The organism is Natronolimnobius sp. AArcel1 (assembly GCF_011043775.1).
Lineage (GTDB): Archaea > Halobacteriota > Halobacteria > Halobacteriales > Natrialbaceae > Natronolimnobius.
The window spans coordinates 1-55,417 of sequence record NZ_JAAKXY010000002.1 but is presented as its reverse complement, the minus strand read 5'-3'; the positions used below and the strand labels follow the sequence as shown (position 1 = coordinate 55,417).

Here is a 55,417-nt window from a genome sequence, read left to right as displayed (position 1 = left end):
CACAGGGCTGTGCCCGTCTCGAGCGTTCGATGGGGCCGCTGCTCGAGAGTCTGTTTATCGGAGTCGGTTAGATTCATATCTCACTCGTGGGTGTGGGTTGCATCACTGCTCGAGAGGAGTGTAGAGGTGCGGACTCGAGGTGTACGCGTGGACTCGAGGGTTGGGATTTGGACCACGGGAAGACGGCCGCTCACTCCGTTCGCGTTGCGACTTCCCTAATTCAAATCCAAGAACGCAGTCGCTGCTCACGGATGTTCGTGGCAACATGCGAGGGTTGGGATTTGAACCACGCCCGAGAACCTGCTCACTGCGTTCGCAGAACCTCAGTCTGATTCAAATCCCGCTTCGCGCACTCGTCACTCACCGATTGTTCGTGATGAGTGCGAGGGTTGGGATTTGAACCCAAGGACGTCTACACGAGCGGGTCTTAAGCCCACCGCCGTTGGCCTGCTTGGCTACCCTCGCACAGAAGGCACTCGCCAGTTGACCGTACGGTGGGATGTGCGTTTCGGTGTCGGTCGAGTAAAACCGTGAGCGAACTCCGGTGAGCGAACGGGTCGAGGAACCCCCAACGGGGGTGACGATGACTTTTGGTGGAGATTTTGCCAGTGAACGAGCGTCGCAAGGCGTATGCGCCGCTGCAAGCGAGTGAACGCAGCAAAAGGTCCCGGCGTTGTCAGCCCACCGCCGTTGGCCTGCTTTCCTATCGACCAGAACCATTGAGCGAATTCGGCCATCTCGTGCCGAATTCGTGACGTCGTTCGGGTAGATAGGAGTGGCTACCCTCGCACAGAATGCACTCGCCAGTTGGCCACACGGTGGGATGTGCGTTTCGATGTGCGACTACGTGACCGCGACTTACCAATCGACACTCAGCGTCCCATCACCGTGTGGATCTGGCGCAATTTCCTCGTCGGTGCGTCGATCAATGACGTGAATGCAGCCATCGTCCTTTTTCGCCGGACAGATCTCTGCTGCCCGAATGTTGTGCTCGAGGTCATCCTCGCCGATGTAGTACTCGTTCGGCTGGGCCATGCCCGAGGCAAGTGACATCTCCCAGTTATCACTGACTTCGGCGCACTTGCCCGCGCCAAAGCACTTGTTGGCCTCGAAGATGATTTTGTAGGGCTTTGCATCGACCGGCGGCGCGTCGGCTGAACCAACGTCGCTCGCTCGCTGAATCCCCTGCTCGTCGTCACTCATTGCTATCATCTCGGCGGGTGCCACACTTTCACGTTGCGGTTAGTGCAACGATTGGACAGTCACTCCTGCACCAGCGGCTTCGGTTCCGGCAAGTCGTAGTGCACGTCCGTCAACTCGCTCGAGACATCCCACAACCGTTGTGCCGTCTCGCGGTCGTAGGACCGATCTGACGACCCCTGTCGTTCCGGCGTGCCGCGCATGTTCAGCAATCCGCCCGGCCCGTAGTACGCACCACCCTCGATATCGGGCACGGTCGCGCCGTACAGCAACGGCAGCGCGCCCATCGCAGATGACTGTGCGACGACGCCGTTCAGCAGTTTCATCGCCGCCAACTCGAGGCGACTCTCACGCTTGGTCGGCCCACGGAACTGCAACTGCGTGTTCGCGTAGCCGGGATGCACCGCGATGCTCGAGACCTGCGCATCCGCCGTGAGCAGCCGTCGCTCGAGTTCGTACGCAAAGAGGACGTTCGCGAGTTTCGACTGGGCGTAGGCGTTCCACTGGTTGTAAGACTGCTCTGACTGGAGATCGTCAAACGCAATCTCGCCCTGTTCGTGAACGCCACTCGAGACGGTGACGACTCGCGAGTCGCGCCCATTTTCGAGCCCCAGATTCTCGAGCAACAGCCCCGTGAGCGCGAAGTGTCCGAGATGGTTGACGCCAAACTGCGTCTCGAACCCGTCGTCGGTCTCCGAGCGTGGAATCGCCATCACACCCGCGTTGTTGAGCAGGACGTCAATGTCGCTCTCGAGTCGGTCGGCGAACGAGCGAATCGACTCGAGACTTGCCAGATCACACGCTTCGACACGGATATCGGCTGCCAGAATCTCCTCGCGAACGTCTTGGGCGGCCTCTTCGCCGCGCTCGAGGCTGCGACAGGCCATGATTACCGTCGCGCCGTTTCGAGCGAGTTCCCGGGTGGCCTCGAGGCCGATCCCGCTGTTCGCGCCAGTGATAACGACGGTTCGACCCGTCTGATCGGGGATATCTGCAGCAGTCCAACCCATAGGTGTCGAACGTGGTCCAGGCTTCTATATGTTTGTCGCTGAGTAACGGAGTCACTGCCCGTCTCGCCGGTTTTCGTTCGCTCGTGACACTCTGTGTCTGATGCAGTTGCCACTGTCATCGGCCGACGATAGATTTATTTGAAGGTGTAAAGTAGACTTTACTGTAAAGCATGTCCGACATCACACGACAGACAAATTCGCCGCTCGGTATCGGAAAGCGAACGTACGAACGAGGAATCTGGGGGCTCGTTGGAATCGGCTGTTTAGGTCTCCTTGCAGGCATTGTCTTCGGACAACAACTCATCGGCACGGCCACGTACCTCGTGGCGGTCTGGGCTGCGGTACTCGCCGCAGTGTCACTCCCGTACATCAGCGACGCGAAACTCTCCGATGAACGCGACGAACAGCTTCACAACCATGCGAGCGGGCTGACAATCGGCATCGCTTTCATGGTCGGAATTAGCATCATTCCAGCAGTCTACGTCCTCGATGCCGGGAATTACATAACTATCTCGGCGACGGCCTGGGGTGCCATCTTCCTGTTTTCGGCACTCGGCTTGCTCTACGGTGCCTGCTATACGGTTGTCAGCCGCCGTGCCTGATTTCTGCTATGAAGAACCACCTTACTGAACGACGAGAGGAAGCGGATCTGAGTCAGGGCGACCTCGCCGCCGCCGTGGACGTGACGCGCCAGACAATCAACGCAATCGAACGTGAACGCTATGACCCCTCACTCGAGCTTGCGTTCAAACTGGCCGCATTCTTCGAGTGCCACATTGAGGATCTCTTTGACCCGAATCTCGAGATTGAACTCGAGTGTGAGTGACGGTCAGCGGTCGGACAAATAGTGAGTGCAACAACGTTACCCGTCGGTGATCGAGACGGACTCGAGGACGACTTCCTCGAGCGGCCTATTGTTCGAGTCGGTGTCGACGCGACCGATTTCTCGGATGATGTCCATGCCGTCTGTAACCGTGCCGAAGACGGAGTGACGACCGTCGAGGTGGGGCTGAGCCTCGAGCGTGATGAAAAACTGCGAGCCGTTGGTGTCGGGTCCGGAGTTGGCCATGCTCAAGATGCCGGCGTCGTCGTGGCGTAGGTCGTCGTGGAATTCGTCGTCGAACTGGTAGCCGGGGCCGCCGCGACCGGTGCCGGTTGGATCGCCGGTTTGAATCATGAACTCGTCGATCACGCGGTGAAAGATCACGTCGTCGTACAGCGCCTCGCCGTCGACTTCTGCACCCGTTTCGGGGTCGGTCCAGGCGCTGTCGCCCGTCGCGAGACCGACGAAGTTCTCGACGGTGTTCGGCGCGCGTTCGTCGTACAGGTCGACCTCGATCTCTCCTGTTGTGGTATGGAGGGTCGCGTTCGAACCGTCATCAGCACTGCTCAGACAGCCGGCCAGGGACGCACCGACGCCACCGACAGTGGCTGCGAGTAGCTGTCGTCGTGGGAGTCTAATACTCGCCGTGAGGCAGAAACAGCAAATAACGATGTCGATGTGCTAACCGATAGCTGCAGCGTTACTCGTAGTTGACCGAGACGGACTCGAGGACGACTTCCTCGCGTGGCTTGTCGTTTGGATCGGTGTCGACGCTGCCGATTTCTTCAACGACATCCATTCCGTCGGTGACGGCACCGAAGACGGAGTGGCGACCGTCGAGGTGAGGCTGGGCGTCGAGGGTGATGAAGAACTGCGAGCCGTTCGTGTTGGGTCCGGAGTTAGCCATGCTCAGGATGCCGGCGTCGTCGTGGCGCAGGTCGTCGTGGAACTCATCGTCGAACTGGTAGCCGGGGCCGCCGCGACCGGTTTCGGTCGGGTCGCCGCCCTGGATCATGAAGCCCTCGATGATGCGGTGGAAGGCAACATCGTCGTACAGCGGCTCGCCGTCGACCTCCTCGCCTGACTCGGGGTCAGTCCACGTCTTGCCGCCGGTCGCCAGGCCGACGAAGTTGTCGACGGTGCTGGGTGCGCGTTCGTCGTACAGTTCGACCTCGATATCGCCCTTGTTGGTGTGGAGGGTTGCAGTAACGTCTCCCATACCGCTTGCGACGATGGGCCGACGGAAAACGATAGTGGTCTTGTCCAGCCTCGCCTTAAGAACGTCCGTCGATGGCCCCCCGCAGGTACATACCGCCAAGTCGAGAACACCGACTATGGGAACTGGGACACATTCGACCGAGGAAGTCGTCCTCGCACGACTCTCCTCCGGCGTCGAATTGACGACGACGATTCACACCTACCAGGGCAACGCTGACTCGAGTACAGACACAGACGAAACACCCACACTCTACGTGCAGGCTGCCCAACACGGCCGTGAAATCAACGGCACCGCCGTCTTGCGCCGGTTTCACGAGCGCTTGTCGCTCGAGGAGTTGACCGGAACGATCATCGCAGTGCCGGTGGCGAATCCGCTGACGTTCGACCGGGTGACCTACACGGCACCCGAGCGCTTCGATAGCGTCAATCCGAACATGAACCGCGTCTGGCCCGGCAACGACGAAGGGACGCTTCACGAACGGATGGCAGCACGCCTCTGGGAGGAAATTTCGCAGGCAGACGCGCTCGTGGATCTGCATACGGGCAGTCCCGACATGTGGCCACACGTCGTCTTCCGAGAGGGTGATACGCGGTCTCGAGGCCTTGCGGAAGCGTTCGGAACCGAACTCCTGCTCTCTGAGGAGGCCAATGACGACGCCGACGAGGAGTGGCACCAGCGCAATTTCGCCGGCAAACTCCGCGTTGCGGCCTCCGAAGAGGGAATTCCATCAATTACGCCCGAACTCGCGTACAATAAGCAGATTCTCGAGGACGTCGTCGAAGGCGGTGTTGACGGCTTGTTCGACGTGCTTCGCCATCTCGGAATGTTACCCGGTGAGGTGCCCGAGCGAGATCAGATTCTCGCCCGGAACCACCTGGGACAGGTGTCTGCGACGGCATCCGGACTGTTTCGTGCCAATCCCGGCCTCGAGTTGGGACAGGAACTTCCCAGCGGGACGCCGATTGGGACGGTGTACGATCCGGCGACGTACGAACCGCTTCACGAGGCGGTGACGGATCGGGATGGCGTCCTCTATACGCTAACCCAGGAGGCAACGGTTCTCGCTGGCGACAAACTGGCGAGTGTGGCGTTACTCCGGGACGAGTAGCGAAACCGGTGCGGGACAGTTGAAACCGAGTCTCAGCAACCGTTCGCTTGATCCGGCCGCTCGGGAACATGCTCGTACTCGAGCAGTTCGTCGTCTGCGATGGAGACGAGCAGGATGTCGCTCTCTGCAACGCTCTCGAACTCGTCAACGGAGACGACGAGTTGGTCGACCAGTTCGCCCTCGTACTCGAGCAAGAGGACGACGTGTTCACCATCGACGATTCGGTCGACGACGGCGACGTACTCGGTTGCAGTCGATTCGGCGGCTGCTGGAGCATCGCTGGCGCTTGCAGTTCCGGCGACTGACAATCCGGCAACTCCAGCAACACTGATCGTATACAGAACGCTTCGTCGTGTGGACTGGCTGTGGTCGTCCATGCCACCGTTGGCCGCGTCTTCGTATTTAAAAGGACGCAGCAAACCGAACACAACTGGTGAGTGTCACTGTGGCTGCATTCTGCTCTGTGCTGATCGAGGCTGAAAGCACCGAATCCACCCTCGAGAGCGAAGCTGTGAGAAAACAAGCGTCTGAACCACCAAAGGTTTATCACTCGCATAAGAAATTACTTAACAATGGCTACGCAGGAGACCGTTACCCGAGAGGCGCAATTATGGGCCCGGAATATTGGCGGGATCGATGAAACGACAGTCGAACTCGACGACGGGATCACCGTTCTCGCTGGTCGGAATGCGACGAACCGAACGTCCCTTCTACAGGCGTTTATGGCCGGGCTTGGCGGTGAATCAGCCTCGCTCAAGGCAGATGCCGACGAGGGCGAGGTCGAACTCGAACTCGACGATGAGACCTACACGCGCACGCTTCGGCGTGCCGGAAATTCCATCGTCACCGAGGGCGACCCCTATCTCGAGGATCCAGAACTCGCTGAACTGTTCGCGTTTTTGCTCGAGTCGAATCCCGCCCGGCGAGCGGTAACGACCGGCGCTGACCTCCGTGAAATCATCCTTCGGCCGGTCGATACCGACGAAATCGAGGCCGAAATCTCTCGGCTCACGGCAGAGAAGGACCAACTGGCGAACGAACTCGACCGCCTCGAGTCACTCAAAGGCGACCTTCCCGAACTCGAGCGCCAGCGAAACGACATCAAGGACCAGATCGAGGACAAACGCGACGAACTCGAGGAGGTCAAAACGGCAATCGAGGAAGCCGAAGCAGAAGCCAGCGAGCAAGATGGCGACGACGCCTCCGCTGAACTCGAGGAAAAGCTCACCGAACTACGCGAACAGCGCTCCGAACTCGAGGACGTTCGCTTCGACCTCGAGACCGAACGCGAGAGCCTTGCTGCACTTCGAAACGAACGCGAGGACCTCGAAGAAGAGCGCGAAGAGCTCCCGGAGACGGACTCACTGAACCGAGAGGCCGTCGACGACGAAATCGACCGCCTCCAGCAGCGCTCGCAGTCAATCGACAGCGTCGTGAGCCAACTCCAGAGCATCGTCCAGTTCAACGAGGAGATGCTCGAGGGCTCCCATCCCGAGATCAGAGCCCTGCTCGCCGGTGAAGAAGCCGACTCGAGCGCCGACGGTGGGGTCACGGATCAGTTGCTCGCCGACGAGGAAACCGTCCAGTGTTGGACCTGTGGCAGCGAGGTCCAGCGAACCGAAATCGAGGAGACGATCGACCGACTGCGCTCGCTCCAAGAGGAGAAACTGAGCGAACGCGATGATCTCGACGAGCGCATCGAATCACTGCGAGATGAGCGCCGCGAGATCGATCAGACCAAACGCCAGTACGAACGCCTCGAGGACCGACTGGCCGACATCACGAACGAAATCGAACGCCGGGAGTCCCGTCTCGAGGAGTTGACGGGCGACCGCGAGGACCTCGAAGCAGAGATCGATACGCTCGAGGATGAAGCCGCAGAACTCGAAGCCGAGGCCGAACCGGACGCGGACGACGACGATGATGAAGAGAGTCTGCTCGATCTCAATCGCCGCGCCAACGAACTCGAGTTCTCGCTTGGGCGCTTAGAGCGCGACCTTGAGACGACGACGGAGGAGATCGAAGATATCGAGGCCGCACTCGAGGAACAGGACGACCTCGAAGCCCGTCGCGAAGAGATCCGCGACGAACTCGAGGAACTGCGCACTCGGATCGATCGGATCGAGCGCGAGGCCGTCGAGTCGTTCAACGAGCACATGGACGCCGTTCTCGAGGTTCTCGAGTACGAAAACATCGAGCGAATTTGGATCGAACGGATCGGGCAAACGGTCCGTGAAGGGCGTCGGAAGGTCGAGCGAACGACGTTCGATCTGCATATCGTCCGCAGCACGGCTGATGGAAGCACCTACGAGGATACGATCAACCATCTGAGTGAGAGTGAACGCGAAGTGACTGGCCTGATCTTCGCGCTGGCGGGCTATCTCGTCCACGAAGTGTACGAGGAAGTGCCGTTTATGCTGCTTGACTCGCTCGAGGCAGTCGATTCGGACCGGATCGCAGATCTGGTCGAGTACTTCCGAGAGTACACTGACTTCCTCGTCGTCGCCTTGCTCCCCGAAGACGCAAGCGCGATTGACGACGGTCACGAACGTATCTCGAGTATCTAACGCAGTTCTGGCCCGACTGCGGACTTCTTGCAGGCACCTACCGGCACCGCAGCTGCCTCACTCGTAGGCCTGAATGCCGGTCAATTCGTCGCCGAGAACGAGCGTGTGGATATCGTGGGTGCCCTCGTAGGTGTAGACGGTCTCCATATTTGCAAGGTGGCGCATTGGCGAGTAGTCCGTCGTAATGCCGTTGCCGCCGAGCATCTCGCGGGCGACGCGCGATTGCTCGCGGGCCATTCGAACGTTGTTGCGTTTGGCCATCGAGACATGCTGTGGCCGCAGGTCACCGCGTTCTTTGAGGGTTGCGAGGCGGTAGGCGAGCAGTTGGGCGAGCGTGATCTGTGTCGCCATCTCTGCGAGCTTTTCTTGTTGCAGCTGAAAGCGAGCGATCGGGCCGCCGAACTGCTCGCGCTCGAGTGCATACGCTCGAGCCGTCTCGAAACAGTCCCGAGCCGCGCCAACGGCTCCCCAGGCGATGCCGTAGCGCGCCTGCGTGAGACACGACAGTGGCCCTTTCATCCCGGAGACATCAGGAAGGACGTTTGATTCCGGAACAGAGACGTTGTTCAATCCGATTTCGCCGGTGATCGACGCCCGCATCGAGAGCTTCTCCTCGAGTTTGTTCGTCGTCACGCCATCGCGATCGGTTTCGACGAGAAAGCCGCGGACGGGGGCGTCTTTGCTCGAGGTGTCGCGTGCCCAGACGAGTGCAACGTCGGCGATTGGCGAATTCGTGATCCAGGTTTTCGAGCCGTTGAGGACGTAGCCGTCACCATCCGCTTCAGCGGTTGTCTCCATGCTTGCTGGATCGGAGCCGTGTTCGGGCTCGGTCAGTCCGAAACAGCCAACGGCCTCGCCCTCCCCCAGTTTCGGGAGCCATTCTTCTTTCTGTGCCTCGCTGCCGTAGGCGTGGATGGGGTACATCACGAGTGCGCCCTGAACCGAGGCCATCGAGCGCAGCCCCGAGTCGCCCGCCTCGAGTTCTTGCATCAGAAGCCCGTAGGCCGTTTCGGAGACGTTCGGCGAGCCATAGCCCTCGAGATTGGGCGCGTAAAAGCCGAGTTTGCCCATCAATGGGATAAGGTCAGTTGGGAACGTTCCGTTCTCGAAGTGCTCGCCGATGTCGGGTTTCACGCGGTCAGCGACGAACTCGCGGGCTGTGTCCCGAATGAGGCGCTCTTCCTCGTCGAGGTCGGCCTCGAGCGTGACGAAATCGAGCATATGTCGTGGTCCACAACGACGAGTATAGGGATTGTGGTCGGTGCGGTCACGAGGAGCGACTCGCAACGATGTCAGCACGGTATTGACTGTAGAGTTCGCGAACGACGAGGCGGTCCCGTGGGTCGACGCCGAGAACGCGCAATGTCCCGATATAGGCACAGAGCCCGACGATAGCGCCGACCGCGATTGCGAGTGGGCCACTGAGAGCCGTTCGGATGAGGACGAGCACTCCGATCATGACAAGCCCGGCTGCGAGCGGTCGGAAAAACGTCGCATCAAACGGCCACAGCCCCTCGAAGCGCTCGAGTAAGACGACCTGTATTGCGTTCTGGGCGGCAATGGCGAGTGATGTGCCAAGCGCTGCGCCGACGAGTCCGAACTCAAGGATGAACACGTAGGTTAAGACGACATTCGAGACGGCGAGCAGCCAGTCGAGTATCATCCGCGCGTATTGGTGGTCAGTCATCATCAGCAACCAGCCAGTTGCGCCAACGGCGCTGCCGACGAAGACGCCGCCAAGGTAGACGACGAGTGGCACGTAGCCTGCGGCGTACGTTGGGCCAAACAGTGCGAGGAGGTCCGCGCCAAACACCGCGAGAACGGCGAGAATCGGGAGTACTGTCGTGAGGATCAATCGTGTCACTGATGTGTAGATCGCATTCAGCGTGTCGATCTGTCCGTTCGAGTAGAGGCTCGAGGCGACCGGGGGCAAGAGCTGGTTGAACGCCTGCAGCGGGATCCACGCAATCGCGACCAGTACGAGGACGACGTTGTAGATACCAGTTGCTACGGCCGTCAACAGCGCTCCGACGAGCAACACGTCGATGCGGTTTTGAAAAATCTTCCCGAAACTGCTCATCGCGACGGGGCCCGCGTAGTTATAGAACTGGCGCAGTTCTCCTGGCGTCCGTCGAAGCACCGGCCGGATCTCGGTCGCTCGAATCGTCACCGGAATGCCGACCACAGCAAGTGCGAACATGAATCCAAGTATTGCACCGGCGACGCCGACGACAGAGTACCCGACCGCAAGCGCTGCGAGTGCACCGACCAGCCGAACGGCCGGCCGGAGGAGTTTGTTGAACAGGACTTCGCCTCGAGCGGAGCCAACTGCGCGAAAGACGCCTGCGGCGATCATCACAAATCCAATTGGAACGATAAGAACGCCGAACAGCCGCATCGTCGTCGGAAACGCTGGCTGGTCGACGGTGGCGTTGTTGATCCACGGTGCAAGTATCCAGATACCGACTGCCATCGCCAACCCGACGCCGGCCGTGGTCGCATAGGCGATTCCCACGACTCGTGACTGGCGGGCGCGGTCGTCGCCCGCGTCAGGAACGTATCGCTGGAGCGCCGGGACGCTGCCAAACGTGACGAGTCGAACCAGAATCTGTGCGATCCGCCATGCAAGTGCGTAGACGCCGTACGCGACCGGACCGAGCGCACGCGTGAGGACGAACTCCGTCGCGGTGGTCAGCCCCCGTTGGACTGAGATTCCACCGGACGTGACGACCGCGCCATGCGCGATTGTGAGCAACGCCTCTCGTTCGTCTGCCGGAACTGATTCCACACCTGCCGCGCCAGCGTCGCTCTCTGTCGTCTCCTTGAGCGGCGACTCGTCGTCGCCATCGTCGCCCGTGTTGTCGCTTTGCAACTCCTGACTCACTGCCTGTTCTGTGTGCGTTGAACGGTCCGGCATTAAGGAATTCGATACGGCAGATGTGGACCGTTTGCATCCGCTGACGACTCAGAGCCAGTCGCTGTCGCTGCTACTGATTACCCAACTAGTTAGGCGTGCGGTTTGTGACCGTCTCACCGATACTATGTGTACCGTCCGTTCCAGCGGACGGCGGTCCCAGAGGCACACTATCAGACCGAACGGACTCGGTCGCCACTGGAATCACGGCGACTGCCCCCCAGACGGTCGCCGGTTTTTCCCGCGAACGCCGACGCTTTAACACCATTCGGCTAGAAGTGAGGTGTATGTCGCTCGAGCCACGCGTCGACCCGGCCGCTGATCGACGTGCGAACTACGACTATCAAAGCGAGGACGTCGACCGCCCGGCACTTGTCGCAGATCTCGAACGCGTAACAGACTGTGCAGTCCGGGCTGATTCGTACTCTCGTCAACTGTATGCAACAGATGCAAGCGCCTACGAGCTGACGCCAATCGCCGTTGCGTTCCCCGAATCGACGGCCGATGTCGCCGCCGTCCTCGAGTACTGTTCGAACCGTGGCATTCCCGTGCTCCCGCGAGGTGGCGGGACGAGTCTCGCGGGCCAGACGGTCAACCACGCCGTCGTCCTCGATTTCACGCGTCATATGAACGACCTCCTCGAGATCGATCCCGATGGCCGGACGGCAACGGTCCAGCCGGGAACGATCCTCGGGACGCTCAACGAGGCGCTTGCGCCCCACGACCTGAAGTTCGCACCCGATCCTGCCTGGGGCGACAAAAGCGCAATTGGCGGCGCAATCGGGAACAACTCGACCGGCTCACACTCGCTGAAGTACGGCAAAACGGACGCCTACATAGAGTCAGCCGAAGTCGTTCTCGCCGACGGCACCGTCACGGAGTTTGGCGAAGTCACACTCGAGGAAATCGCTGAGAGAGCCGACGCCGAGGGCGATCTCGAGGGCCGGATCTACGCCGAAGTCGACCGCATTCTCGACGAGGAGAGCGAGGTCATCGAGGAGGCCTATCCCGATCTCAAGCGAAACGTTTCGGGGTACAACCTCGACAGACTCGTCGCGGAAGCACGGGGCAACGACCTCCCCGGCGACGAGGACACTAGCGAAGCGGGCACAGTCAATCTCGCGCGGCTGTTAGCCGGCAGCGAGGGGACGCTCGCAATCGTCACCGAAGCGACCGTCTCGCTCGAGTCGGTGCCCGAAACGAAGGCCGTCTCGCTGCTTTGCTACAGCGACCTCCACGAAGCGATGGCGGACGTCGAGCCAATTCTCGAACACGACCCTGCGGCGGTCGAAGTGCTCGATGACGTATTGATCGACCTCGCGCGCGGAACCGCCGAGTTCGGCCCCGTCACTGGGATGTTGCCCGACGGCACGAACGCCGTCTTGCTCGTCGAGTTCTACGCTGACGACGCCGACCACGGCCGCGAGCAGGTCGCTGGCTTGCTCGCGGATCGCTGTCCCGACGTGACGGGCGCAGGCGAGCCTGCCGCCGACGCTCCCCAGCCGGATTCCGAGACGCTCGCAATCGATGCGCTCGAGGCCTACGACGAAGCCGAACGCGCCAAGCTCTGGAAGCTTCGTAAGTCCGGTCTCCCAATCTTGCTCTCGCGGACGACCGACGAAAAACACATTTCGTTCATCGAGGACACTGCGATTCCGCCCGCACAGCTACCGGAGTTCGTCGAGCGTTTTGAGTCAATCCTCGAGGTTCACGATACGTACGCCGCCTTCTACGCACACGCAGGACCCGGTGTCCTCCACATCCGCCCGCTAATCAGCACGAAGACCGAGATTGGCCTCGAGCAACTGCATGGAATCGCAGACGACGTGACGGATCTCGTCGTCGATCTGGGCGGGTCGGTGTCGGGCGAGCACGGCGATGGCCGAGCGCGAACCCAGTGGAATCGCAAACTCTACGGCGAGCGATTGTGGAAGACGTTTCAGGATCTCAAGACGGCGTTCGATCCCGACTGGCTCCTCAATCCCGGCCAGGTCGTCTTCCGCGAGGAGAACCCGACCGATCTGCGCGAACATCTGCGATTCGACCCCGACTACGAGTTCGAGGCCGGATTTGAGCCCAAACTCGAGTGGCAAAACGACAACGGCATGCAGGGCATGGTCGAACTCTGTCACGGCTGTGGGGGCTGTCGCGGCGAGCAATCGACTACAGGCGGCGTGATGTGTCCGACCTACCGGGCCAGCCGTGAAGAGATCACGGCGACCCGCGGCCGGGCGAACGCCCTCCGGCAGGCGATGAGCGGTGACTTACCACCCGGCGAGGCGTTCTCCGACGAGTTCGTCGAGGAGGTCATGGGCCTGTGTATCGGCTGCAAGGGCTGTGCAATCGACTGTCCAAGCGAGGTCGACATGGCGAAGCTCAAAGCCGAAGTCACCCACGAGTACCATGAGCGAAACGGCGCGACACTCCGTGATCGGCTTTTTGCAAACGTCGAAACACTCTCGAAGATTGGCTCACGGCTCGCTCCGCTGTCGAACGTCGGGCCGAAACTTCCCGGCGCGCGCACGCTACTCGAGAAGACCATCGGCATCGCTTCTGACCGGCCGTTACCGACGTTTAGCGAGACGACATTCTGTGACTGGTTCGAACAGCGAGACGGCGAAGCCGTCTCGGAAACGCGAGCGGTGACACCGCGAGCGCGCGGCGGCGCTGCCGTCGCTGAGGACGAGGCGACTCGAAAGGCCATCGTCTACCCTGACACCTACACGAACTACAGCAATCCCGCCGCCGGCAAAGCCGCCGTTCGCGTACTCGAGGCCGCAGGCATCCACGTCGCTGTCCCGGACGAACTCGGCGATACGGGCCGGCCGGCGTTCTCGAAGGGCTTTCTCGAGCAGGCCAGATCGACGGCGATTGACAACGTCGAAGCACTCGCACCGCGGGTCGCCGAGGGCTGGGATGTGGTCGTTATCGAGCCGTCGGATGCCGTCATGTTCCAGTCAGACTACCTCGATTTGCTCGGAGACGAGGCGACGGAGACGCTCGCGGGCGGCACGTATGGAATCTGCGAGTACATCGATACGTTCCGACTGGACAATGAGATTTCGTTCGACGAGTCTGCAGAGCGACTCACCTACCACGGCCACTGCCATCAGAAGGCAACCGCGAAAGATCACCACGCTGTTGGCGTCCTCCGTCGTGCGGGCTACGGCGTCGACCCGCTCGATTCGGGCTGCTGTGGCATGGCCGGCAGTTTCGGCTACGAGGCCGAACACGCCTCGATGAGCGATGCAATCGCGGCGATACTGTACGAACAGATCGACGACAGCGACGGCGACCGCGTCGTCGCACCCGGCGCGTCCTGTCGCACCCAACTCGAGCACCAGCCAGGAGGAAAGAAGCCACCGACACCGATCGAACTCGTTGCTGACGCCCTCGAGTAAGCGATTCGCCGTCAGCTCTTGTCTCCTCAGTGGGGCCAAAACCCCTACACTTACGATGCCGGGTCATCAACCCATGGCGACGATGACACCGGCCAGTCTCCTCGCGCTATTTTGTGCCATCATGTCCCTTCTCGCCGCTGGTCGGCTGGTGCTTACACAGCGGCGTGATCACGTCGATGTCGGTACGCTCCTCGTCGTCATCGGTATCACTTTCATGTCGGTACTTTGGCTCGCTATTGTGCGTTCCTGGAGCGGGGTAGCGGGCTGGTTCGCCCTCGCCAGCATCGGTGTTGGGCTGATCGCAATCGGATTGGGACAGATCGTCCGGTACTGGAACGAGCCCCGATACGACTCGAGACACCGTCCTGACGACAACGGATTGTGAGCATATCTGCCGATGTTCCGGTGGGCTTTTTCATCGATGAACAGCAGCCAGTCCGGGATTCACTCAATTACAAAAACGGAGTTTCGGTTTTCATCCATCGAGCGCTCCAATTCGACGAATGTCGACAGACCCTTTCACCCCAAAAAAGGGGACAGTCGGGTTCTCAGGACTGTATACTCTCTCAATTGGTCTGTTCCCTAAACTCATTCTCGTGCAACTTTTTCCGGGCTGCGATGGAAACAGTAGCTCTTTTACCCCTCTCGAGGCACCGTATAGACGAAATGAGCTACGACAAGATCGAGGTCCCTGACGCGGGAGCAAAGATCACGCTGAAAGAGGGGTCCGAGACTGAACTCGAGGTCCCGGACAACCCGATCATCCCGATTATCTACGGTGACGGTGTCGGGAGCGACGTCGGCCCAGCCGCACAGCAGGTGCTCGAGGCTGCTGCTGAGGCGACCGGTCGCGAGATCAACTGGATGCGTGTCTACGCGGGCGAGTCCGCTCGCGAGAAGTACGACGAGAACCTTCCAGAGGAGACTGTCGAGGCAATCAAGGAACACCGCGTCGCGATCAAGGGTCCGCTGACGACGCCCGTCGGCGCTGGCTTCCGATCGCTGAACGTCGGTCTGCGCAAACTGCTCGATCTCTACGCGAACGTCCGCCCAACGTACCACCTCGAGGGCGTTCCATCCCCCGTGAAAGAGCCGGAGCAGATGGACATGGTCACCTTCCGTGAGAACACGGAAGACGTCTACGCCGGCATCGAGTGGGAAGCCGGCACCGACGAGGTCCAGCAGGTCAAGGAGTTCGTCGAGGAGGAAATGGGCGCAGACGACGTCATCCACGACGGCCCCGTCGGCATCGGCGTCAAGCCGATCACGGAGTTCGGAACGAAACGCCTCGTCCGCGAAGCCATCGACTACGCCCTCGAGAACGACCGTGACTCCGTTACCCTCGTCCACAAGGGTAACATCATGAAGTTCACCGAAGGCCAGTTCCGTGACTGGGGCTACGAGGTCGCCGAAGAGGAGTACGGTGACGAGGTCATCACCGAGGACACCCTCTGGGAGGAACAAGACGGCGAAGTCGACGACGACACGCTCGTTGTCAACGACCGCATCGCGGACAACATGCTCCAGCAGCTCCTGACCCGAACGGACAACTACGACGTCATCGCCACCATGAACCTGAACGGCGACTACATGTCCGACGCCGCCGGCGCACAGATCGGTGGCCTCGGCATCGCCCCCGGTGGCAACTTCGGCGAAGGCCGCATGCTCGCCGAACCCGTCCACGGCTCCGCACCAAAGTACGAGGGCCAGGACAAGGTCAACCCGACCGCGATGATCCTCTCGGGCCGCATGATGCTCGAGTACATGGGCTGGAACGACGCCGCAGACCTCGTGCGCGACGCCGTCGAGGAGACGATCTCCTCGGGCAAGGTCACGTACGACTTAGAGCGCCAACTCGAGGACGCCGAGAAACTCGCCACGAGCGAGTTCGCTGACGAAGTCGTCGAAAACATCGAGAAACTCTCGTAGAGAGTCTCTCGGACAGTCAGGCCGCAAAGCGGTCTGACGCTTTCTCGTCTCCGCTGGCAGGTATCGCCAGCGTCTCATTTTCTCTACTGCTTGGTACTGGTGAGTTACCGGCTACCACACGCTCGAGTGTGCTGGCTCGATTCGATCAGTCGCTGATCGAATCAGTGTCGCCAGTCCGCGGGGTGGTGTGTGGCGGGTCGTTTCGTGTCCGCTCGAGGACGCCAACCAGGCCCGCAATCGCGATGAATCCGAGCATGATGAGGGTCTCGAGTCCGGTTGGGTCGGGATCGGCGCTGGGGTCGATCACGACGAGGCTCGCCCCGATGAGACAGACACCCAACACGAGCGTTGCGGGTGCGAGGGTTGCTTGTGGGATCGACGAGGTCGGCAGCGAAAGCGTCGATTCCCGTCCGGCGATGGCATCGAGACTTGCGTACCGACCGCCGAGTGCGGTCGCAACGACGAGACTCGCAAGCAGCAGGGGACCGAGCCGGACGAATCCGAGTGCGGTCAAGAGGAGGAGGTAGCCGATTGCAAGCAGCCCCATTGTGCGCGTTCGCCAGCCGACAATCAGCGCGAGGCCTGTCGCGGTCTGTATCACGGCAAACACCACCACCCAGGCGCTCATGGCGGGAAGGACGAGACTCTCAATGAGTAGCCCGACTGGAGAGAGGTGCGTCGCTGCATTTGCTTGGAACTCGACTGTCTGTGTCTCGACTGACGCCCAGCCGGGCAGCCCAGGGTCCGTTCGGACGAAGATTTCTTGCAGGAATCGGTAGCCAACGAAGATTCGGAGCGCGTCGGCTGCGACCAACGTCGGCGTTCCGCCACGCCAGACCGCAATCAGTCCGCCCGCAGTGAGCGCGGTGAAAATCATCATCTCGAGGCCGATGAACTCGACGCGGGAGGCCTCGACAGCCGGCATCGAGAGCAGGTAGTAGACGGATACCAGACTCAACCCTGCTGCGAGTCCTGGGTACCAGCGTTTTGCAATCGGGAGTGGGTGATTGAGAACGCGAGTGAGTCGGCCGATCGCATCCGTTCGAGACTCGAGGATTGCGTCGAGTCCGTAGTAGCGGCCCGCGTTTGCGACGAAGACAAAGACAATCGGGACGGTAAACAGCGGTGATGTTCGGATCGTCCCGAAGTGAAACACGGGCAGGAAGTACAGCAGTCCACAGAGGGCTGCTGGGCGCGTCCAGAGGCCGACGATCAGCGCAAGTGCAGTGAGCAACTGCGCAACGGTTGCAATGTAGCTCCATTCGGCTGCATAGGGAATAACGACCGTCTCGAGGAGCGTCGCGTACCAACTGTAGACGCCATCCTCGATGACTCGTTCGGAGACGCGCGTGATGTCGCCGCCGGCGTTCGCGCCGATCCAGTCCTCGTTCGGACCCGATGCGAGCGTGCCGAGTTTCCACCAGCCGCCCGCGAACACTTCATACAGCAATAGCAGGCCAATAAACACCCGTGTGCCAGCGATCCATGATCCTGCGGAGTCTCCGAGCGACGATTCATCATTGCCGCTTGTTCTCTCTAACATCTCTAGAGTAGAGATTACTAAATACTAATAAAACTAACTAAGATATTATTAATTATTTGGCTGGTGTGGGGTCGAGTGATAGCTAGCGTTGCGCCTCCTTACGACGAAACGATAACACTCACCACGAGCGGACGGCTACGGGCGTACAATGACTGACGTACGCATCATGGGTGTCGACGAGGCAGTCACGCGAGCGGATGCGTTCGACGTTCGACAGACGGTGTTCGTCGAGGAGCAGGGCGTTGACGAGAACCTCGAGTACGACGTACACGACGAGCCCGATGCGAGTGCGGATCATTTCGTTGCCTATGACGGCGACAGCGAGGATGCGACTGGCGAGCCAATCGGTGCCGCGCGATTGCGAGAGTCTGACCCCGGAATCGGCAAAGTCGAACGCGTTGCCGTCCTCGAGTCCCACCGCGAAGACGGTGTGGGTCGAGCGCTCATGGAGAAAGTCGAAACCCGGGCTCGAGAACGCGGCCTCGACTCGCTGAAACTCCACTCCCAGACTCGAGCAGCGCCGTTTTATGACCTGCTTGGATACGACCGTCACGGCGAGGAGTTCGAAGAGGCTGGCATCCCGCACGTCGAGATGCGAAAATCGGTCTAATTTGATTGGCCGCGACTGACGCTGATGGGCAGTTACTGGGCGAGATAGCCGCCTTCGACGGGAAGCGTCGTACCGGTCACGCGTGAGGAGAGATCCGAGGCGAGAAAGACCACGGCGTTGGCGATTTCTTCGGGGTCAGCGAGACCCGGCATCGGCTCAGTTTCGTGGAACTGGTCTTCCATTTCGGGGTGTTCCTCGATGGTCCGCTCGATCATTTCCGTGCGAACGATTCCCGGCGCGACGGCGTTCGCGCGGATACCATCCTCGGCGTACTCGAGTGCTGCGTACTTCGTGAGATGGCTAACTGCTGCTTTCGCCGCGCCGTAGCCGCTGTACTGCGGGACGGCGACTTCGCCACCAATCGAGGAGGCACTGATAATCGAACCGCCGCCATCGGCCAGCATCGCCTCGATGCCGTACTTCATCCCGTACCAGACGCCTTTTAGATTCACGTCGATCACCTGCTCGAAGGATGCGTTGTCGTACTCCTCGAGTCGGGCGACTGGCCCCTCGATAGCCGCGTTGTTGTAGAGGACGTCCAGTCCGCCGTACTCCTCGAGGGCGGTTTCGATCATCGCCTTCGCGTTGTCGGGGTCTGAGACGTCCGTTTCGACGAACGTGGCCTCGCCGCCCGCTTCGGTGATCGTTTCGACGGTCGCTTCGCCGCCATCGACGTCGATATCGGCTACGACGACGGCCGCCCCGTGGTCAGCGAACGTCGTCGCCGTTGCTCGTCCAATTCCAGATCCTGCACCGGTGATCACTGCAACCTTGTCCTTGAGTAGATTCATGACCAGTGGTTCACTGTCGAACCAGTTAGCCGTGGTGCCAGCATGCACTCGACTGACAACGGAGTCAGCGAGCACCGACTCTCGAGGCGAAAAACTCACTCACCGCGGTCGCAACTGTGGACTCCTGGGAGACGAAAAAGTGGTCGCCTGCGATCGGAACGAGGTCTACTGTGGCTGTTTCAGCGTCCGTTGTGGGTGTTCGCTCGCGGAGGTGGGAGACGATCGGTTCCCAGTTCACCGTCGTATCGCGTTCGCCGTAGACCACTTGAATCGGACACTCGAGTGTCGTCAGCGCCTCGCGGGCGTCGAGGTCGGCAGCGAGTTTGTCGGTCGGTGCCAGTGCGGAGACAGCCTCGAGGGTGTAGTCGGTACTCGCGGCGGCAAGAATAGCGAGTGTTGCGCCGAAACTGTAGCCAAAGAGTCCGACGCGGTCGTATCGCTCGCTCGCCCAGTGGAGCGCGTTCTGTACGTCAGTACATTCGCCGTAGCCGTCGTCCCACGGGCCGTAATCGAACCTGAGACTGGCAATACCGGCCTCGGCGAGCGCATCGCTGACGGCGACCAACCGCGAGTCGCTGCGCGACCCTCGCTGCTGGGGATGGGGCGGACAGGCAACGACGAGTGCCGTTGCGTCGTCGGGATCAGTGAGCGTCCCTCGAACGTCGCGTCCACCGGGAACGAGCACGTTGCTCATGTGCGGGCGTACGCGCCCATGGTACTCAAAAGCCTCGCAGGCAGCCGTCACAAAGCGCGAAGAACGATTTGCGCAGTCAGATTCCCGTTTCTGGTACAAGAATACAGATATTATCGGCCGCTGGGTACTTCTCTGTCTGTCGCTGATGTGATGTTTTTAAGGGTGACGAGCGATAGGTAGGAGTATGGGCATCCTCTCTCGGACCTCCTACGTCATCCGGTCGAAGATCAACTCCATCCTTAACCGGGCTGAGGACCCGACCGAAACGCTCGATTATTCCTACGAGCAGATGCGCGACCAACTCCAGGAGGTCAAACGCGGTATCGCCGATCTGACGACGCAGAAAAAGCGCCTCGAGATGCAAAAACGCCGTCTCGAGGATAACGTCGAGAAACACAACGAGCAGGCTCGCACGGCGGTTCAACAGGACCGCGAAGATCTGGCACGGCGAGCACTCGAGAAAAAGAAGACGAAGATGAACCAGATCGAGGACCTCGATCGCCAGATTGCGGAGCTTCAGAACCAACAGGACAGCTTGATCGAGCAAAAAGACGAACTGCAGGCTCGTATCGAGGAGTTCCGCACGAAGAAAGAAACGATGAAAGCCCGTTATGAGGCTGCCGATGCGAGTTCGACGGTTTCGGAGGCCATGACCGCGACGGGCGAGGAGTTCGAGGACGTTGGCAGAGCCATCGAACGCGCTGAAGAGCAGACCGAGGATATGGAGGCTCGCGCCGCAGCACTCGACGAACTCCAAGAAACTGGCGCGTTCGACGACGTCATGTCCGATAAGGATAACATCGACCGCGAACTCGAGGAGCTCTCAACCGGCAGCGGCGTCGAAGCCGAACTCGAGACGCTCAAATCGGATGTCGGTGCGGAGACAGAGCCCGAACCGAGCACAGACGCCGCTGCGGAGGCTGATGTCGAGTCAGTCGATGAGGATGTTGCACCTGAGCCAGAGCCCGCTGGCGACATCGACGAGAGCGAACTCGAAGACCTCGAAGAGGAGGTTGACGACTCGGAAGTCGAAGCCGAACTCGCGGAACTCAAAGACGAAGAGAGCAACTGAGGCGGGCTGTTGGACGCCCCATCACGTCGGCGTTCCAACGACCGTGATATCGTAGTCAGCGATATCGTCGGGTGACTCGAGCAAGACGACCTGAAACTCCCAGGTTGCCTCTCCGGAGAGGTCGCCGGTACTCGCGAGGTATCGGCCAATCTGATCGCTGTTGTCGTTGTAGACCCGAACGCGGACTTCGACGAGTTCGATGCGGCTTGTGCCATCGTTTTCAACTGTTCCTTGGATAGTTGATCCGAGATAGTCGTCTTCGAAGACGAACTCGTGGTCGGTGAGTCCGAGTGCGTCGACGCGCGTGACGCCTTCGTGTGTCTCCTGTTCGGCGACGGCTTCTGCGGCGCTCATCTGTTCTGCCGTGCGGGGTTCGCCATCAATCTCACCGACGTCACCGTCTTCGTAGTGAGGATCGCCATCGAGTGAGACGCCGTCTCCCTCGAGACACCCTGCAAGTGCGGCGGTTGTCGCCGTTCCTAACCCGACCAGTACTGATCGCCGTTTGTACGGTCGCTGTTCAGCGTGTGTTTGTTCCGTGGGCGTCCGCTGGTCAGTCATACAGTGACCCTCCGTACTCGAGTCGGCTGTTCACTACTGCTCATAGAAAGAGCGTCGCCGTGAAGGCCTGTTAGTGTACACCCTGAACCTGAACGAGTGTGGCTGTGTCGGGCGCTCGCTTGCGTTTCGCTTCAGTGTGCAACGCGTGGCCTTATTGTCGAGTGCGTTGGATTGACACTATGGCATCGTCGGATAGTGACGAGTCGCTCGAGTCTCATGGCTCCGAAATTGGGCATCAGACGAACGTGTTTGTACGGGTGCGAGAGTGGTTTCTTGTCAAAGGCAGTCGACTCTACGTCGCGACTATCATTTCACTTGCCATTTTCGTGCTCTTTTTGCTGTTGAACGAACTCGGCATCATCGCGTTCGTCAACGACGATTCGGTCACGCGCTTGGCTGGCGGGATGATTGCCGGGACGTTTTCGCTGGTGACGCTCGTCGTCTCGATCAATCAACTGATTCTGTCACAGGAGTTCGTCACAGCAGATACGGCTCGCGAGCAACTGACGGGCGTCATGGAGTTCCGGAGTGACCTCTCGGCGCTTGCACAGGTGCCCGCGAGTCCAGCTTCGCCAACTCGCTTTTTTGAACTCATCGTCGAGGCCATTAACGACCGCGCCACGACACTCGCTGATGCTGTCGACGCCGAAAGCGATGGTGGCGAGATTATCCATCAGTTTACTGACCGGGTCGAACAAAGCTCCGAGCAGATCAACAACACGCTCGAGCAGACGAAATTCGGGACGTTCGAGGCCGTTTCGGCGGCGGTTGCGTACAATGGTGCCTGGCAGCTGTATGCTGCACGCCATATTCAGGGGCGCTACGACGAGTCGTTATCTGAAGAAGCCAGTGAGGCACTCGAGGAGTTGATCTCGTTGATCGAGTTGTTCATCACTGCTCGCGAGCACTTCAAGACGACGTATCTTCAGCGCGAGCTAACGCGATTCTCTCAGTTGACGATCTACTGTGGTGTGCCGGCGATTCTCTCGGCGATGACGATTGGGTTCATCTATGCCGATTTCGCCGGGCCGACAGTCCATGCGGTGTATCTGCCCTATATTATCAGCGCGCTCATCGCCGTCGTTGCCTCACCGCTTGCGCTGTTGGTGTCGTACATCCTGCGGACAGCAACCGTGACGCGGCGAACGACGTCGATCGGTCCAATGGTTCCACAGAAAGATCCTGATAGCGGGCCGTTCGACGTGAGTGCCGGTGAAAACCAGGAGTAAGCTGACTCACTAGCTACGGTGAGGGTGGGGCGGCCTCGCCCGCACGAGCGCCACCAACGAGTTCACTCGAGCGGAGATACGCACGTGACTGTCGCACTCAAAGCAGGTGACGGCCAATTACTTATTTCGGTCCTCATGATACCGCTCAGTTGATGGGCCTTCGAGAGGCGCTGCAGCCGACGTCCAGCGAGCAGATCAATCTTCGTGATGACTTGAGTGCTGGAACGAACGTGACCCTGCACTTCGTCTTGCTCGGCGGACTCGCCTGGGCATCCGGACAGCCGTTTCTCTTTCCGAGTCTGGGACCGTCGGCGTATCTGCTCGCGACCGGCGACAATCCGCGTGCAGAGGGCGCGTATCACGTCATCGGTGGCCACGCTGTTGCGGCTCTCTGTGGATTGATCGCGTATCTGGTCCTCGCTGATGGACTCGTGGTCGTCGACGCCTTCGATCAGGGCGAGCGCTTCTCGACTGACGTCGCCCGACTCGTCTTGAGTGGCATCGTGGCGATGGTGTTGACGACGGTCGGCATGCTCTGGTCGAACACGAACCACCCGGCCGCCTGTGCAACGACTTTGATCGTCGCGCTCGGATTGATGTCGACACTGCTCGAGGCGGTAATCATCGTTGTTGCCGTTGCGTTGCTCGTCTGGTTCCACGGTGTCATCGTTGATCGGGTACAGGACTTCTTTGGTGTCGAACCGGAAGATCCACGCTGATAGGGCGCTCGATCAGCGTCTGTTCAGGATTCGTTTTGTTCACTCTCGCGTCTCGAGGGTGCTGTCTCGGTGTCGTCGAATGGTGACGTGGCCGTATCGGCGGCGCTCGTCTCGACAACCAGTGAGAACAACCAGCCCAGAAACAGGCCGTACAGTGCGTGGCCAACGAGACTTTCGAACGCAAAGAACGGGAAGCCAGCTGTGTCGAGTCCGCCAATGGCGAGCCAGGTAGGGACCAACGGCAGTAACGCCCAGATGGCAAGTCCGTAGACAAAACCGGCGAGTGTGAGTCGCGTGCTGACACCCATCGAGTCAAGGAAGTCGGCATCCGCATGGGTCATCAGCGTCCCCCGTATGAACTCTCGAGAGACAAGAAAGCCAAAGAGAAGGCCGAGAACGAGCCCGTGGGCGATGTGAAAGATCCAGCCAGCGGTTCCTATCGGATCGATTCCGTAGAGTGCTGGTATCGTCTCGGTGATGATAGTCGGGTTGACTGCCCATAATACGAACCCAAACGTGAGTGATCCGACGATGCCGCCGATTGCACCACCGAGTATCCAGTTTGTCGTCCCGATTTGCCTGTTCGTTTCCGTGTCTGACTGGTTACTCATAGCACCTCGGCTACACCGAGTAGCAAGAAAAAGCACCCAGTAACAGTCACTGAAACGAGACTATGTCTGTGGGTTACTCACTCCCATCGGCGTCAAGCAGCGCCTCTGCACGCGGGAACAACACGTTATTCTCCCGATGGACGTGCATGTGGGTATTACGCTCGAGGGCAGCGAGGCGCTCGAGCATCGCCCGATAGCTCGTACAGGCATCGTCCGGAATCTCGTAGCCGTCAGTGAGGGTGTGTAGTCGCTCGAGTCGGTCGCCCGTCTCGTCGTGGTCGGCCTCGAACTGCTCGAGTTCGTCTCGGAGTGTCTTTCGTTCCTCGTTCGTTAGTGCAACGCCATCATCCAGTTTCTTGATGAGTGGAAACGCGCGGTGTTCCTCGTCGGCGATATGGCTGTCCAACTCGTCAGCTAACGCGGCAAACTCGGTTTCGACGGTTCGAAGCGCTGGTTCACGATCACCGTGGACGCCCGCGACTTTCTCGACAAGATCTCTGAGCGGCTCGAGTTCGGTTCGCAAATAGCGATGATGCTCCCAGACGATCAGATTCGCCAGTTGCGTCAGCGTCTCCCATTCGTGTTCGATTTCGCCGTCTGACTGTACGGCCACAATCCGACCACGGACCGTCTCGAGGTCGTAGCCGCCGGCCTCGCAGGCTGTCGCGAGCGACCGGTCGCCACCACAGCAGTAGTCGATGCCGAGGTCGTCGAACACGCGGCTCGAGGCCGGGTTCGAAGCGACGAGGTCACCAAGTGAATCCGCCGGATCAATATCGAGTGTCGTATGTGCCATTGTAATCACCTGGAACCAGCGGACTGTCAGTCATACACAGCCGTCACTCGTCCCATACGACTCTTCCGGACACACACCAAAAGCCGCAGTCCCGAATATGATCGCTTCCCAGTCCAGTGGACCTGTGTTCCTACAGCGGGCCACCGACGAGGACAAGTTTCGCCGTGTCAGTCCCCGAATTGACGAGTTGGCGCGTCTCTGCCGGGTCGAGTCGAATCGCCTCTTCGGCCTCGAGTGTCACCGTCTCGTCTGCGTCTGTCAGTGCCACATCGATTTCGCCCTCGAGGACGTAGTAAATCTCTTCCTGGCCGGTTTCCGTTTCGTCGTGTTCCATTCCCTCCGTGCCAGGTTCGAGTTCGAGGAGGGTGAAGCCGACTGACTCGGCCTTGAGTTCGTCTTTCAGAAACCACATTCCACCTGCTTCGGCGGGAACGACTGAATCTGGATCGGTCTTTGCAGCAGTTTCGTAGCCCATGCCTACGCTTCCGCGTGCCATCCCCATAGGCGTGTGGAACGCAGAAGATCTCGAGCTTACTTCGCATACAACGAGTATGCGATCACGACAAAGCCAGCCAACACGAGGAGACTTTCGAGGAGAATTCCCATCTCGAGCGTAACGTTGAGTGATTCTGTCGAGATTCCTGCGAGTACGAGACCGAGTGTGACGAGTCCAAATCCGATCGCGAGATAGCCAAGCGGGCGCTGGCGCGTGCGCTGGTAGGCCCGGTACGCGAAGTACGTGATTACGCTGCCAACGATCAGTACGAGCGTTTTCACGACGGTCAGCGCGATCATAATCGTCGACTCGGTGACGGCAAGACTCGACATAGCTGTCAGGCGCGACATGAGCGACGACAACCAAGAACCTTCCCGTTCGCGCATGTCAGTAACCCACGACTGAAGTCGTGGGCTTGTCAGTGGACTCCCCTTCTGCCGTCGAATTGACGGAGGCTGTGTAATCGCCATTCAGGTTCAGCGTCCCTGACGTTAGCGCACACTGACAGGGTGCGCCTCCACTCGAAGACTTCTGCCTCGAGTGGAGTTTTTTGAGAAGTTTGCGAGCAATGTTTTTGCTCGCATTATAATCTGCGTTCAGTTCGTACTCGCACTTCTGACACACGAACTGGTGTTTTGACTGCCGATTAGACTCGTGGGTAAACCCGCACGACGAACACCGCTGACTCGTGTACGCCGGACTCACCTGTTCCGTCTCGATGCCGAACATCTCAGCTTTGTATTCGACGTAGTGATACAAGCGCCGGAACGCCCATGCATGGAAGCGTTTTGCACCCGCCATCCGGTCACGAATTCCGGTCAGGTTCTCGAACGCAACGTGCGTGCAGTCGTGGTCACGGGCTTCTTCGAGAATCTGGTTCGAAGCGCGATGGAGTTCGTCTTGCATCCAGCGGTGTTCGCGGTCTTTCATCGATTGAATCGACAGGTGTGCCGACCGCATCCCAGTCTGTTGCAGTGACCCGCGAGTCTTCTCGAACGCTCGGCGTCGATGATTCATCTCGTCAGCGTTTCCGATGAACACGCCTGTCGAAGTCACGGCGAGCGAACCGTCCACGTTTAGGTCAACGCCAAGGACTGTTCTGTGCTTGGTATCAGAAGACGCTGTGGACTGCTCTCGGTCATCACGTTCGAGTCGGCGCATCCGTGCATGGAGATAGAACGACTCTGTGGAACGGTCGTACTGCAATGTGGACATACGGAACTCGTAGTCCTCGTTCAGCAGATACTCACCAATTGGTGTTCCCTCTGGTTTGGTTGGAATCACGTAGTCGCACTCGACACGGCCGTTCACCGTGGACAGAGAGACGTGATCGCGGTGGAACGTTGCGCTTCGTTTGTCATAGACAACGCTCCACGTGTCGAAGTGCGGTTGACTCGTCTTGTCGCCGTCCTTGAGTCGAGCGACACCGCTTTTTGTAGCCTCTATAGCGCGTCGAATCCCTTTCTGCACGAGATTCGCGGTCAACTCCGTCTCACTACGAAGTCTGTCGTAGAGGGCGTTCTCAGCACTCTGTTTCGAGGTTATACAGTAGTCGTGTGGGTATCTCCACGCCCAGTCTGCCGTCGTATTGGCACAGTGGAGGAACTGGTCTTTGGTCTGATGGAGGTCGTCACACCGCTCTGTAGGGACATCGAGTTTGACTTTGACGGTGCGAATCACGTCCTCCATCCGTATTTCACATATTGAATTAATTCTTTATAAATTCTATGACCCACGTTGGGGAGTCCGACTGCTATCGTTCGTGGATTGTTCGAGCCTTGTCGGATTCCTCCCACGACTGAAGTCGTGGGCTTCCTCCTTGCATTTCTGTGACGGGAGGCCGACAGCACTCTCTCTCTCAGATCGAGCGCGCGGAGTTGAGCACGACGAGCACACTGCTGAGTGCCATCGCGGCCGCGGCAAACAGCGGGTTCAGTAGCCCCGTGATCGCCAGCGGAATCGCAATCGCGTTGTAGACGAACGCCCAGCCGAGGTTCTGGCGAATCCGTCGGTTGGTACCCGCTGCCAGGTCGAACGTCGCTGCGACCGACTCGAGGTCGTCGCCGACGATAACGGCGTCTGCGGCGTCAGTCGCGAGTTCGGTCCCGCTGGCGAGTGCAATGCCCACGTCAGCGGCCGCAAGCGCCGGTGCGTCGTTGCTGCCGTCACCGACCATCGCGACGGTGCCGCGAGTGCGCAGCCGTCGAACCGTTTCGGCCTTCGCTTCCGGGGGCACGCCTGCAAAGACCTCGTCGACGCCCGCCACGTCGCGGAACTGATCCGCTGCCGCGCCTTCATCGCCCGTGAGCACGATGAGTTCCCGGCCCTCGGCGAGCGTCTCGAGCGCTTCATGCCAACGCTCGCGGGGCGTGTCGCCGACGACGATCACACCGCGGGCGCGTCCATCCCAGCCGACGACGACTGGCACGTCGCCATCGTCCCGCACAGCCGCAATTTGTGACTCGAGTGCAGGCGAAATCGACTGGTTGTACTCGCGACAGAGTGACGGGTGGCCAACGACGACTCGCTCGCCGTCGACGTGCCCGCTGACGCCGCGGGCGTGGCGCTTGAACCCATCGACGCTGACACTGCCCTCGAGGTCATCGATCCCGGCGTCACGTGCGGCTGCGACGATGGCGTTGCCGATCGGGTGTCCGGAGAGGGATTCGACGGCTGCGCCGCGGTGGAGGAGGTCGCGGTCGTCGATGGTGTCCGAGCCGATGATGTACACGCCGTCAACGGACATCGCGCCTTCAGTGAGCGTCCCGGTCTTATCGAGCACGACGATGTCGACGTCTGGGGCGTCCTCGAACAGCGTCTCCGCGGCGACGACGATGCCGCGTGATGCTGCTGATTGGATGCCTGAGGCGATTGCAAGCGGCGTTGCAAGCCCGAGTGCACAGGGACAGGAGACGATTATAACCGTGAGGCCAACGAGAAACGCCGCCGACACACTCGAGCCGGTTGCGAGCAATACGGCCGTCGTGAGGGTTGCAAGCACGACGACGAGCGGGACGAAGATTGTCGCGAGTTTGTCAGCGAGGCGCTGGACGCCCGGCCGGGCGCTCTGGATCGCCCAGAGCAGTGAGACGAGTCGGTCGTGGGTGCTTTCGGCATCCGGCCCAACCTCGACGACGAGCGGCGCGTCGGTGACGACGGTACCGCCCCGGACCGCGTCGCCGGGTGCCTTTTCGACGGGCAAGGATTCGCCGGTGACCAGTGACTCGTCGACGGCAGCGTGCCCCTCACAAACCTCGCCGTCAAGGGGGACGCGCTCGCCCGGCCGGACAAGGAGTCGATCACCGGGGTCCACAGTCGAAAGTGAGACGGTTTCACCCGACTCGAGGCGGGCCTCATCGACCTGTGCGTCGGTGAGATCGGATAACAGACCGGCCGCACGGCGTTTGATCCGCCCCTCGTAGTAGTTTCCTGCGGTTACCACGAGGACGACCGCGACCGAGACATCGAAGTAGAGATCGGTTCGGCCAAGCCCCATCGCGAGCGTGCTGTAGGCGTACGCGCCGAGTGCAGCGAGTGCAACGAGCAGGTCCATGTTCGGCATTCCAGCCCGGAGGCTGACGTACGCGCCCCGGAGAATGGGCCAGCCCGTGTAAAACAGGACGAACGAGGTCATGAGCCAGATGTTGACGACCAGGTAATAGCCGTCGTAGCTGCCGAATTCAGCCAGTGGCTCGTAGCCGAAATACGTCGGGTACAGAAAGACGCCGTACCACACCATCACCATCATCCCGAACAGCCCGCCGCCGATCAGGAACTTTATCAGCGCGGCATCGCGCGGTTCTTCTTCGCGCCCCTCGCCTCGAGAGCGCGCCTTGTAGCCATACCCTGAGACGATTCCAGGGAGGTTGTCTTCCGTGAGTTCGTCTGGATCGTACACCACCCGCAGGGTGTCTGTCGCGTAACTCGCCGCTGCACCTTCGACGCCGTCGGTGCCGGCGGCGCGCGTCTCGAGGAAGGCCTCGCAGGTCGAACAGTGCATGCCATCGACTGTGAGAAAGGCGTCCTCGCCTTCGAGTTCGTCCAGACTGGAACCGGACTCGGCCACGGGTTCGCCCTCGAGTCGGTCACGGACGGCCTCAGCGCTGACCTCGCTGTCGGCACGCTCGAGTGTTCGGTAGACCTCGAGACAGCCCTGACAGCAAAACGAGCCCGTGCCATCACCGGTGATCGGATCGGCGGGCGTTGGGAGCGAACAGAGCGTACAGTCATCGTCGGCTGCCGAATCGGACGTGCTTGCCGACTGATTCTCAGCGTCGCTCCCCGGGTTGTGTTCGGATTCGGATGACAGATTGCGGTCTGGAACCTCCATCTCGCAGTTACGACGACGAACCGCTCGAGTCGGATTCGCTGTCGTGATCGTGATGGGTGCCTGAAACTGGCCCGAACGCGATGTAGAGACACGTGAGAATAATCCCGACGTTGATCGCGGAGACAACCCCGGCAGGGACTGAACTAGCAAGTGCGTACCACGTAAGCGGTATGAGCGCAAGCAGCCCGATGGGTAGCGTCCGCCGCGGCGAGAGATCGGAAAGCGCCTCGAGTTGCATACGGGCCGTTTAGGAAGGACAGTACATAAATAAGTACCCCCGTTCCTACGGGTCTGGAATCGATGTAGTGATTATCATACCTGTTCTCTAAATCGGCCGTATGACCCAGCGGACAGCAGAGTCGGAGCAAAGACGAGAAATCGGTCACGACGAGTACGATCCGATCGGTACGCTCGCGTTGATCGGGTTGTACTTCTTGATTCTGGTGATTCTGTGGTTCTTCATGTACTTCGTGGAGTTCCTCGGCAATGATCCGACGGTCGTCGGTGCTATCGTGGCGGTGGTGGGGATCGCATGAATATCCATTCCTACGAGAAACTGTGGTTGGCTGCAGCCATGTTGTTGATCGTCGGCTTCATCGCGACGATCACGTACGGCTCGGTTGGTCTTGGAATCACGATGGTCGGCGATCAGGAACCGACTGTCGAACCCGACGCACTCAATGAAGACGAACGATTTGGTGAACCGCGAGTCGAACAGGTCGGTGAGAACGAGTACGAAGCCTATGTCATCGCACAGATGTTTACTTTCCAGCCTGAGACGATTGAAGTCCCCGAAGACAGTGAAGTAACCTTTTACGTGACCTCACGCGACGTTATTCACAGCTTCAGCGTCGCCGGCACCAACATCAATACGATGGCCATCCCCGGCGAGGTCGCCGAAATGACCGTCGAATTCGACGATCCACAGGAGTATGGCGTCGTCTGTAACGAGTACTGTGGTCCAGACCACCACAACATGGAAGGGCAACTGCACGTCGTCCCCGAAGACGACTTCGACCTTACTGAGCTGTCCGTCGACGCTCCCAATGAAGTCGACGCCGGCGAGGACGCGACTATCGATGTCGCCCTCGAGAACCGGATGCACGACACCCTCGAGACAACCGTCACACTCGAGGCTGGCGACGAGACGTTCACAGAAGACGTGACCGTCGACGGCGAAGACACCACAGAGACGACGTTCACGCTCGAGGAATCGCTGCTCGAGGCGGACGATACCGACTGGACGGTGACCGTTGACGACTACGAAGAGAGTGGAACGGTGACCGTGGTCGACGACTCAGCGGACGATGACGACGCTGCGGACGACGAGGACGCAGCTGATTCCGCTGACGCGGACGACGAGGACGCAGACGGAGGTGATGACGATGAGTGAGTCGCGAAACGCCTACATTGACTCGTTCCCTGCCGAAGCGAAGGTGATCCGGGCAGCGTTTTATAGCTCGTTCTTCGCGCTCGCGCTCGGTGGCGTGTTCGGCATCATCCAGACACTACACCGGACGGACGTTCTTCGGTTCATCGAGTCGGACACATACTATACCGTTCTGACCGCCCACGGTGTCTTCCTCGTCATTTCCTTTACCATCTTCTTCCTTGTCGGGATTTTCACCTGGGCGGTGACGACCAGTCTCGATCGGGAGGTCGAAGATATCCGATTCACTTGGGCTTGGTATTTGTTGATGGCGATCGGGATCACGCTAACCGGTATTGCAATCCTGTCCGGCTTTACCGACTCGATCGACATGAGCGCCGACGTGCTCTTTACGTTCTATGCGCCACTGCAGGCCCATCCGCTGTTTTACCTCGGATTGGTGCTGTTCGTCGTCGGAACGTGGCTCGCCGGCGCTGATTGGTTCCGCTCGTGGTGGGCCTGGAAGCAGGAGAACCCAGACGAGCGGATCCCGCTGCCGACGTTTATGGTGTTGACCACGATGTTGATGTGGTACATTGCGACGCTCGGTGTCGCTGCGGCAATCTTGCTGTTCTTACTGCCGTGGTCGCTTGGCCTGGTTGACTCAGTTAATCCATTGCTCACCAGAACGCTATTCTGGTTCTTCGGCCATCCCGTCGTCTACTTCTGGCTGATGCCGGCGTACATGATGTGGTACGTTCTGCTGCCAAAAGTATCGGGCGGGAAGCTGTTCAGTGACCCACTGGCACGGGTCGTGTTCGTCCTGTTCTTGATCCTCTCTGTGCCGACGGGGATTCACCATCAGTATCTCGACCCTGGCATCGCAGAAGGATTCAAGTTCATCGCGATGACGAACACGATGTTCCTCCTGTTGCCCAGCTTCCTCACTGCGTTCACCGTTGTCGCGAGCATGGAACACGGCGCTCGCCAGCGCGGCGGTGAGGGATACTTCGGCTGGCTCAAAGCCCTTCCGTGGCGTGACCCTGTCTTCACCGGCATGGCGCTTGCTGGCCTGATGTTCGCCGCCGCCGGTTTCTCCGGCATGATCAACGCCGGGATGAACATCAACTATCTCGTGCACAACACCTTCTGGGTCGTCGGTCACTTCCATCTCACCGTCGGCACCGCCGTCGCGTTGACGTTCATGGCCGTTACCTACTGGTTCCTCCCGCAGGTGACCGGCAAGGCGCTCTGGAGTCGCTCTGTCGCACTCGGTCAGGTCGTCCTCTGGTTCATCGGCATGACGTTCATGTCTAACGCGATGCACCGCGGCGGACTGCTCGGTATTCCCCGCCGAACCGCTGAACCGCAGTACGACGGCTTCGAGTTCGAGGCCGGCGTCGGTAGTGTCGCCGAACTCGACGCCCAGATCGCACTCGGCGGCGCACTCTTGACGCTCTCGCTCGTCCTCTTCTTCGCCATCGTCATTGGCACGGCGCTGAACGACCGCAGCGACACACTCCCAGCGAACAGCTACGCCGAGACACTTTCGGGCCCCGAAGACGCACCGCTCGTCCTCGACAACCTCAAACTCTGGACCGCGATTGCCATCGTGCTCGTGATCTTCGCGTACACGTTCCCTCTCCTGAGCATCATCGACCGCGGCGGTCTCTTCGGCCCCGACATCACACCCTTCCCGATGAGTCTCGACTCCATCCCACTCATCGCTGGAGCGCTCGAGCACCAGGCGTCTACTCTCGCTGCAAGCGCGAGCGATGCCGTGCAGTCGACCGCACTCGCGGTTACCTCGACCCTTGCAGAGGTGGTCGCGTAATGCGCATCTCGAAGGGCGGGCTGCTCGTCGTCCTCGCGTTTACCGTCCCGTTCCTCGTCGAACTCCGGACGGTCCTTGCGTGGTTTAATATTGAGTTGACGCCACTCGAGTCTGTCATCCTCGGCCTTCTCATCGTTGCCGCCATCATCGGCTGGGCCGTCTGGCCCGCTGCTGAGGAGACTGTGAATGATACCGGTCGCTCAGGAACAGATCCAGACACAGAACTAGACGAGACGTCAAACGGCAGTTAACTACCGCACCCGCGCGGTCACCACGTTTCAATGCGGCCGGACTGTACGTCCTCTGCACACCCCTCACAGTCCGGATGGCCTGCCTCATAACACGCGGGACGATACTGATCGTCGAGCATCGCCGCTCGCTGTTCTGCATAGCGCCGACAAACAATCTTTGCCCGTCCCTCCTCGTCTGACGGCAACCCCCGCGCGTTTTTCGCCACTTCGTAGGCCGCACGTGCCTCCTCGAGTTGGCTATCCGTCGAACCGCGCAGTTGCTCGTACTGCTCTCCTGCTTCCTGCAGTGTCGACCGCAGGAATCGCTCGAGCCGACGCCGATCCGCCATTAGCGGCTGTTCGGTCGCCTGATACATAGGCCCGTCGCCGAATCGCATGCACGTACTTGGTGTAGAAGGTGACTGCTCGAGGCGGCGACTAAGAGTAAGGGTTAACTTCCGGCCACGTTTTTCTCGGGATAGCGGGCCCTTAGCTCAGTCTGGTTAGAGCGCTCGGCTCATAACGCGACCGGCAGAGTTCGGTTGTGTGGGATACCGAGTGGTCGATGGTTCGAATCCGTCAGGGCCCATCCAGAAACTGCACGGTTCTGAGCCGATGTTCGGTGACACGCTTGACGTCTACCGGACCGAGCGCATCTGTCTGATTGCGTGAGTAACGCAGTGACGTTCAACATCTTCTGTAAAGTGATGCTGTCGGCCAATGAACGAACCCTGACGACATTGTAGACGACTCGTTAGCCCTCAATTTCGCCCTCTGAATCCTCGAGGGTACTCTGTTGCTTTTCATCTGGAACGTCCCCGTCGATGCTCCTTTCGACGGCCGCTGCCTCGTGGTCAGCACTGACTCGAGTCACACCCTCGAGTGCATGAAGTGCCTCTTCGACGGTCTGTTTGCACCCTGCACAACTCTCCCCGGTGACACTGATCTTCGTGCCATGTTGTGCTAGTACCCCCGTCTGGGACTCCAACTTCTGTTTCAAACATTCAGCGACTGGCCCTCTATACTTTCGAATATGAAGCGAATCCACGGGTACGGTTAAATCAATGGCTGTGGTAGATGTGTCTATGCGGAGTCCAGATGAAACCGATCTCGAGATACTCCGGTTGTTACTCGAGGATGCGCGGCGACCGTATAGCGAGATTGCTGAACATGTCGGTTTGACACCGCCAGCAGTCTCTGATCGGGTTGCTCGGCTACAGGAACTCGAGATTATACAGCACTTCACGCTCGATGTCGATCGGCGAAAACTCCAGAATCACGTGCCGGTGCTGTTGCATCTGGAAGTCGATCCGAAAGCCGTCGAACGGGTGTTCGAACACATCTCTACTCTCGAGGAAACTGAGCACAGTTTCCAGCAACTGGATGGGAGTATCGTTGCGCACGTGAATGCGCCGAATCAGGACGTTCATTCGTGGTTCCGGGAGGCAATCGACGTTGCTGACCTGGTGTCGTACGATATCAAGCCGCTCGCTCACTACGAGTGGAACACTGGAATAAATCCGGCTGATTTCAGCCTCTCCTGTGCAGTCTGTGACAATACCGTGACGAGTGACGGCGAGACTGCTCGTTTCGACGGCGAGATTACAGTGTTCTGTTGCAGTTCCTGTAAGCAAATGTACGAACGGCGCTACGAATCGATTCAGGAAGGGGCCGAGTGACTGCCGTTCTCCGACTTTCGATTTGAAAATTTGTGCCCCTCTCGATTCGAGTATTTGTAACGACAATTCGCTTCAAACTGTAGCCCGTAGGATACCACGAGGTGGAGTCACCATGCCACACGATCACCAAAACCTAGAACGAACTGACCTGTCCCTCTCGGGCATGTCGTGTACGACGTGTGCCTCGACAATTGCAACCAGTCTCGAGGATGTCGACGGCGTCGAGGAAGCGTCGGTTAACTTTGCGACGGAGCGTGCGGACGTCCAGCACGACCCGGACGTACGCACGGACGAACTCGTCGCAGCCGTCGAGGACGCTGGCTACGGCGTCCGGGAAGAACTCCTCGACGATGGCCACGAGATGGAAGACGAAGACGAGCTACAGAACCTTCGTCGGCTGGGGATTCGTGCGTGGATCGTCACGTCACCCATTGTCCTGTTGATGGTCTTCATGTGGACGCCGCTGGACACGTTGAGCGGGTTTCAGATCGACGTCCTCATGCTCATCTTCGCAACACCCGTCGTCTTCTACTACGGGCTCCGAACGCACTCGGCGGCGTACCGAGGACTCAAAAACGGCGTGTTCAACATGCACGCCCTGATCTCGGTCGGGACGCTCGTCGCGTGGGCGACCGGCGTGATGGTCTTCGTGACGCCGATGGAGAACTACGCCGGCGTCGGCGCGATGATTATGGCCTCACACAACGTCGGCACCTACCTCGAGCACCGCGCAAAGGGTCGTGCGAGTTCGGCCATCGAGGGGCTAATGTCGATGCAAGCGGAGACGGCGCGGGTCCTCCGGAACGGCAAAGAGGTCGAGGTTCCCGTCGAGGAAGTCGACGTTGGCGACGTGATGGTCGTCCGACCGGGCGAGAAGATTCCCGTCGACGGCGTGGTGGTCGACGGACGAAGCAACGTCGACGAGTCGATGGTCACGGGCGAGTCTGATCCCGTAACTAAAGAAGAAGGAGACGACGTGATTGGGTCGACGGTCAATAACGCCGGGTTGCTCAGAGTCGAGGCGACCAAGGTGGGCGACGACACCTTCCTCTCGGAGGTCGTCGAACTCGTCGAGGAGGCCCAGGGGACGACGGTGCCGATTCAGGCGCTCACCGACCGCATCACGAACTACTTCGTCCCGACGGTACTCGCCCTCGCGGGACTATCCTTCCTGCTGTGGTGGCTCACGCCGGGCCCGATGGAGGCCGTCGCCAGCGTCGGTGCACCGTACCTCCCGTGGGTAGACCTCGCACTCGATCCGCTCACGCTGGGCATCTTCGCAGCCGTCGCCGTCCTCGTGATCTCGTGTCCCTGTGCACTCGGGTTGGCAACGCCGACGGCGCTCATGGCCGGGACGGGCAAGGCCGCCGAAAATGGCATCCTGTTCCGTGACGGCGAGGCCATTCAGACGATGAAAGACCTCGACGTCGTCGTCCTCGACAAGACGGGGACCATCACCGAAGGCGACCACTCGGTTACTGACGTGGTCGTCGATGCCGGTCGGCAGCGCGCTACTGACGGTGGGACTGCAACCGACGACCCCGGTGACGACGCTGCGGTTGCCTCGAGTAGTGAACTCGACGAGGACGAACTCGTCAGACTCGCCGCGTCCGCCGAACGTGGGAGCGAACACCCAATCGGCGAGGCGGTCATCGAATACGCCGAGGAGTCGGGAATCGAACTCTCGGACCCAGACGCGTTCGAGAGCGTTCCCGGCAAGGGAATTCAGGCAACCGTCGACGGTCGCGAGGTCGCCGTCGGCAACCCCCGGTTCTTCGAAGACGAACTCGAGGTCACGCTCCCGACGCGAATCACCGACCAACTGCGCGACCTCGAGCAGGACGGAAAGACGACGGTGATCGTCGGCCTCGAGGGCGAACCGGTTGGACTGGTTAGCACCGCAGATACGATCAAAGAAGGCTCTGTGAAGGCAATCTCGGAACTGCACGAACGTGGTGTCGAGACGTGGATGATCACGGGTGACAACGAGCGAACGGCCCGTGCAATCGCGGGACAGGTCGACATCGATCCCGACCGGGTGATGGCCAGCGTGCTGCCCCAAGACAAAATCGAACAGGTCGCGCAGTTGCAAGACGAGGGGTACAACGTTGGGATGGTCGGTGACGGCATCAACGACGCGCCGGCGCTCAAGCAGGCCAACGTCGGCATCGCCATCGGGACGGGAACCGACATCGCGATCCAATCCAGCGACGTCAGCCTCGTCCGCGGACAGCTCGACGCGCTCGTAGACGCCTTTACCCTCTCCGAACGGATCTTCGCGAAGATCAAGCAGAACCTCTTCTGGGCGTTCATCTACAACGCGGTCGCCATCCCGATCGCGTTCTTCGGACTGCTCCACCCGGTCATTGCGGTCGCCGCGATGATCACCTCGAGCGTCTCCGTCATCACGAACTCGGCGCGGCTTGGGAAGCTCGAACTCTAAGTTCTCCCATCCCGCCATTTCAGCCACTCAGAGACCTATGACAACCGAAACGGAATCCATCAACACTGACGGAGGAAAGTGCCTCGCCAACGGGGACGAAATTCGTGTAATGAACCCAGTACCGAGCAGAGCGGTCGAAGTCGACAGATGGTCCGCTCACAGAAATACGCGGAGAGAAACTGACTCCCGCTGGAGTGACTCGTCCGTATGATTTGGTCCATCCTCTCGTTCGTCGGTGATGCGCTCTGGACGACGGGGTACTTTCTCTGGCAGTCGCTGTGGGCGCTGCTGTTTGGGTTCATGCTCTCGGGGGCAATTCAGGCGTTCGTCTCCAAGGAGGGAATGGTCCAGTACATGGGCGACGCGAGTCCGCGGTCGGTCTTCTACGCCTCGGCCTTCGGGTTCGCCTCGACGTCCTGTTCGTTCGGCGATATCGCCGCGACGAAGACGCTCTTCAAGAAAGGCGCGCACATCATCCCGTCCGTCGCGTTCCTGATTGCATCAACGAACTTCGTTATCGCCCTCACATTTCTCATCTGGGCGCTTCTCGGCTGGCAGTTCGCACTCGCGCAGGCGGTCGGTGCCCCGATTATGATCGTCGCCGCGGTGATCCTCACTCACTACCTGATTCCGTACGACGAAGCAGCAGCTGTCCGAGACCGGCTCGTGAGAGAGGAACAACCCGTCGTCACTGATCCCGTCTGTAAGATGCGGATGAACCGAGAGAACGCGATTTCTGTCGAATACAAGAACGAGGGTGTCCACTTCTGTTCGGACCAGTGTCAATCGCTGTTCGAACAGAATCCAGACGCCCATACGACGTCGTGGCGGAAGAAAATCACGTCCTGGAACGGCTGGGTCGAAGCGGCCAATCAGACGCGTAGAGACGTGAAGATGCTCGGCAACCCGCTCCTTGCCGGATTCTTCATTGCTGGATTTGCTGCAACAGTGATTCCCAATTGGGCGTGGAATGCCCTCTTCGGGGCCGGTGGCGAGGGCGTCACGGGAGTGCTGTACAGCAGTGCAGTTGGACCGCTCGTATCGCTCGTCGCGTTCGTCGGGTCGATGGGGAACATTCCTCTCGCGGCAGTGTTGTGGGGGTCAGGATTCCTGTTTGCGGGCGTTATTGCGTATATTTACGCGGATCTCATCGTTCCGCAGCTCATCCACATTTACCGCCAAATATTCGGCTCGAGAATCGGGAATCGCTTGACCCTCATCCTGTACATCTCGATGGCAACGGCCGGATTCATTGTCTACTATCTGTTTGCCGTGCTTGATCTGATTCCGGATGTCGCCCTCGCGGATCCTGGGGCCGGAATCACGGTGTTCGGAGTCGATCCGATCACGATCATGAACGTCATCTTCATCTTCGTCGGGCTCGGGTTTGTCTGGCTGGTCGTTCAAGGACGCAAAGGGGCACCTGAAGACCGCACGGTAGAAGACCCAGTTACGGGGGCTGAACTAACTGTGAAGGATGCAGACTACTGTACCGTATACGACGAGTCAATCTACTACTTCGAAAGTGACGACTCGAGGCAGTTGTTCAGACAGGCGCCAGAATCACATCTCTAATACTGCCCGACAAAACGAGTTACAGATTCCCGACGACTCAGAATTACCAGTACAACAATATCGACACCCGATACGATTTCGGACTATACATGACTCTCTCCTCGAGACTGGCGCTTCTGGCAGCAGGGACAACTGCACTCGGAATCTCGGTTGCCGGGTGTCTCGGTGACGGAACCGGCGACTGGGAACAGGACCAGACGCTTCCGGTAGCGAGTGCAACGCAGTATCAGGGTCCGAGTTGTGACTGCTGTGATGTCTACGCAGACTACCTGCAGGATCACCTTGAGTCGGAGTTAGACGTTACTGTTACAGACGAACTCGACGCGGTCAAACAGGAACACGGAATCGAACGCGACCTGCGAAGTTGTCACACGGTAGTGCTCGACGAGTACGTCGTCGAAGGTCACATGCCAGTCGAGGGTATCGAAACACTGTTCGACGACGAACCGGCTATCAACGGAATCGCCCTTCCAGGGATGCCTGCCGGCTCACCAGGAATGGGTGGCGAAAAAACAGAGACGTGGACCGTCTACGGACTCGAGGACGGTAGTGATCCGTCGGTCTACACCGATATCTGACGGCGACAGACGCTCAAACTCACCGCTAACGGATAACGCGAAAACAGGGGGGAAATGGGCCAAACCGCGATGTCAGCAGTGTCCGTCCTCACCCTCGTGATGGTCGGCGTGTCGTGGTCACCCATGTGGTCTTGCATCATCTCCATGGCGTTGCCGTCCATATGATCGGCCATGTCACCATTCATGTGACCGGCCATTTGGGCCATCTGGGAGTTCTCAGCGTCGTCGTCAGTGCTGTCTGCATGCATCTCGCCACTCACGAGTCCGACTGCACCGACGAGCGCGACGACGACTGCGAACGCTACTACCAGGCGAAGTGTGTTGGATGTCATCTGATTCTCCTCGAATGGGAGTAGGAGCAGACGCAGATTATCGGTATGGGTGTGAACTCAGCCAAGAGATCGTCCGAGACGGTTTCTAAACCGCTCTAATCGTTTTTACTACGAGAGATCGTTCCTTGCACGAGGAGGTGGCAGCTACCGGAATCGAGACTCGTTTGAAAACTCCCACGCGGTGGGCATGACCGTAACGCGTAGCATAGAGCACCGATAAGTGTCTCCCAACGACCGTGAACCCGAAGCATGCAGATACCGCTGCTGGACTTGTGATTGTGCTGACGCTCCTTATCGGAGGGGGTGTCACTTGGTAGGCGTACCAGCAGTGGACCGCCCTCGAGGGGATGGACGATCATATGGGGTCGTCAATGACAGCAATGCACGGAACCCACCCAGTCTGGTATTTGCTCGGAACTGTCTTCATCGCAAGTGTAATCGCCGGTGTGTACGTCGGCGTTCGTGATCGGATTGTCTCTGCGACGGCTGGCCCAACAGCGAGCGAGCCGGTCGACGACACAACTGGCACAGAACAGCTCTCGAGTGACCAGCCAGCACAACATACGAAGAACGAAGCAAAACGCCGGATTTTGGACCTCCTTCCGGACGATGAGAAACGCATCCTCGAGCCAGTTCTTGACTCCCCAGGTCTTACCCAGATCGAACTCAGGGACCGATCGAATTTTTCAAAGAGCAAGGTTAGTCAAACGGTCACCGATCTGGAAAAGCGAGGATTGCTGTATCGAGAACCCCAGGGTCGGACGTACCGAATCTATCCTGCAGAAGACGTCGAGAACGAACAGTAGGCTGTACACATCCAGGATGCTGTGATTGGCACGCGTGAACGCTCTCTCGAGAACAAACCGATTAGCGAGCTCTAGAAACGCTCTTGGACGTTCTCCTCGGTGAGTTCGCGTCCACATTGGCAACTCACAATGGACCGTCGCTGCGAGTGATGATATCGAATACACCTCCCACTCGTCGAACGGTGCTGAAAGTCACGGGCGCATCGCTTGCGACTGCAGTAGTCACGGGCGCATCGCTTGCGACTGCAGTAGTCGCGGGCTGTCTCGGTGACGACGATGATGAGACTGCAGCGGACACTGGTGACGACGGTACCGACACCGATGCGGGAAGCAACGGTATCGAAATCGAAGCTGGAACTGAGATCGTCTTCGATGGGTATACGCACCACTGGGCGGGCCTCGAGCCTGACGCAATCGCTGGAGACGAAAACCCGACGCTGATACTCGAAGAGGGAGGTGAGTACACGATGGAGTGGATCAACGCAGATGGCGTGACACACGACCTTCAGATCTGGGACGAAAGCGACGATGTCGTCGACGATCTCGCAACCGACAGCATCAACGAGGAAGGAGACAGCGATTCGCTCGAGTTCACAGCAGAGTCGGAGATGGTCACGTACGTCTGCAGTTATCATGTCGGCACGCAGGTCGGTGACCTCGTCGTCGAGTAGCAAGAACACACCCAGTTCCGACTGTGGGTTTCTCCCGGCAGACGTCGACTTCTGTTGCCCGCACGACGTGACTGTGCCGGATTGGAAAAAGCTATTCGCTGGCGGTTTTTGTATCGGCTATCGTGCACCTCGAGATTCGGCCCCGAACGGCGGTTGCGCTGTTGTTTGCCGTACTGGCAGTGACTGTCTCGGGGTCACTGGTCGGTACAGAACTCAGTGCTGATGGCCAGGCAGCCGAATTCGAGACGACAACGCTCGAGGACGGAACCGAGTTGTATCCATATACGAGCGCGGGCCAGACAACTGCTGAGCGGACGCTGGCGCTGAATATGATCGTCTATGGCGACGCAGATGCGACTGCGTACGTCTTACGAGAGCAGTCTGCTGGGGAGTGGGAAGAACTCGATGATGATGAGTTCGATATTGCCCACGATGAGGCGAGCCTCGAGAACGAGTCCTCGATTGCCTGGGGGGCAGCAGATGGCTCCGTTCGGTACACCTACGTGGAGCCACCGGGTGAGCCGGGGCGCTGGGTTGATGAGTCCTACCAGCTCAAGGATGGGGCGTATCTCGGCGAGCGCCATCACATTCGGGCGTATGCGGACCCAATCGGTGGTGACTGGACGGCGATGCAGGCGCACTGGGAGCACTGGGATTGGTTCGAACTTCGCCATTCAGTACACAGTATCGAGGACTCCCAGTCGTACGTCGAATCGGAGTTCTTCGACCAGTGGTATGTCGACGACCTCTCTCGAGAGTGGATTGGCAACGACCTGAGTTCCGACGGTGATGGCTGGGTGTCGGTTATCGAACTGCGCGATGAGTTGCTGACAGCGCTGCTCGCTGTCGCAATCATCGGATCGTTGCGCACGCGAGTCAAACACGGCGAACGGACGCTCACCCGATTGCAGAACGATGCCGGAGTCCAGATGACGCTCCAGTCGCTGGTCGTCGTCGCGTCGATCGTTGCACTCGTCATGGCCGTTCGTGTTGGCGCAGTCCGAACGGAACTGCTGTTTCCGGAGGCTGACCCAAAACTCATCGTTGCCGTGTTCTATCCACTCCTGATCTGTGGGTTGCCGATTGTGGCGTATCTCACAGCACGCCACCTCGAGCCCGTGCCTGCGTTTACTGCTGCGGCGCTCGGATTCGTGATCGCGATGTTTCTGGATCTCAGCCAACTTGGGGTTTCCTCGCTCACGTTGCAGACGTTTATCCACCGTGGATCGCTCGCAGTCGCGCTTGGGTTTATTGCTGCGGGGGCATCACAGACGGCTCGTTCGCCAGTGTTCGTCCTCGGTCACGTCAGGACAGGCGTGTTGCTGTGGATCGTCGCCGTTGGACTGCCCGTGATGCGCCACTTGAACCTCTGGTAGCGCCACTAGATTCTCGAGTAAATTAGTTTGTGGCGGCCGACATCACAGCAGAGCCACCCTGCAACCGTCGTCGATCAGTCCGGACTGCGGTACGGTCGTTCCCAGGTCGGCGTAATTCGCGAGTAGATGACAACACCAGTAAAGAGGACGACGTACAGCAGCCAGGTCGGCTGCTCGAGCCAGCCGAAGGCGACGGTCGCCGTGAACACCCAGACGAGCAAGAGCGCGCAATCGGTGACGATTCGGCCCCTGTTATGGCGGAGATACAACAGCAGTCGTCGAGAACGCGACTCGACGACCGGCTGGTTGCGATTCATATCGCTGCCTGGGTTGTTGGGAAGTAAAGTGTATCGTCATCGGGTGACAGACGGGTGCTGGCCCAAATCTCGAGTGCTCGAGTCAGAAAGCGAGTGGTGTTTCAGCGCCTGAATCCAGCACAGCACGCGTACTTATTCGTCGGTTTCAGCCAGTGAATCTGCTTCGTAGGCGTCTTCGTACCGAGCGAGTGTGTCTCGATACCCATCCATCGCGAGGTCGTAGGTTGCTTGTAGATCGGCAATCGGCGTCTCGGTCGCATCGACGCGCAGATCGTTGTACGGTGGGGTCATGTCGTGATCTTCAGTCGAGGCCACGACGACTGCTGCACTCTGGACGGCGAGGTCTTCGCGTTTGTCACCGCCTTCATCGTGGCCGGCCGCAAGCGCGTCGATCAGACGCTTTGCGAGTGGCTCCGTTTCGGTGTCGTCAGTTACAGCGTTTGGGCCAGTTGCCGAGTCGGTTGTTTCGTGCACTGCAGCGTCCGCGTACGCGTCTGCGGTCGCGTCTATGACTGCCTCACCGGTGAGCAGATTTCCGGCAACGGTAAAGTGGTCCTCTTCGCGGTGGCCAAACCAGCCCATGCACTCCTCACCAGAAAAGGCGAACGTGCCATCAGCGTCGACACCGTGAAGTTGACGCTCAGGTGCGCCGTCGTCGGCGTTGAGCAGGGCCTCGAGTGCGTCTGCAACGGCGAGGCCGTCATCGATATACTCGAGGCCGCGCCGGCCAAGGTCCACGTTGACCAGACTCTGAGTTGCGACTGCGCCGTTTTCGCTGACGAACGGACAGAGCGTGCCGACACCGGGCAAGCGCGTGGTGACGGCGACGCCAAAGCGCTCGTGGGCGGTTCCGTCTGGCGTCTCGTAGGTTTCGTGGACGCAGATGCTGAAGGTCATTTGTTGCAGTGAGCGACTGGCAGCGTCAAAATTCCTCGGCTATCGGCGAGGCAGTCGGGTGGTCCACACACTGGTATGGAAATTGACCGGTCGCGTCTGACGTAAGAACTATACTCGCGGCGGCGGTGGGTATCGCCAATGGGACTCATGAGCAAAATTCTCGGCGGCGACCAGTCACGCACTGCCGAGGATTACGTCGAACTGAACCTCGACGACGTCGCTGCGGAGTCGGCTAACGCGGCCATGCAAGTACACATCGCAGAAGTCGGCGGTCAGGCTGATGCGATCGACATCAAAGACGCCGTCTACGACGGCGATATCGTCATCGCCGATATCACCCGCCTGCGCACCGAAGACAGCACCGTCGAGCACATCGTCGACGAACTTCGGCAAGTCGCTCGAGAGGTCGACGGCGATATCGTTCGGAAGGGCGATGATCAGATGATCATCACGCCAACCGGCGTTCGCGTCAGCCGCGAAAAGATCGGCCAGTCGCTGTAATCACTCGAGAACTGCGGTCGATTCACGATCTTGTGTCCACTCTTCCTCGAGAGATGTCTGTACCGTTGTAACCACGTCATCCGCGTCGTCAATCACCGTTCGGTCACATCGAATTGCGGGTCGCCATCCTCGCTTGAGGCGCAGTTCATCCTCGGTGAGTTGAATGTCAGTGATCTGGCTCCATGGAATCCGTTTCTTATAGGACGGTTTCATCATGGGCTCGAGGATGAGGCCCACCTCAGTCGCCTGAATTTCGTGATGTGAGCGGTCGAACGCCTCGGGATTGTAGAATAGTGCGGTCGACGCCCATGGAGAGTCGCCGGCGACGAACAGTGGGCTGAGGCCTTGCAGGATGAATGCGACGGCGACGACAACAAACATAATTGATGTCCTGCCAGTCGTCGTCCAGAGTCCGAGACCGACCGCGAGGAACGCGACACCGATACCGACTGCGGCCACGTCCACGCCGACGCGTTGCCACTCCCAGCGAACGGCTGGCTCGTCGATGATCGACTCGAGGTGTGTCTCTCGAGCCATAGCCGTGAGCACCCAGCCGGCTGCGAGCGCGACAGACACGGTGACAGCGAGTGGCACGAGGTACCACTCGCTCGCGGCGGCTCCCGTCGCGAATAGGAGCCATGCGAGTCCAGCGATGGCGACGGTTGGGCTACCCGTCAACACGAGTCGCCAGCGCTGCTCTCCGAGGCGGTCCGCGAGGCCGGACCGCCACCACGCAGCCAGCGCGCCGACAACAAGTCCGAGCGTGAACACCGTCGTAATCACCGAGAAGAAGACACCACTTGAGGCGTCCCCAATTGCCATTCCGAGCGAGAGGGTCCCGGAGACGAGTGCGCCGAGGTAGATGCCGGTCGCGGCCTGAAAGCCAGCGCCGGGATCGGGTGCGGAGGACATGTCCGTGTACCGAGTTGTATGCTCTTGGGCCACACCCCTGTACATTTCGATCACTTTCGCTGTCAGAAACTCTCGAGCAGACACTCGAAACATCGTATATCATCCAGAAACTGCTGCCGGAATATGCGACAGCGTCGTGTGAGCATCAAACGCCTGGTACAGATCTTCTCAAGCGTGATTCCGACTCGAGCCAGTGATAAAGCCAGTTCGTATGACGGGTAATACGTCTGTCATTACTTCCGACGGCTCGCTGCCGTTGTCCCGGAGCCACGGTACGACTTACCCGTACGCGCAGGTGAAAGGGGGTCGGGTGGCTATCGGGGTGTACGATGCTATCGCGACAATCTGGCTGGCGGACGGAGCACGCGGTCGGCTCGAGGCGACTGCCGCAGTCTCGCCGGCTGCCGACGAAGAAGAATCGACTCTCGGATGGGGGTGGGTTGCCGTGAGCGACGCGCCGACGGTCGTCTCTCCGGCCTGGCTCGAGGCCCACTGCGACGGCGACTCAGTAATAGTCGTTGACGTCCGCGAGAGACGCGACTACGACGATCTGGGCCACGTGCCGGGCGCAGTGAACGTTCCAGCCGAGGCGTTTCGCGACCCGAGCAGCGTCGCCGCGGGGAAACTGCCAAGCGAGGCCGACTTCGGCGCGCTCATGGGCGAGGCCGGAATCGACTCGAGTGACGCACTCGTCGCCATCGACGACGAAAATGGCGTCAACGCGGCTCGCTTCCTGCTCACGGCGCTGGTCTACGGCCACGAGGGAGACTGCTACCTGCTCGAGGGCGGTCTCGAGGCCTGGCTGGAGTTCGGCGGCAACCTGACCGACAAGCGGCCGAATCTCGAGCTGACCGAGTACGACGCCGCCCTGCAGGATGACGCCCCACTCGTCGACCGCGAGGGCGTCGAACAGGCGGTCGAGGGCGACGCGGTCGTCGTCGACACTCGGACGCCCGCGGAGTACGACCAATCGCATATTCCCGGTGCGGTCCAGTTAGGGTGGGAGGATCTGCTCGAGGAAGGGATTTTGAAACCCGAAGACGAACTCGAGGACCTGCTCGCCGAGCGCGGACTCACCCGCGACGAACGGATCGTCCTCTACTGTAACACCGCGCGGCGACTGAGCCACACCTACGTCGTCCTGCGTGATCTTGGCTACGAGAACGTCGCGTTCTACGAGGGCAGCCTGACGGACTGGGTCCGGGCGGATTCGCCCGACTGGAACCCGCTCGAGCTTCTCGAGCGCGTCCGTGCGGTCGCACCGGAGGGATACAACGCCTTACCAGAGAAACTCGGCGAGGACATCTTCAGCCGCTTGCACCTGATCGGGCTCTACACGGTTCGTCAGGACGGCTACTTCATGCTGCGAACGAAGGTTCCGGGTGGCGTCTTGACGGCCGAACAGGCCCGCACGCTTGGCGAAATTGCCGACGAGTTCGCGACCGCACCCGAGGAACACGGTGGCGAGCAGCAGAACCCGATCCATGGTGACGGCTACCTCGACGTGACGACTCGACAGGGTATCCAACTACACTGGATTCGCCTTGAGGATATGCCGGAAATCTGGGACCGGTACGCGGACGTTGGCCTGACGACGGTGCAGGCCAGCGGCAACACCCTGCGAAACGTGGTCGCCTGTCCGGCCGCCGGACTCGGCGAGGAGACACTCGACGTTCGCCCGATTGCCGAGCGAGTGGCAGACCGATTCGAGGGCGACCGCAAACTCGCGAACCTACCACGGAAGTTCAAGGTTAGCCTCTCGGGCTGTCACGAAAACTGCGCCCGCGCGGAGATTCAGGACCTGGGCTTCGTTCCGGCAGTCAAAGACGGTCGCGACGGCTTCGCAGTCAAAGTCGGTGGCGGGCTCTCGGACGGCCCCCGCGCCGCGACGGATTTGGGAATTTTCGTCGAACCCGAGCAGGTTCCTGACCTCGCCGAGGCGACGGCCACACTGTTTCGCGACCACGGCAGCTACCTCGACACTGCCGTCAACCGACTGCGATTCCTCGTCGCTGAGTACGGTCTTGAGCAGTTTCGCGAGGAACTCGAGCGCTACGCACCCTTCGAGTTCGAACCCTACGACGAGATTCTCACGACCGACCACCGCGGCGACCACGTGGGCGTCCACGAGCAGGCCGACGGCGCCCACTACATCGGGCTGAATCTCCCAACTGGTCGCATCGGCGGCAGTGAACTCGCCGAACTGGCCGACCTCGCCGATACGTATGGAAGCGGTGAACTTCGGACCACGCCGAATCAGAACCTCGTTCTCTCCGGCGTTGGCGAGGACGATCTCGAGAACTTCCTCGGCGAAAACCTGTTGTCGACGTACTCGCCCGATCCCGGTCCGTTCTCGCGGGGGATCGTCACCTGCACCGGCCGGGAGTTCTGCAAATACGGCCTCATCGAAACCAAATCCCGCGGCCACCGCTGGGCAGCAGAACTCGACGAGTGGGCTGCCGAAACCGGCCTCGACGAGAAACTCGAGGTCGTCCGCGTCCACATGTCGGGCTGCTCGGCCTCATGTGCCCAACCCCAGGTCGCAGATATCGGCCTGCGCGGAGAGGTCTATCGGGACGACTTCGAGAGCACCCGCGCGGCCGATGTTGGCCTCGGGGGCGACCTCGAGACCGAGACGTTTGTCGACTGGCTCGTCGGCTCGGTCCCAATCGACGAGATTCCGTCGGTCATCCAGCGGACGATCCGTGCATACGACGAGCACCGCGAGGATGGCGAGTCGTTCGCCGAGTGGACGCGGAAAACGCCAGATGCGGAGTTGCGCGAGATTGTCTCGAACGAGCCGGAAACGACCACGGCGGTCGTCGGGACAGGGGTCTCCTAATGTCGAAATCAGAATCCAATCAGCCACGAATTCCGAGCATCGGCGAGACGAAAGGCGTGGGAAACGACCCGCGCGAGCAACTCGAGGACACCGCAGATCCACCAGGAAAGATCTGGTTTCGAGACCTTGATGAGGCCGTTATCGAGGCTGATCGCTGTGTCCAGTGTGCCTCCTGTGTCGCTGCCTGTCCATCCGACTCCATCGGCATCGACGCCGAGGAGAAGCGGCCAACGCTCGTTCGGATGTGTACTGGCTGCTCGCGCTGTTGGGATTTCTGCCCCCGCAGCGGCCTGCGCTACGAACGCGTCAACTCCCTGCTCGAGGATGAACGTGGACTCGAAGAACCCGAACTGTACGCCGCGCGGGCGAGCGGCGAGACCGCAGCAGCAGGTCAGGATGGAGGCGTCGTCACCGCCTTGCTTGCTTCACTTCTCGAGGCCGGCGAGATCGACGGGGCAATTGTCGCGACAGAAAGCGAGACGGAGCCACTGGGTGGCGAGGCCGTCCTCGCGACTTCTCGCGAGGAGTTGCTTGCGGCCGGTGGCAGCATCTATACGCAGACGATGGGTCTCGGTCAGATAGACGAGTTGCTCGCCGAGGCCGACCTCGAGCCGAGCGAGGCCGATCTCGCGTTCGTCGGCACGCCCTGTATGATTCAGGGAGCCACGGCACTCGATCGCTACGGGCACGAGCCCGCTGATCCGATTGCACTCACAATCGCGTTGATGTGCACCCGCTCGTTCGAGCAGGAACGGTTGCACTCACAGATCGAGAGCTTCGGTGTCGATCCCGCGGCTGTTGAGAAGATCGACATCGCCGACGGTGCCCTCTCTGCGTTCGACACAGACGGGGAGACACTGCTCGAGACAGACGTCTCCGAGTTCGATGCGGCGGGGCTACGTGGCTGTGACGAGTGTACGGACTTCGTCGGCGCTGGGGCCGACATCAGCGCCGGGAACGTCGGCAGTGAGGACGGGTACTCGACGCTCGTCGTCCGCACCGAGGCGGGCAAAGACGCCTGGAACATCGCCGAAGACGGCCTCGAGTCACACGCTATCGACCGGCCAGCTGCACACGAGCGGATCACCGACTGGAACGACCGGCGTGCACAATCGATCATGCCGCGGGCGTACGACCCAGCGGGATCGGTCGGCATCAGCTACGACGAGCATCGTGAGGTGTATGACGAGACGGACCGCGAACCGCAACCGCTGAATCCCGCTCGCGTGCACCAGTACGAGGAGTGGTGTTGAGCGACGGACGGGAGGACCAGTTATTTTCACCGACCGGGAATTCTCTGGCCCCGTTATGACCTGGGTGGTCGTATGTGTATCTATGTCGGGCTTTCGTGCAACCATCATGGTCCGTAACCCCCAGAACTGCCCGGTGGCCAGCATCTCCGCGGAAACGGCCGACTCGACCACGTCCGTCACCCGTACTCAAGGCCACGCTACCAGTACGGTCGATGAGACCGTCGTCGAGGAGTTCACACTTCCGGGACCCGCTGCGCTCGAGGACCAACCTGCCGACTCGGAGTCGGGTGTCGAACTCACGACCGTCCAGTCGAACGAGCACGAGTCGGTGTATCGCTTCGAACGCACTGCCGGGACTGACTGTGCCTGTGAGATCGTCGAACAAACCGGGACGCCGCTGTCGTCGGTTCGTGCACAGGACGGCGCGCTCCTGTTGTCCTTTCATACGCTCGAACTCGAGGAAATCGCCGGGATCGTCGACAATCTTCGCGACCGATTCGATGGTGTGCTGGTCGAAGAACTCTCACAGGGTCCCGACGGGGAGTCAGCAGATCCAGTTGTCGTCGATCGAAACGAACTGACCGACCGTCAGCGTGAAATCCTCGAGAAAGCATACGAGATGGGCTACTTCGACTATCCGAAAGGTGCCAACGCGACCGATGTCGCAGCGGAACTCGGTGTTGCCCGCTCGACGTTTACCGAACATCTCGCTGCCGCCCAGACCAAACTCATGAGCGCACTTCTTGACAAATAGCCACTCGCTGTCGATCTCAACTCTAATTTCTGTACGATTGTATATCTGTTCGTTCCCTCTCCAGTCCAGTTGCGCATGAGTGTGGCAGGAACCGGAGACATCGGACGTGTTCGGCCGTGAGGGCGAACAAACGACAATACTTTTCCATCGGGGAATGAAACTCCGTGTATGGTTGACGACCTCAAGAAAGGGCTGGAGGGCGTGTTGGTTGCAGAGTCGGAACTCAGCTCGATCGACGGTGATGCCGGCCGGTTGATTTACCGCGGCTACCCGATTGAAGACCTCGCTCGTGGTGCAAGCTACGAAGAGGTACTGTATCTGCTCTGGAACGGACACCTGCCCGAAGCGGACGACCTCGAGGCGTTTACCGAGTCGCTCACCGAGGAACGAGCCGTCAGCGAGGATATCCTCGCGACGATGGAGCGACTCGCTGACGCCGGCGAGCGGCCGATGGCTGCGCTTCGGACCGCCATTTCGATGTTCTCGGCGACCGAACCCGAAGGCGACGCCGATCCCGAAGATCTCGAGGCGACGGCTCGAAAGGGCCGACGTATCACCGCCAAGATCCCGACCGCGCTCGCGGCGTTCGAGCGCTACCGACTCGGCGAAGAGCCAGTCGATCCCGACCCCGAACTGGGGCTTGCCGCAAACTTCCTCTACATGCTGACCGGCGAGCAGCCCGACGATGTCGCCGCTGAAACCTTCGATCAGGCGCTTATCCTCCACGCCGACCACGGGCTGAACGCCTCGACGTTTACCTCGATGGTCATCGGCTCGACGATGGCCGACATCTACAGCGCTGTCACCGGCGGCGTCGCCGCCCTTTCCGGGCCACTCCACGGCGGCGCGAATCAGGACGTCATGGAAGTCCTGATCGAGATCGACGAGAGCAACAAAGACCCCCTCGAGTGGGTCGAAGAGGCAACTGACGAAGGGCGGCGCATTCCCGGCTTTGGTCACCGTGTCTACAACGTCAAGGACCCGCGCGCGAAGATTCTCCAAGAGCGAAGCAAGGAACTCGCCGCCGAGGGCGACGACAAGTGGTACGACATCACGACGACGATCGAAGACTACCTCACCGAGGAGAAAGGCTTAGTCGAGAAGGGCATCGCCCCGAACGTCGACTTCTACTCCGGCTCGGTCTACTACCAACTCGGAATTCCGATCGATATGTACACGCCTATCTTCGCGATGAGTCGTGCCGGCGGCTGGATCGCCCACGTCCTCGAGTACCAGGACGACAACCGCCTCATCCGTCCACGCGCGCGTTACACCGGGTCTGACGACGAGACGTTCGTCTCGCTCGAGGAGCGGTAACTCCCCGTCAACCTGTATTGCTGGCTGACCGATGATTTCTCCTGACTCGCCCACATACGCCGAGTCATGACTATCCGCGTGTTCGTCTACGGGACGCTCACCGACCCCGCTCGCGTCCACGACGTCCTTGCACTCGATGCTACCAACCGCTCGAGCGACGACGTATTCGACGGACCAGCCGTTCTCGAGGGCCTTCACCGTATCGACGGCAAGTATCCGACGCTTGTTCCGGGTGGGCACGTCGAGGGCCGACTACTCGCAGTTCACGACCAAGACCTCGAGCGACTGGATCAGTACGAAGGCGTCGAGAGCAGCCTCTACACGCGAGTCTCGATTCCGGCTACGGGACTCGAGGGGCCAGTCGATGTATACGTCGGTGACCCAGACCGACTCGGCGTCACTGCCGACTATGAGTGGCCCGCTGGCGACTCGTTTGCAGACCGGGTTCAAACCGCTTGCGAACACGAAGAAATCTACGTCAGACACCCTGAATGACGTCCGTCTGCCGACCGTCTGACGCCTCGAAAAACTCGGCGCTGTCTTGCGGTTTCACTTTCACTCCGGAGGGATGGGTTTTATGGTCTCTCCGTTCTCGTCTACAGTTGCACGTCACACGCCGTGTATTCCCTGTCGTGTTGCCATTCCGGCAACACCCCTGTCCCTGTTGGGGGAAGGCGATAGCCTGATCGGGCACACCGATTTTCTTCTCCCCGACAGATTCGATCGCTGCTGAGTCATATCGCTTGCGAGCGCCGGTAGACGACAGTATTACAGTCACGGCCGAGTACTCGAGGGTATGCTCGAACGGTCGGCGATTCTTGAGGCACGCGAGCGGGTCCGTGAAACGTCCAGACACACGCCCCTCGAGTACTCTTACACGTACTCTTCGATGACTGGTGCTGATATCTATCTCAAACTCGAGACCTTCCAGCGGACGGGTGCGTTCAAGATTCGCGGGGCGACGAACCGGATTCTGACGCTCTCGGACGACCAACAGGACGTCGGCGTCGTCACCGCAAGCGCGGGCAATCACGCACAGGGTGTCGCGCTCGCGGCCACGCGCGCGGGCGTGGACTCAAAAATTGTGATGCCTAAACACGCGCCCATCTCGAAAGTCAAAGCAACCCGAAACTACGGCGCGGAGGTCGTCCTCCACGGCGCTGACTACGCCGAAGCTGCTGAACACGCCCACGACCTCGAAGCTGAGGAGGGACGGACCTACGTCCACGCCTTCGACGATGAGGCCATCATGGCCGGCCAGGGAACCCTCGGCCTCGAGATTCTCGAGGACTGCCCCGAGGTCGAGACCGTCGTTGTCCCCATTGGTGGCGGCGGTCTCATCAGCGGCGTTGCGGCCGCGATCAAAACCGCACATCCCGATGTGCGCGTTATCGGTGTTCAGTCAGACGGTGCCTCGAGTGCAGCACCCTCTCTCGAAAAAGGCGAACGAATCGCTCTTGATGGCGTCGACACCATCGCCGACGGCATCGCAACTCGAAGCGTCGGCGAGCACACCTTCGCACATATTCAGGAGTACGTCGACGAGGTCGTGACCGTTTCCGACCCCGAGATCGCTGTCACAATCACCTATCTCCTCGAGCGCTCAAAAACGCTCGTCGAAGGCGCTGGCGCAGTGCCATTGGCCGCCGTCCTTTTCGAGGCGTTCGACTACGACCCAGACGAGACGATTGTTCCAGTGCTCTCGGGCGGCAACATTGACCTTAACACGCTCACGAACGTTATTGTCCGCGGCCTCGTCGAAACCGGGCGCTACCTGAAGATCAGAACCGTCCTCAAAGACCAGCCCGGCTCGCTCGAGCGACTCCTTGAAATCTTCACCGCCCACCAGGCGAATATCTACGCGATCTATCACGACCGTACCTCGAGAGACGTCGAAATGAGCGACACCGAAGTCGAGATCGAACTCGAGATGCGCGGTCCCGACCACGTCGAGGCGTTCCTCGAGACGATGCGTGAAGCCGGCTACGAGGTCGACGTTCTCATCTAATTGGATTGCCACACACACACTCGGTCACTCGAGACTCGGCCCGTTGCTGTTGCTCCGACCTGTGAGCGCTGACTTCGGAAAATCGAACCGCACCGGTCGCGATTACGCCTCGCTGCTCAGGTCCGCGTCGACGCGAACCTCAGAATCTGTGATGGTCTCGATGTTTTCAGCAGGGACCTCGAGGTCGTCCTCGCCGGCACCGCCGCGACCAAGACTCTGAATCCACGCGTTCGTGAGCGTCGGTTCCGGATCGACGTATGCGACCTGCTCGATCGGATCGATTTCCGTGACGATTCCGATCTGTTCGCCCCTGACATCCATCAGGAACTTACCTTCGTCTTCGGTCGAAAGGACAGACATTGCGTTCTACTCAATGGTCCGTCGGTGATAAATAAGTACTGCTGGGGACAGATACACAGTCGTGACCATCACCGTCAGACCGTTTCGCCTGCTTTTATGCCTCGAGAAGACGAGAGACGTGTATGAAACGAATCATCGATACCGACGACGCACCTGCGGCAGTCGGTGCGTACAGTCAGGCGACGACCAACGGCGATCTGATTTTTACTGCCGGCCAGATTCCACTTACACCCAACGGCGACGTCCTCGATGACGAACCGATTGCCGCACAGACCGAACGCGCCCTCGACAACCTCATGGCTGTCCTTGCAGATGAGGAGGCCGGTCCCGAAGACGTGCTCAAAGTCACCGTCTTCCTCGACGATATCGACGACTTCGAGGCGATGAACGACACCTACGCCGACTACTTCGACGACGAACCACCCGCACGCAGCGCCGTCGAAGTCGCCGCCCTCCCGAAAGGCGTCGGCGTCGAAATCGAAGCCATCGCCACCCTCGAGTAAGCCATGCCAAGCCCGATCTCGCTTCGCCCGCGCGTCAAATCCGCCCTGCTCTGGGGCGCTGTTGGCTTCATGGCGTTTCTGGTCCTCGTTCAGGGCTATGCACTCGCAAGGGGGCCACTGGTCTCGATCACGCAGGGCGCTGGCGTTGCCCTCCTCGTCGCTGCTGGCTCCGCCGCCGGGGCATATGTTCTCGAGCATCGGGTTGCCGCGTGGTCGGCACAGCGAGTAGTCGGTGAGACCGACTCACACAACGACGCCGACTAAAAGTAAGAGTTAAACGACCGACCCGGTTACGATGTGATAGGCCAGGATGGCCGAACGGTAAGGCGCACGCCTGGAAAGCGTGTTCCCTTTGGGATTCTGGGTTCAAATCCCAGTCCTGGCGTTTTTGTCGAAACTAACCGACGAGCGAAGCGTCGCTGAGCGAGTCGCGGTTTCGGCAAAACCCACAGAAGCGGTTGAATCAGGGAGGTCGCCCACAGCGAATTTGCGAGCGAGCACGTCCGACCGTGGTTTAAATCCCTCTTCTGTCGTTTTCACGATTGTAGTACTGACCACCGCCGCATACTGGCGTCTCCTATCCAAATCGAGCCCCGACGGAAGCGGTACTAAGCGGGATTCTTTTGGTGAGTTTAGACCCGATCCTGGCTGTTGTAGCCTCGTTCGTGAGTCTCCGCTTCTCGAGGTGACAACATGAGCGAGTTTCGATCGAGTGAACTCCAATCTTGTCCGCTGTTATTGCCCACTTGTCGTATGCCTCTCTCCACATGTCCAGACGCAACCCCAAGAAACACACTGCTATTGCAGTGACCCACACTGGTGAATCACCTCGCTCGAGGGGAACTATGAAAGTGATATCTGCCCAACTACAAATCGTTGGGTACAGTTTTTCACGTAACTCGTCCCCTACTGTTCGTACTACACATCCTGTTTTTATTGATGTCCGTAGTAATTCTCACACTGTGTTGAATTCAGGACATTCAGGCGCCGTGTCTGGTACTCACTGGCGATGCGACGTTGGTTCGTAGGCCTTATGTACTACCCGGCGATTACAACTATATCCGAAGGAAGATGAGGACCCTTCCCCTGCGGTCTTCCGTACAGAAGGGGTCTGATGTGAGCCATGGTAGTTCGGTGACGCCTGATCGGTTTATGACGGGGTCGCCGAACGTGGACCCATTTATGTGTGAGTGTGTATTGATACGACATTCACCGCCAAAGAGACCCTCCCCCTTCT

56 protein-coding genes and 3 tRNA genes are annotated in these 55,417 nt (G+C 59.8%); 33 read left to right on the top strand and 26 right to left on the bottom strand.

Annotated features, from left to right (window positions below):
* Positions 1-381: 381 nt before the first annotated feature.
* From G6M89_RS04320 to G6M89_RS04310, 3 genes are all read right to left on the bottom strand, one after another.
* Positions 382-465: transfer RNA gene (locus G6M89_RS04320), tRNA-Leu, on the bottom strand.
* Between the two features lie 393 nt (positions 466-858).
* Positions 859-1,203: a ferredoxin gene (locus G6M89_RS04315; RefSeq protein ID WP_165160582.1), complete on the bottom strand. Its 345-nt coding sequence runs from the start codon at positions 1,201-1,203 to the stop codon at positions 859-861.
* Between the two features lie 59 nt (positions 1,204-1,262).
* Complete coding sequence (locus tag G6M89_RS04310; RefSeq protein ID WP_165160581.1) at positions 1,263-2,210, bottom strand: oxidoreductase; 948 nt, start codon at positions 2,208-2,210, stop codon at positions 1,263-1,265.
* Positions 2,211-2,380: 170 nt separating this feature from the next.
* On the opposite strand from G6M89_RS04310, the gene G6M89_RS04305 reads away from it, so the two are divergent.
* Positions 2,381-2,812, top strand: a complete 432-nt coding sequence (locus G6M89_RS04305) for a DUF2178 domain-containing protein (protein WP_165160580.1) — start codon at positions 2,381-2,383, stop codon at positions 2,810-2,812.
* Positions 2,813-2,820: 8 nt separating this feature from the next.
* Positions 2,821-3,036 carry a helix-turn-helix transcriptional regulator gene (locus G6M89_RS04300; protein ID WP_165160579.1) on the top strand — a complete coding sequence of 72 codons (216 nt, stop codon included), beginning with the start codon at positions 2,821-2,823 and terminating at the stop codon, positions 3,034-3,036.
* A 36-nt stretch (positions 3,037-3,072) separates the two neighbouring features.
* On the opposite strand, the gene G6M89_RS04295 is transcribed toward G6M89_RS04300, so the two are convergent.
* Together G6M89_RS04295 and G6M89_RS04290 are read right to left on the bottom strand one after the other, a co-directional pair.
* On the bottom strand, positions 3,073-3,603 hold the full coding sequence (locus G6M89_RS04295) for a peptidylprolyl isomerase (RefSeq protein ID WP_165161293.1): 531 nt from the start codon (positions 3,601-3,603) through the stop codon (positions 3,073-3,075).
* Positions 3,604-3,733: 130 nt separating this feature from the next.
* Positions 3,734-4,252 carry a peptidylprolyl isomerase gene (locus G6M89_RS04290; RefSeq protein ID WP_165160578.1) on the bottom strand — a complete coding sequence of 173 codons (519 nt, stop codon included), beginning with the start codon at positions 4,250-4,252 and terminating at the stop codon, positions 3,734-3,736.
* 115 nt (positions 4,253-4,367) lie between these two features.
* Here G6M89_RS04290 and G6M89_RS04285 point away from each other — a divergent pair, with 115 nt between their 5' ends.
* Entirely contained in the window at positions 4,368-5,360 is a 993-nt protein-coding gene (locus G6M89_RS04285) for a succinylglutamate desuccinylase/aspartoacylase family protein (protein WP_165160577.1), read from the top strand.
* A gap of 32 nt (positions 5,361-5,392) precedes the next feature.
* On the opposite strand, the gene G6M89_RS04280 is transcribed toward G6M89_RS04285, so the two are convergent.
* Entirely contained in the window at positions 5,393-5,737 is a 345-nt protein-coding gene (locus G6M89_RS04280; RefSeq protein ID WP_165160576.1) for a hypothetical protein, read from the bottom strand.
* 195 nt (positions 5,738-5,932) lie between these two features.
* Between G6M89_RS04280 and G6M89_RS04275 the strand changes: the two genes are divergently transcribed.
* Complete coding sequence (locus G6M89_RS04275) at positions 5,933-7,927, top strand: archaea-specific SMC-related protein (RefSeq protein ID WP_165160575.1); 1,995 nt, start codon at positions 5,933-5,935, stop codon at positions 7,925-7,927.
* Between the two features lie 57 nt (positions 7,928-7,984).
* Here the strand turns inward: G6M89_RS04275 and G6M89_RS04270 are convergent, their stop codons facing one another.
* Both G6M89_RS04270 and G6M89_RS04265 read right to left on the bottom strand, forming a co-directional pair.
* Positions 7,985-9,148 carry an acyl-CoA dehydrogenase family protein gene (locus G6M89_RS04270; protein WP_165160574.1) on the bottom strand — a complete coding sequence of 388 codons (1,164 nt, stop codon included), beginning with the start codon at positions 9,146-9,148 and terminating at the stop codon, positions 7,985-7,987.
* Between the two features lie 46 nt (positions 9,149-9,194).
* Positions 9,195-10,844, bottom strand: coding sequence for a lipopolysaccharide biosynthesis protein (locus tag G6M89_RS04265; RefSeq protein WP_165160573.1), 1,650 nt, complete (start codon positions 10,842-10,844; stop codon positions 9,195-9,197).
* 284 nt (positions 10,845-11,128) lie between these two features.
* Between G6M89_RS04265 and G6M89_RS04260 the strand changes: the two genes are divergently transcribed.
* The 3 genes from G6M89_RS04260 (at position 11,129) to icd (ending at position 16,171) form a co-directional block, all read left to right on the top strand.
* The gene (locus G6M89_RS04260; protein WP_165160572.1) at positions 11,129-14,242 is read left to right on the top strand and encodes an FAD-binding and (Fe-S)-binding domain-containing protein; all 3,114 of its coding nucleotides are present in this window, start codon (positions 11,129-11,131) and stop codon (positions 14,240-14,242) included.
* 73 nt (positions 14,243-14,315) lie between these two features.
* Entirely contained in the window at positions 14,316-14,627 is a 312-nt protein-coding gene (locus G6M89_RS04255) for a hypothetical protein (RefSeq protein ID WP_165160571.1), read from the top strand.
* A 281-nt stretch (positions 14,628-14,908) separates the two neighbouring features.
* Positions 14,909-16,171: an isocitrate dehydrogenase (NADP(+)) gene (icd, locus tag G6M89_RS04250; protein WP_165160570.1), complete on the top strand. Its 1,263-nt coding sequence runs from the start codon at positions 14,909-14,911 to the stop codon at positions 16,169-16,171.
* 145 nt (positions 16,172-16,316) lie between these two features.
* Here the strand turns inward: icd and G6M89_RS04245 are convergent, their stop codons facing one another.
* Positions 16,317-17,714, bottom strand: a complete 1,398-nt coding sequence (locus G6M89_RS04245; protein ID WP_165160569.1) for a hypothetical protein — start codon at positions 17,712-17,714, stop codon at positions 16,317-16,319.
* A 148-nt stretch (positions 17,715-17,862) separates the two neighbouring features.
* On the opposite strand from G6M89_RS04245, the gene G6M89_RS04240 reads away from it, so the two are divergent.
* Entirely contained in the window at positions 17,863-18,324 is a 462-nt protein-coding gene (locus G6M89_RS04240; protein ID WP_165160568.1) for a GNAT family N-acetyltransferase, read from the top strand.
* Positions 18,325-18,356: 32 nt separating this feature from the next.
* On the opposite strand, the gene G6M89_RS04235 is transcribed toward G6M89_RS04240, so the two are convergent.
* A complete protein-coding gene (locus G6M89_RS04235; protein ID WP_165160567.1) occupies positions 18,357-19,115 on the bottom strand; it encodes an SDR family NAD(P)-dependent oxidoreductase in 759 nt (252 codons plus the stop codon).
* A gap of 64 nt (positions 19,116-19,179) precedes the next feature.
* The gene (locus tag G6M89_RS04230; protein WP_165160566.1) at positions 19,180-19,809 is read right to left on the bottom strand and encodes a dienelactone hydrolase family protein; all 630 of its coding nucleotides are present in this window, start codon (positions 19,807-19,809) and stop codon (positions 19,180-19,182) included.
* A gap of 184 nt (positions 19,810-19,993) precedes the next feature.
* Here G6M89_RS04230 and G6M89_RS04225 point away from each other — a divergent pair, with 184 nt between their 5' ends.
* On the top strand, positions 19,994-20,881 hold the full coding sequence (locus G6M89_RS04225) for a PspA/IM30 family protein (RefSeq protein ID WP_165160565.1): 888 nt from the start codon (positions 19,994-19,996) through the stop codon (positions 20,879-20,881).
* A 21-nt stretch (positions 20,882-20,902) separates the two neighbouring features.
* Here G6M89_RS04225 and G6M89_RS04220 read toward each other — a convergent pair whose 3' ends face one another.
* The gene (locus tag G6M89_RS04220) at positions 20,903-21,442 is read right to left on the bottom strand and encodes an FxLYD domain-containing protein (RefSeq protein WP_165160564.1); all 540 of its coding nucleotides are present in this window, start codon (positions 21,440-21,442) and stop codon (positions 20,903-20,905) included.
* Positions 21,443-21,621: 179 nt separating this feature from the next.
* Here G6M89_RS04220 and G6M89_RS04215 point away from each other — a divergent pair, with 179 nt between their 5' ends.
* Positions 21,622-22,671 carry a hypothetical protein gene (locus G6M89_RS04215; RefSeq protein ID WP_165160563.1) on the top strand — a complete coding sequence of 350 codons (1,050 nt, stop codon included), beginning with the start codon at positions 21,622-21,624 and terminating at the stop codon, positions 22,669-22,671.
* Positions 22,672-22,823: 152 nt separating this feature from the next.
* Positions 22,824-23,390 (top strand): HPP family protein, encoded by a 567-nt coding sequence (locus G6M89_RS04210; RefSeq protein ID WP_165160562.1) that lies wholly within the window; start codon positions 22,824-22,826, stop codon positions 23,388-23,390.
* Between the two features lie 23 nt (positions 23,391-23,413).
* Here the strand turns inward: G6M89_RS04210 and G6M89_RS04205 are convergent, their stop codons facing one another.
* The 7 genes from G6M89_RS04205 to G6M89_RS04175 all read right to left on the bottom strand — a co-directional run bounded on the left by G6M89_RS04205 (position 23,414) and on the right by G6M89_RS04175 (position 29,861).
* Positions 23,414-24,001 (bottom strand): hypothetical protein, encoded by a 588-nt coding sequence (locus tag G6M89_RS04205; RefSeq protein ID WP_165160561.1) that lies wholly within the window; start codon positions 23,999-24,001, stop codon positions 23,414-23,416.
* 73 nt (positions 24,002-24,074) lie between these two features.
* Positions 24,075-24,797, bottom strand: a complete 723-nt coding sequence (gene ric, locus G6M89_RS04200) for an iron-sulfur cluster repair di-iron protein (protein ID WP_165160560.1) — start codon at positions 24,795-24,797, stop codon at positions 24,075-24,077.
* A gap of 130 nt (positions 24,798-24,927) precedes the next feature.
* Positions 24,928-25,272 (bottom strand): cupin domain-containing protein, encoded by a 345-nt coding sequence (locus G6M89_RS04195; protein ID WP_165160559.1) that lies wholly within the window; start codon positions 25,270-25,272, stop codon positions 24,928-24,930.
* Positions 25,273-25,328: 56 nt separating this feature from the next.
* A complete protein-coding gene (locus tag G6M89_RS04190; RefSeq protein WP_241175218.1) occupies positions 25,329-25,625 on the bottom strand; it encodes a hypothetical protein in 297 nt (98 codons plus the stop codon).
* A gap of 55 nt (positions 25,626-25,680) precedes the next feature.
* Positions 25,681-26,982: an RNA-guided endonuclease TnpB family protein gene (locus tag G6M89_RS04185; protein WP_165160557.1), complete on the bottom strand. Its 1,302-nt coding sequence runs from the start codon at positions 26,980-26,982 to the stop codon at positions 25,681-25,683.
* Between the two features lie 169 nt (positions 26,983-27,151).
* Complete coding sequence (locus G6M89_RS04180; RefSeq protein ID WP_165160556.1) at positions 27,152-29,623, bottom strand: cation-translocating P-type ATPase; 2,472 nt, start codon at positions 29,621-29,623, stop codon at positions 27,152-27,154.
* A 7-nt stretch (positions 29,624-29,630) separates the two neighbouring features.
* Positions 29,631-29,861, bottom strand: a complete 231-nt coding sequence (locus G6M89_RS04175) for a cytochrome-ba3 oxidase subunit (protein ID WP_165160555.1) — start codon at positions 29,859-29,861, stop codon at positions 29,631-29,633.
* A gap of 100 nt (positions 29,862-29,961) precedes the next feature.
* On the opposite strand from G6M89_RS04175, the gene G6M89_RS04170 reads away from it, so the two are divergent.
* From G6M89_RS04170 to G6M89_RS04155, 4 genes are read left to right on the top strand one after another with little or no spacing between them, the layout of a single operon-like run.
* Complete coding sequence (locus G6M89_RS04170; protein WP_165160554.1) at positions 29,962-30,159, top strand: hypothetical protein; 198 nt, start codon at positions 29,962-29,964, stop codon at positions 30,157-30,159.
* Positions 30,156-31,016, top strand: a complete 861-nt coding sequence (locus tag G6M89_RS04165; protein WP_165160553.1) for a cytochrome c oxidase subunit II — start codon at positions 30,156-30,158, stop codon at positions 31,014-31,016. Before G6M89_RS04170 ends, G6M89_RS04165 begins: the two co-directional genes overlap by 4 nt.
* Positions 31,009-32,826, top strand: coding sequence for a b(o/a)3-type cytochrome-c oxidase subunit 1 (locus tag G6M89_RS04160; protein WP_165160552.1), 1,818 nt, complete (start codon positions 31,009-31,011; stop codon positions 32,824-32,826). The genes G6M89_RS04165 and G6M89_RS04160 overlap by 8 nt, the downstream gene beginning before the upstream one ends.
* Positions 32,826-33,077 (top strand): CbaC protein, encoded by a 252-nt coding sequence (locus G6M89_RS04155; protein WP_241175217.1) that lies wholly within the window; start codon positions 32,826-32,828, stop codon positions 33,075-33,077. Before G6M89_RS04160 ends, G6M89_RS04155 begins: the two co-directional genes overlap by 1 nt.
* Positions 33,078-33,094: 17 nt before the next feature.
* Here the strand turns inward: G6M89_RS04155 and G6M89_RS04150 are convergent, their stop codons facing one another.
* Complete coding sequence (locus G6M89_RS04150) at positions 33,095-33,406, bottom strand: hypothetical protein (protein WP_165161292.1); 312 nt, start codon at positions 33,404-33,406, stop codon at positions 33,095-33,097.
* A 133-nt stretch (positions 33,407-33,539) separates the two neighbouring features.
* On the opposite strand from G6M89_RS04150, the gene G6M89_RS04145 reads away from it, so the two are divergent.
* Positions 33,540-33,645 (top strand) — tRNA-Ile (locus G6M89_RS04145).
* 165 nt (positions 33,646-33,810) lie between these two features.
* Here the strand turns inward: G6M89_RS04145 and G6M89_RS04140 are convergent.
* The gene (locus G6M89_RS04140; RefSeq protein WP_241175216.1) at positions 33,811-34,056 is read right to left on the bottom strand and encodes a heavy-metal-associated domain-containing protein; all 246 of its coding nucleotides are present in this window, start codon (positions 34,054-34,056) and stop codon (positions 33,811-33,813) included.
* An 85-nt stretch (positions 34,057-34,141) separates the two neighbouring features.
* Here G6M89_RS04140 and G6M89_RS04135 point away from each other — a divergent pair, with 85 nt between their 5' ends.
* From G6M89_RS04135 to G6M89_RS04120, 4 genes are all read left to right on the top strand, one after another.
* Positions 34,142-34,735 (top strand): AsnC family transcriptional regulator, encoded by a 594-nt coding sequence (locus G6M89_RS04135; RefSeq protein WP_165160551.1) that lies wholly within the window; start codon positions 34,142-34,144, stop codon positions 34,733-34,735.
* 112 nt (positions 34,736-34,847) lie between these two features.
* Positions 34,848-37,178: a cation-translocating P-type ATPase gene (locus G6M89_RS04130; RefSeq protein WP_165160550.1), complete on the top strand. Its 2,331-nt coding sequence runs from the start codon at positions 34,848-34,850 to the stop codon at positions 37,176-37,178.
* Between the two features lie 207 nt (positions 37,179-37,385).
* Positions 37,386-38,753, top strand: a complete 1,368-nt coding sequence (locus G6M89_RS04125; protein WP_165160549.1) for a permease — start codon at positions 37,386-37,388, stop codon at positions 38,751-38,753.
* 89 nt (positions 38,754-38,842) lie between these two features.
* Entirely contained in the window at positions 38,843-39,331 is a 489-nt protein-coding gene (locus G6M89_RS04120; protein WP_165160548.1) for a DUF411 domain-containing protein, read from the top strand.
* On the opposite strand, the gene G6M89_RS04115 is transcribed toward G6M89_RS04120, so the two are convergent.
* Positions 39,316-39,663 carry a hypothetical protein gene (locus G6M89_RS04115; RefSeq protein WP_165160547.1) on the bottom strand — a complete coding sequence of 116 codons (348 nt, stop codon included), beginning with the start codon at positions 39,661-39,663 and terminating at the stop codon, positions 39,316-39,318. The two genes, G6M89_RS04120 and G6M89_RS04115, sit on opposite strands and share 16 nt — an antisense overlap.
* A 371-nt stretch (positions 39,664-40,034) precedes the next feature.
* On the opposite strand from G6M89_RS04115, the gene G6M89_RS04110 reads away from it, so the two are divergent.
* From G6M89_RS04110 to G6M89_RS04100, 3 genes are all read left to right on the top strand, one after another.
* Positions 40,035-40,469, top strand: a complete 435-nt coding sequence (locus G6M89_RS04110) for a MarR family transcriptional regulator (protein ID WP_241175215.1) — start codon at positions 40,035-40,037, stop codon at positions 40,467-40,469.
* Between the two features lie 149 nt (positions 40,470-40,618).
* Complete coding sequence (locus G6M89_RS04105) at positions 40,619-41,140, top strand: PKD domain-containing protein (RefSeq protein ID WP_241175214.1); 522 nt, start codon at positions 40,619-40,621, stop codon at positions 41,138-41,140.
* Between the two features lie 122 nt (positions 41,141-41,262).
* The gene (locus G6M89_RS04100) at positions 41,263-42,516 is read left to right on the top strand and encodes a hypothetical protein (RefSeq protein WP_165160546.1); all 1,254 of its coding nucleotides are present in this window, start codon (positions 41,263-41,265) and stop codon (positions 42,514-42,516) included.
* A gap of 74 nt (positions 42,517-42,590) precedes the next feature.
* On the opposite strand, the gene G6M89_RS04095 is transcribed toward G6M89_RS04100, so the two are convergent.
* Positions 42,591-42,833, bottom strand: a complete 243-nt coding sequence (locus G6M89_RS04095) for a hypothetical protein (protein WP_165160545.1) — start codon at positions 42,831-42,833, stop codon at positions 42,591-42,593.
* 132 nt (positions 42,834-42,965) lie between these two features.
* Positions 42,966-43,730: a DUF1028 domain-containing protein gene (locus G6M89_RS04090; protein ID WP_165160544.1), complete on the bottom strand. Its 765-nt coding sequence runs from the start codon at positions 43,728-43,730 to the stop codon at positions 42,966-42,968.
* Between the two features lie 138 nt (positions 43,731-43,868).
* Between G6M89_RS04090 and sepF the strand changes: the two genes are divergently transcribed.
* Positions 43,869-44,231 (top strand): cell division protein SepF, encoded by a 363-nt coding sequence (gene sepF, locus G6M89_RS04085; RefSeq protein WP_165160543.1) that lies wholly within the window; start codon positions 43,869-43,871, stop codon positions 44,229-44,231.
* On the opposite strand, the gene G6M89_RS04080 is transcribed toward sepF, so the two are convergent.
* Complete coding sequence (locus G6M89_RS04080) at positions 44,232-45,143, bottom strand: hypothetical protein (RefSeq protein ID WP_165160542.1); 912 nt, start codon at positions 45,141-45,143, stop codon at positions 44,232-44,234.
* Positions 45,144-45,588: 445 nt separating this feature from the next.
* Here G6M89_RS04080 and G6M89_RS04075 point away from each other — a divergent pair, with 445 nt between their 5' ends.
* The 6 genes from G6M89_RS04075 to ilvA all read left to right on the top strand — a co-directional run bounded on the left by G6M89_RS04075 (position 45,589) and on the right by ilvA (position 53,317).
* Positions 45,589-47,985, top strand: coding sequence for a rhodanese-like domain-containing protein (locus G6M89_RS04075; protein ID WP_394352361.1), 2,397 nt, complete (start codon positions 45,589-45,591; stop codon positions 47,983-47,985).
* Positions 47,985-49,238: a Coenzyme F420 hydrogenase/dehydrogenase, beta subunit C-terminal domain gene (locus G6M89_RS04070; protein ID WP_165160540.1), complete on the top strand. Its 1,254-nt coding sequence runs from the start codon at positions 47,985-47,987 to the stop codon at positions 49,236-49,238. The genes G6M89_RS04075 and G6M89_RS04070 overlap by 1 nt, the downstream gene beginning before the upstream one ends.
* Before the next feature lie 82 nt (positions 49,239-49,320).
* Positions 49,321-49,992 carry a helix-turn-helix domain-containing protein gene (locus G6M89_RS04065; protein ID WP_165160539.1) on the top strand — a complete coding sequence of 224 codons (672 nt, stop codon included), beginning with the start codon at positions 49,321-49,323 and terminating at the stop codon, positions 49,990-49,992.
* Between the two features lie 168 nt (positions 49,993-50,160).
* Positions 50,161-51,309: a citrate synthase gene (citZ, locus tag G6M89_RS04060; protein ID WP_165160538.1), complete on the top strand. Its 1,149-nt coding sequence runs from the start codon at positions 50,161-50,163 to the stop codon at positions 51,307-51,309.
* A gap of 66 nt (positions 51,310-51,375) precedes the next feature.
* Positions 51,376-51,804 carry a gamma-glutamylcyclotransferase gene (locus G6M89_RS04055; protein ID WP_206335450.1) on the top strand — a complete coding sequence of 143 codons (429 nt, stop codon included), beginning with the start codon at positions 51,376-51,378 and terminating at the stop codon, positions 51,802-51,804.
* Between the two features lie 301 nt (positions 51,805-52,105).
* Complete coding sequence (gene ilvA, locus G6M89_RS04050; protein WP_165160537.1) at positions 52,106-53,317, top strand: threonine ammonia-lyase; 1,212 nt, start codon at positions 52,106-52,108, stop codon at positions 53,315-53,317.
* A gap of 102 nt (positions 53,318-53,419) precedes the next feature.
* Here ilvA and G6M89_RS04045 read toward each other — a convergent pair whose 3' ends face one another.
* Complete coding sequence (locus G6M89_RS04045) at positions 53,420-53,677, bottom strand: hypothetical protein (protein WP_054863222.1); 258 nt, start codon at positions 53,675-53,677, stop codon at positions 53,420-53,422.
* 122 nt (positions 53,678-53,799) lie between these two features.
* Between G6M89_RS04045 and G6M89_RS04040 the strand changes: the two genes are divergently transcribed.
* From G6M89_RS04040 to G6M89_RS04030, 3 genes are all read left to right on the top strand, one after another.
* On the top strand, positions 53,800-54,180 hold the full coding sequence (locus G6M89_RS04040; RefSeq protein ID WP_165160536.1) for a Rid family detoxifying hydrolase: 381 nt from the start codon (positions 53,800-53,802) through the stop codon (positions 54,178-54,180).
* 3 nt (positions 54,181-54,183) lie between these two features.
* Positions 54,184-54,444, top strand: coding sequence for a hypothetical protein (locus G6M89_RS04035; protein WP_165160535.1), 261 nt, complete (start codon positions 54,184-54,186; stop codon positions 54,442-54,444).
* A gap of 40 nt (positions 54,445-54,484) precedes the next feature.
* A tRNA-Ser gene (locus G6M89_RS04030) sits at positions 54,485-54,565 on the top strand.
* The last annotated feature ends 852 nt before the right edge of the window (positions 54,566-55,417 follow it).

What these genes read in the sequence shown, in the direction of transcription:
- G6M89_RS04120 (WP_165160548.1), top strand. Translation starts at nt 38,843, where the DNA reads ATGACTCTCTCCTCGAGACTGGCGCTTCTGGCAGCAGGGACAACTGCA.
- G6M89_RS04260 (WP_165160572.1), top strand. Translation starts at nt 11,129, where the DNA reads ATGTCGCTCGAGCCACGCGTCGACCCGGCCGCTGATCGACGTGCGAAC.
- G6M89_RS04035 (WP_165160535.1), top strand. Translation starts at nt 54,184, where the DNA reads ATGCCAAGCCCGATCTCGCTTCGCCCGCGCGTCAAATCCGCCCTGCTC.
- G6M89_RS04180 (WP_165160556.1), bottom strand. Translation starts at nt 29,623, where the DNA reads ATGGAGGTTCCAGACCGCAATCTGTCATCCGAATCCGAACACAACCCG.
- G6M89_RS04290 (WP_165160578.1), bottom strand. Translation starts at nt 4,252, where the DNA reads ATGGGAGACGTTACTGCAACCCTCCACACCAACAAGGGCGATATCGAG.
- icd (WP_165160570.1), top strand. Translation starts at nt 14,909, where the DNA reads ATGAGCTACGACAAGATCGAGGTCCCTGACGCGGGAGCAAAGATCACG.
- G6M89_RS04065 (WP_165160539.1), top strand. Translation starts at nt 49,321, where the DNA reads ATGTCGGGCTTTCGTGCAACCATCATGGTCCGTAACCCCCAGAACTGC.
- citZ (WP_165160538.1), top strand. Translation starts at nt 50,161, where the DNA reads ATGGTTGACGACCTCAAGAAAGGGCTGGAGGGCGTGTTGGTTGCAGAG.
- G6M89_RS04310 (WP_165160581.1), bottom strand. Translation starts at nt 2,210, where the DNA reads ATGGGTTGGACTGCTGCAGATATCCCCGATCAGACGGGTCGAACCGTC.
- G6M89_RS04110 (WP_241175215.1), top strand. Translation starts at nt 40,035, where the DNA reads ATGACAGCAATGCACGGAACCCACCCAGTCTGGTATTTGCTCGGAACT.
- G6M89_RS04190 (WP_241175218.1), bottom strand. Translation starts at nt 25,625, where the DNA reads ATGTCGAGTCTTGCCGTCACCGAGTCGACGATTATGATCGCGCTGACC.
- G6M89_RS04265 (WP_165160573.1), bottom strand. Translation starts at nt 10,844, where the DNA reads ATGCCGGACCGTTCAACGCACACAGAACAGGCAGTGAGTCAGGAGTTG.
- G6M89_RS04070 (WP_165160540.1), top strand. Translation starts at nt 47,985, where the DNA reads ATGTCGAAATCAGAATCCAATCAGCCACGAATTCCGAGCATCGGCGAG.
- G6M89_RS04270 (WP_165160574.1), bottom strand. Translation starts at nt 9,148, where the DNA reads ATGCTCGATTTCGTCACGCTCGAGGCCGACCTCGACGAGGAAGAGCGC.
- G6M89_RS04210 (WP_165160562.1), top strand. Translation starts at nt 22,824, where the DNA reads ATGGGCCTTCGAGAGGCGCTGCAGCCGACGTCCAGCGAGCAGATCAAT.
- G6M89_RS04135 (WP_165160551.1), top strand. Translation starts at nt 34,142, where the DNA reads ATGCGGAGTCCAGATGAAACCGATCTCGAGATACTCCGGTTGTTACTC.
- G6M89_RS04240 (WP_165160568.1), top strand. Translation starts at nt 17,863, where the DNA reads ATGACTGACGTACGCATCATGGGTGTCGACGAGGCAGTCACGCGAGCG.
- G6M89_RS04255 (WP_165160571.1), top strand. Translation starts at nt 14,316, where the DNA reads ATGGCGACGATGACACCGGCCAGTCTCCTCGCGCTATTTTGTGCCATC.
- G6M89_RS04285 (WP_165160577.1), top strand. Translation starts at nt 4,368, where the DNA reads ATGGGAACTGGGACACATTCGACCGAGGAAGTCGTCCTCGCACGACTC.
- G6M89_RS04205 (WP_165160561.1), bottom strand. Translation starts at nt 24,001, where the DNA reads ATGAGTAACCAGTCAGACACGGAAACGAACAGGCAAATCGGGACGACA.
- G6M89_RS04245 (WP_165160569.1), bottom strand. Translation starts at nt 17,714, where the DNA reads ATGTTAGAGAGAACAAGCGGCAATGATGAATCGTCGCTCGGAGACTCC.
- G6M89_RS04165 (WP_165160553.1), top strand. Translation starts at nt 30,156, where the DNA reads ATGAATATCCATTCCTACGAGAAACTGTGGTTGGCTGCAGCCATGTTG.
- sepF (WP_165160543.1), top strand. Translation starts at nt 43,869, where the DNA reads ATGGGACTCATGAGCAAAATTCTCGGCGGCGACCAGTCACGCACTGCC.
- G6M89_RS04045 (WP_054863222.1), bottom strand. Translation starts at nt 53,677, where the DNA reads ATGTCTGTCCTTTCGACCGAAGACGAAGGTAAGTTCCTGATGGATGTC.
- G6M89_RS04155 (WP_241175217.1), top strand. Translation starts at nt 32,826, where the DNA reads ATGCGCATCTCGAAGGGCGGGCTGCTCGTCGTCCTCGCGTTTACCGTC.
- G6M89_RS04275 (WP_165160575.1), top strand. Translation starts at nt 5,933, where the DNA reads ATGGCTACGCAGGAGACCGTTACCCGAGAGGCGCAATTATGGGCCCGG.
- G6M89_RS04195 (WP_165160559.1), bottom strand. Translation starts at nt 25,272, where the DNA reads ATGGGCTACGAAACTGCTGCAAAGACCGATCCAGATTCAGTCGTTCCC.
- G6M89_RS04305 (WP_165160580.1), top strand. Translation starts at nt 2,381, where the DNA reads ATGTCCGACATCACACGACAGACAAATTCGCCGCTCGGTATCGGAAAG.
- G6M89_RS04315 (WP_165160582.1), bottom strand. Translation starts at nt 1,203, where the DNA reads ATGAGTGACGACGAGCAGGGGATTCAGCGAGCGAGCGACGTTGGTTCA.
- G6M89_RS04220 (WP_165160564.1), bottom strand. Translation starts at nt 21,442, where the DNA reads ATGACTGACCAGCGGACGCCCACGGAACAAACACACGCTGAACAGCGA.
- G6M89_RS04105 (WP_241175214.1), top strand. Translation starts at nt 40,619, where the DNA reads ATGATATCGAATACACCTCCCACTCGTCGAACGGTGCTGAAAGTCACG.
- G6M89_RS04080 (WP_165160542.1), bottom strand. Translation starts at nt 45,143, where the DNA reads ATGTCCTCCGCACCCGATCCCGGCGCTGGCTTTCAGGCCGCGACCGGC.
- G6M89_RS04235 (WP_165160567.1), bottom strand. Translation starts at nt 19,115, where the DNA reads ATGAATCTACTCAAGGACAAGGTTGCAGTGATCACCGGTGCAGGATCT.
- G6M89_RS04150 (WP_165161292.1), bottom strand. Translation starts at nt 33,406, where the DNA reads ATGGCGGATCGGCGTCGGCTCGAGCGATTCCTGCGGTCGACACTGCAG.
- ric (WP_165160560.1), bottom strand. Translation starts at nt 24,797, where the DNA reads ATGGCACATACGACACTCGATATTGATCCGGCGGATTCACTTGGTGAC.
- G6M89_RS04055 (WP_206335450.1), top strand. Translation starts at nt 51,376, where the DNA reads ATGACTATCCGCGTGTTCGTCTACGGGACGCTCACCGACCCCGCTCGC.
- G6M89_RS04090 (WP_165160544.1), bottom strand. Translation starts at nt 43,730, where the DNA reads ATGACCTTCAGCATCTGCGTCCACGAAACCTACGAGACGCCAGACGGA.
- G6M89_RS04175 (WP_165160555.1), bottom strand. Translation starts at nt 29,861, where the DNA reads ATGCAACTCGAGGCGCTTTCCGATCTCTCGCCGCGGCGGACGCTACCC.
- G6M89_RS04300 (WP_165160579.1), top strand. Translation starts at nt 2,821, where the DNA reads ATGAAGAACCACCTTACTGAACGACGAGAGGAAGCGGATCTGAGTCAG.
- G6M89_RS04185 (WP_165160557.1), bottom strand. Translation starts at nt 26,982, where the DNA reads ATGGAGGACGTGATTCGCACCGTCAAAGTCAAACTCGATGTCCCTACA.
- G6M89_RS04115 (WP_165160547.1), bottom strand. Translation starts at nt 39,663, where the DNA reads ATGACATCCAACACACTTCGCCTGGTAGTAGCGTTCGCAGTCGTCGTC.
- G6M89_RS04280 (WP_165160576.1), bottom strand. Translation starts at nt 5,737, where the DNA reads ATGGACGACCACAGCCAGTCCACACGACGAAGCGTTCTGTATACGATC.
- G6M89_RS04040 (WP_165160536.1), top strand. Translation starts at nt 53,800, where the DNA reads ATGAAACGAATCATCGATACCGACGACGCACCTGCGGCAGTCGGTGCG.
- G6M89_RS04095 (WP_165160545.1), bottom strand. Translation starts at nt 42,833, where the DNA reads ATGAATCGCAACCAGCCGGTCGTCGAGTCGCGTTCTCGACGACTGCTG.
- G6M89_RS04160 (WP_165160552.1), top strand. Translation starts at nt 31,009, where the DNA reads ATGAGTGAGTCGCGAAACGCCTACATTGACTCGTTCCCTGCCGAAGCG.
- G6M89_RS04130 (WP_165160550.1), top strand. Translation starts at nt 34,848, where the DNA reads ATGCCACACGATCACCAAAACCTAGAACGAACTGACCTGTCCCTCTCG.
- G6M89_RS04225 (WP_165160565.1), top strand. Translation starts at nt 19,994, where the DNA reads ATGGGCATCCTCTCTCGGACCTCCTACGTCATCCGGTCGAAGATCAAC.
- G6M89_RS04215 (WP_165160563.1), top strand. Translation starts at nt 21,622, where the DNA reads ATGGCATCGTCGGATAGTGACGAGTCGCTCGAGTCTCATGGCTCCGAA.
- G6M89_RS04170 (WP_165160554.1), top strand. Translation starts at nt 29,962, where the DNA reads ATGACCCAGCGGACAGCAGAGTCGGAGCAAAGACGAGAAATCGGTCAC.
- ilvA (WP_165160537.1), top strand. Translation starts at nt 52,106, where the DNA reads ATGCTCGAACGGTCGGCGATTCTTGAGGCACGCGAGCGGGTCCGTGAA.
- G6M89_RS04125 (WP_165160549.1), top strand. Translation starts at nt 37,386, where the DNA reads ATGATTTGGTCCATCCTCTCGTTCGTCGGTGATGCGCTCTGGACGACG.
- G6M89_RS04230 (WP_165160566.1), bottom strand. Translation starts at nt 19,809, where the DNA reads ATGAGCAACGTGCTCGTTCCCGGTGGACGCGACGTTCGAGGGACGCTC.